Raw genomic sequence first — 57,671 nt, 5'->3', positions numbered from 1 at the left:
CCCTGACCCGACTCCTAATAATGCGAATAATAATGTTACGGAGATAAAAGCTAATCTAACCCATACTGACTTAATTTCAAAACGTTCTGCAATACCACCACAAACTCCATCTGCTAATATATTTGTAGAAGATTTGTATAGACCTTTTTGCATACACTCACCACCTTCTATTGTAATACATAGAATTTTTTCTTCATTCTATGTAAATTGAAATTAGTTTTACTTTACACTTTAAGAATATTCCGAAATTATAATTATGTTGTTACTCTTAAATCAGTATTTTATTATTTGTCATTAGATTTGTTAATGCTATATTTGTATAGGTTTTCATTTTCCTCTTCATCAAAAATAGTCCCTAATAATTTACCATTATTCTTTTCAATAATTTTTCTCGAAAATGCATTATCTATGTTACAAGTAACCATTACCTCTTTTATACCAATTTTTTCTGATTCAACTAAAGCTAATTTTAGAATTTGAGTACCATAGCCTTTCTTTCTACAATCTGGTGATATATCATAGCCTATATGACCATCTGTACCTACATCGTGATGCCTAACTCTTACTACTCCAACAACTTCATTATTATCAATTAACCAAAATGTTGAGGTTATAACCCATCCTTTAGGTAAATCTATTCCTTTAGAATACTTGTATAAATCGTCTACATATTCATTAAAATCTTCCATTCCTTTTTTATATTTAGTAAAATAATAATTATCATTTGCATTTTTATATGCTATAACATAATTTTCAAAACTCTTTTTATATTCTTTACTTGGCATAGATAAAAATAAATCTTTCATAAAATACACTCCTTTTTTACATATTCTAATTTGCCATATTATACTGAGATGACATAAAACATTTATTTAATTATATCATTATTACCTCAAATTGGAGTCGAAGTCAAAGGCTAGTCCATATCAGATTTTCTCCTTCACTGCCATTTAATTTATTAAGGTACTGCAACATTCATCTTTATATTTAGTATTAGTAGAAATCAGTAAAGTTGTTCAAAGCAAAAAAACGTACTCGTGCCTATTCACAGTAACGTGTACGTGACCGTGGTTATATATGTACAATTATCAGTGTGTTCAATGCGTATACCATCAATGGTACTTTTAAAAATGAACCTGCAACTACCAAACAGCCTTTCTATAATAAGACCTAAATACGCCATTATTAGTGAAAGTATAATTAAAATCATAGTTATCATCATAACATCGACTAGTTATATTTTAAGATCGTTGTGACGCAAAATTTAAGAATATTGTGAATTAATATAACCTCTGATTATGCTTATTTTGCGGGAGTTAGAGGAACTTATTCATTGATGTATAATTTGATACTCGAAATCCAAGATTTTCATATAATGGTTTCCCTTTTTCAGTCGCCATTAAATCAACTGCCGCAACGCCTAATAGCTTTGCTTCTGATAAAAGTTCAGTCATAACTTTCGTAGCAATGCCTTTTCCTCTATGTTGAGGGTATGTAAAAACATTGTATACCGTACCGACAAGATATGATGAAAACGCTATTAACGGAGGTCTTTCAACGATTGACATAAATGCAGTTGCTAATACTTCATTTTCATTTTCGGCAATGATAGCAATAAATCCATTGTTAAGGTGTTGAGTAAAATATTCTTCTAACTTCGTTCTAATATCTTGCACTTCTTCCGAAGAAGACACACCTTTTTCTGCAAACAGGTATTCCATACGAATCTTTATGAGGAGGTCAATATCCTCTTTAACTGTTTTTCTTACTTTCATGTTTTGCACCACCTTATATTTATAATCTTCAGTTCGCACTTTTTTTACTGAGACGACATAAAACATTTATTTAATTATACTATTATCTGTGTTTTCAATGCTTTTACTATCAATTATAATCTTGAAAATGCACCTAAACCTTGTCCATTTTATCATCATGCAATGAAAAACAGGATAACTCTTTTTAAGCTCTGCAACTACAGATTTGTGGTATGTTGTTCTATTGTCATATAAGAAGAATACTATGAACTAACATTTAAAATTTTTTAATTTGCTATACCTATCACTATTTATAACCCATCCAATTAGAGAATTTATTAAACCAAAGATAGCACCCATTATCAAAGCAACAAACACTGTTTGGCTTTGTTCTTATATAGGAAACAGCTTGCGGAAGCCGCTGTGGATAACATTCTAGCTAAAAGATATATAGAAAAAATCAGATAAATATGAGATGATTAAATCATGAGAAAAAATAAGATTACCATAAAACAAATATTTGAAGATAATTATTCAAAGTTTTGGAAATTGAATAAAGAAAAGTATCCTGAAAAGATGAGAGAACATATGAATATCGAAGTAATGAAAATGATAGGATGTGGAGATATTTCATTAGGTTTTGTTGCGTACATATGTTTAAAATGTCTGGAAGTATTTAAAATAGGATTTACATGTAAAAGTAGGTTTTGTAGTAAATGTGGTAAAAAATACATAAGCGAATGGGTAGAGAAACAAGTAAGTAAAATCTTGGATGTTCCACATAGGCATTGTGTTTTTACGATACCGACTGAGTACAGAAAATATTTTTTTTGGAATAGAGAGAGTCTGAAAGACCTGCAAGACATGGTATATGAGGTTATAAATGAGTTTGCAAATGGTGTAAACTATAAAAATAGAGAAGAATATAAAAAGAAGAAAAGAAGCAAAAAAGGTGGAGTGCTTTGGCAAAGTGGAATGATTGGCGTAGTGCATACTTTTGGAAGGAATATAGGGTTTAACCCACATGTGCATGCATTGGTTCCAGAAATAAAAACAAGGGATAATGAAGTTAAGGATATGGAATTCTTTGACTATAAATATTTTAGAAAAGTTTGGCAGTACAAATTAATAAATTATATGGTTAGTAAAAACCCAGATAAAAAAGCAGAGTACTTAAAAATGTTCAAAGATTATCCTAACGGATTTTACATAAATGCCAAATCAAGAATGAAAAGTGCAAGAGGTGCAGCAAGATATATCGGTAGATATTTAGCAAGACCTGCGATAGCAGAATATAGAATACTTAGCTATGATGGGAAAAATGTAACGTTTTGGTATAAGAGTCATGAAACTAATGAGAGAGTAGAAGAAACAGTTACGGCACAAGTGTTTATAGGCAGGTTACTAATGCATATATCGCCTAAATATTTTAAAATGGTTAGATTATATGGAGTATATGCTGGAAGTATAAGTATAAAGATTAGAAAATGTTTTGGTTTATTGCAATACATAAAAAGTGGGCTTAAAGCAATTCAGTACACATTAAAAATAAATTGGAAAAAGGAAATAAGAAAAATGAAGTATAGAGAATTAATGATTATTAATTTTTCTAAAGATCCAGGGAAATGTTCAAAATGCGGTCAGCTAATGGAGTTATTCCAAATTTGGCACAGAAAGTATGGGTATATTTATGATATGGGAACGTATTAAAAGGATTTTTAAAATTAAAATGGATGAAAGGGAGATACCATTTCAAACAGAGGGGCCCGATAAGATGATACTTTTTAAATGTAAGAAATGTGGGTATGAAGAAGAGGTACCAGAATTTGTTGCGTTTGAATGTTATACACCTGAGGAATTTGACAAGAAGAGTGGTAGTCCTATTGTTCTATGCCCAGAATGTGATGCAAATATGATAATTAAAGGACGATGAAATTATCATATTTGCTTGGCATAAGGGTTTTTACTCGACCGTAGGGAGATTTTGTTCATATCCGTACATGCTAAGTTTGTTTAATATAAAAACTATGCCAATTATACCCATCATAATGGTGTAACAAATAATAATTTTAATAGTATATCTCAATATTCCTTTTTCTTTTACTTTTTTCCAAGATTTAATGAAAGTTTCATCATCATCATGAAATAGCCTTGATACTTTGCTTGGCTTTATCCTATTTGTTTTAATTAAATATTGGATAATAAGACTTAAAACAGGAATTGCAACAAGAAAAACAATCAATATTTTTAATAACCCCATGTTGGAACCTAATCTTTCTCATGCTACCATAACAATACCCCCTAATTTATTTGTACCTATATCTAAGCGCTTTGTCTAATTCTAATCTGACGCAACTCCCAGGGATATTATACCATTCATTTATGCAAGTTGTCACAAAAAGTATATCTTTTGTGTTGGCATTATTTGATGTGACAAAAGTGCTAAAGGGACTTATGTGGCAATATTTAAAGATAATTATTGTCATGTAGCTGTTTTTTATATTAATTGTTTCCGCATTCCTACATGGGTTTATGAAACTTACTTTGGGAATATATGTATTAACATATATTTCGTCGGAAATCTTGGCGCTATCACAATAGCATTTTTAGATACTATAAGTTTAAACTTAAAAAAATAATATTAAATATACCATTAAGAAATAAAAAGAAAACTTCAGTGGGAGGATAGCAATTGAGAATTGTTATCTGCTCCAGAGGTCTACAAGGGGGTAAATCTCCTTCTGAAGTCGTTAATATTGCAGCTTCGAAGAAGATATCAAAATTATGAATGGTTCAGAAGTGAGTGCAGAGGTATGTACAAAATGTGGTTATATTTTAAATATGAGAGCATTATCACCAGAAAAATTTAAGTAATAATTCACCTTTTTCATAAGTTACGACATAAATAATTTATTTAAGTATATCATTATTACCGTAAATTTGAGTCGCAGTCAAAGGCTTTCTTTCTATTTAGTGTTAGTAGCAGTCAGTAAACTTCTCTAAAGCAAAAAAACGTACTCGTTCCTATTTACGGTAACGTGTACGTGCACGTGGCTATATACCTACTATTATTCTACACATTTTTCAAGTAATTGACATAGTTCTATGTCATCATCAATAATCAAAATATTATTTTGCATACCATGACCTCCATCATTTATCACTTTTGAGATTCTTCCTTGCATCCACAGGTTTATCTGTACTTTTGGGGATTGCCCGCGCATCTCCAAAACGGACAGCCCCAGCTATTTGATTTTCCTCGCAAAGTTTCTGTACCCTGCGTTCTAAAATACCCCATTTATCGGCTACCTGCTGTACCGAAATATAATCAAGCATACTTAATCCTCCAAAAGTTATGTTAAGGTCATTATATGCGCAGAACCGAATTTTTACTATATTGCATCTGGATTAAAGACTGGAGATCTGTGCATTGGCTGTTTCAATACCTATGAAACAAGATATAGCCATATGATGGGTATTACTTCCATTATGTGGCCGGTTTTTACACGTATGTTGGGTGTACCATTGCCGTACTCCTAATTGAGGAACCCATACTAAACCTTTCTTCTACAAGAAACATATATAATTGCCGAAAGATATATTACAGAGACCATCAACCCTGATAATACACCAACAACAGCGTCTTGGTTATTTCCTAAAATGCTACCAATAAAAATTGATAATGTAAGTCCTATAATAAAAACAAGTAATCCGTTATAAAAATTTTTCGTTTTTTCACTCCTCTTCAAGAAATTTAGCACGTTATTATTAGCAGTAATACGAGAACTGTGGAATTTAAAAGCATATAGACTATTGGATATTTCAATCCATATTGTTGCTAAACAAGCACAAGCACAAGCACAACCACAACCAAAATCTTTATAATCATGTTGCTTAACACAACAATACTTTGCAAATAAATCTTTCATTCACCCATTTTTTACAATTTATTATACCAAAATGTCAAATAATATGATATATTATAAACATAAAAAGGAGATTTAGTATATATCAGCAATAAAGTTAAAAAGTTATCCTTAATAATTTCGCTAATTATTTTCTCTGCGTTTACAGTGAGAGGATTATATAATTTTTCACATCCAAACAATAATAACTATTTTTATATGAATCTATTATTAATAGCTGCTCGCACATTGCTGAAACTGAAATAAATACCTTTTCATGGAAAATTATAATTATTTTAACATATATTTGTGTTCTCGATATAAAAATAGTTGATTATAAAAATTTTTTAAAGAAAGTAATAATATTGAAAAATGTTGGAATAGAACTGAAGTGAAATTAACTGATAGTTTTCAGGTGTTTTGTGAAAAATTAAAAAATAATAATATTCAAATATAAAATCAAAGTAAAATATTAGGAGGTATAAAATGAAAATAGGGGATTTTCTAAATAATAGGAAAGATAAAGGTGCACCCATAATTACAGCATTTTTTCTAAGTTGTTTATGTATGCTAGTATCGTTAGCTGTGGGGTTAATACACAATTTCTTTGGCATGAATTTATTAGGACAATTATTTTCAGTACTTGTATTATTAATATCATTTGTATTAATAGGAAAAATACTTTTCAATGTTAACTATAGTGGATTATTTAAAGAGATTAAGCTTAGTAAATGCGATTGTATGGATAATTTACTGATTACAATGTTTTTTTCTTCAGTTTTTGCACTCATTAATATTTTAATATACTACATAAGTTTTATGATTAATCCTGATAAAACAAAATACATTGGCTATTTTATCAAAACTGTAGCTTCTGATAACAACGTTTATACAAATAGTAGTTTGGATATATTAGCTTTTATAATTATAGTAGCTATTGGAGTAGCAGCAGAGGAGATCTTTTTCAGATATACTGCATATAAAATTTTTGTTAAGAAAAAAGAAGATATAAAAATTTTTATTATATTAACCTCAATAGTATTTGGGCTTTATCATTTTAGTAGTATATCTCGATTTATTGCAACTCTAGTTATGTCTATTTTTCTATCAATTATATATGTAATGACAAAAAGTGTGGTATATACTTTCATTTCACATGTTTTATGGAATTATTTTATTTCAATAGCTTCAGTTTTTATAGTGTATTTCAAAGATATAAATACGAGCATGGTTACTGGTCAATGCATAATTGCAGAAATAATAATAATTAGTCTGTTAGCGTTATTAAGCATTTATTCATATTACAAAAGAGGACATATTTTATCGTTAAATATTAGAAATAAAATGCATAGCATTAAGAGATGCTTAGACTCAGGCAGAGTTTGATTATGAGGAATACGATAGTAATCTGAGTCTTAGATAACTGTATCAGCTGGCATCTCCAATCTTAAGAGGATGGGAGTGTTACGGATGGTAGCCATGAAATTAAAATTAAATTTAAAAATTCAAGGCTTCATTCGAAAATGTGAATGTAATGTTTCAAATAAAATCGTACATCCTAATTTACGTCATTAATATTTATATTTATAAATCAAATAAGCAATAGGTTTTATTATTAGTGCAATACCCAAAATTATCATAAGTGCATCATAAGTAGTAACAATAATCTTGTTTGCATTTATTAGTTGACTAAATATAAGAGTAACTGCAAAAAGTATACTGTAACTAATGCTTGAAGATTTTTCGCTTATAAGTTTCTTTCTTTCATCTTCATACCTTTCGTTTAAATTACCTTTTGTTCTCTTCAATAAATATATAAGGTACAAAAGCGATAGGATACCTATAACAAGCAGAACCCAATAGCCATTCTTTTTAGTAACAAAAGCGAAAATTCCTTTGCCTATAAATAGCATTGCAAATACTCCAGCCCCTATAATTATTGAATCAGTTTTCTTTTTATTTTCCATTTTTATAGACCTCCTATTCAAAGATAAATATTTCTTCGATTATTTTATTAAATACTTTTGATATTTTGTAAGCGAGCATAATGGAGGGATTATATTTTTCTTTTTCTAGCGATATTATAGTTTGTCTTGAAGTTTCTAATAATTTTGCTAAATCTTCTTGTGTTAAGTTTCGCCCCTCCCTTAATTCCTTTATACGATTTTTCATAGCAACACCTCTTTTAATGTAAAGTTAACATTACATTAAAATCATACATTAAAATGTGGGAAATGTAAAGCTAGCTTTACGAAATTTTTTTCTGTAATTTTTTTAAGTAACATAAATAACGCTTATCCATGTTAAACACATGAATAAGCGTTATTTCGTAATATTATACTGAGAAGACATAAAACCTTTATTTAATTATAGCATTATTATCGTAAATTGGAGTCGCAGTCAAAGGCTAGTCCACATCAGATTTTCTCGTTCACTGCTCCTGATTCAAAAGGAAGCTTTGGACAATCTTACTCACTGTCATTTAATATAACATTCTATTAAGGCACCGCAACATTCATAAATTTAGAATTAGTAGCAGTCAGTAAATTTGTCTAAAGCAAAAAACGTACTCGTACCTATTCACGATAACGTGTACGTGCTCGTAGTTATATCCGTACTATTATCAGTGTTTTCAATGCTTTAACTATCAATGGTACTCTTAAAAAATGCATATGAATCTTGTCTATTTTTTATCATGGAATGAAAAACAGGATAACTCTTTTTAAGCTCTGAAACTACACCTTTGTGGTCTGCTACTCTATTGTTGTATAAGAAGAATATTATGAATTAGTTTGATTTCTTTCTTATACACATTAGTTCTAATACAAATAATCCAGGTCTTAAAACCCTCACCATTCTAAACAAATAAATAATTCACTCAAACTTCGCACATATAAAACTGGCATAGACACTTGCTGTATCAAGGTTTAAAGGCATTAATAAGTAGAAAAATCCTCCTAAAAATGATATAATGTAAGTAACTACAAATACAATAAATATCAAAATTAGGAGGACTTATTTATATGACTAATATACCACAAATTAGTGAAAATGAAAATGACTTTATGAAATCCATCATAAGTTTTGTTAAAAAATTCAAGGTTATTAACGCTTTAAAAAAATCAAATTGCTATAAAGAAAAAGGGACATGTGTCCATGATATTTTTTGCTATCTATTGCAGTTAGTTTACACTGGTAAGAGTATGTATATGAATTATCAAACTAAAAGTGATGAACCTAAATTCGGAAAAGATACTGTGTATAGATTTTTAAATTCTATGTACATAAATTGGCAAACATTTTTGCTACGACTCTCTGGAACTGTTATAGAAACACATTTAAGAAATCTAACTTCAGAGGATCGCATGAATGCAATTATTGTTGATGATTCATTTTACGGTAGAACTAGAAGTAAAAAAGTTGAATTACTTTCTAACGTTTTTGATCACGCAAGCAAAGGTGCTAAATATAAAAAAGGTTTTAGAATGCTTACAGCTGGATGGACTGATGGCAATACATTCGTTCCTCTTTCGTTTAATCTACAAAGTTCTGAGAAAGAAAAGAATAGGTTTTGTGAAATGAAGGACGGCTTAAATAGAAATTCGATTGCCTATAAACGTAGAAAGCAAGCGATTTCAAAGTCTACAGATGTTATGATTGATATGCTTAAAACTATTGTAAAGGCTGGTGTCCCTGCAAAACATGTATTGTTTGATAGTTGGTTTTCTTATCCTTCTACAATAATGAAAATACTTAAACTTAACTTACATACTGTAGGTAGGCTTAAAAATACTACCAAAATAAAATATATTTTTAACGGTGAAAGAAAAACATTATCCCAGATATATAAATCAAGGAAAAAACGACCAGGAAGATCAAAATATCTTTTATCAGTAATGGCACAAATTTATGATTCCGCTGATAATAAATTGGATGTAAAACTAGTTTTTGTTCGGGACCGCAATGATAGAAAGAAGTGGATTGGATTCATTTGTACTGATTTAAGCTTAACAGAAGAACAGATTATTGCTCTTTACGGAAAACGATGGAGTATTGAAGTTTTCTTTAAAATATGTAAATCTTATCTAAATCTTGGAAAAGAATTTCAAGGTCTTTCTTATGATTCAATGATTGCACATACTACAATTGTGATGACCAGATATATTATGCTAGCTGTAGAAAATAGAAATAATAAGGATGAACGCACCATGGGCGAACTGTTTTTTCTTATCCATGACGAGCTTCAAGATGTAAATTTCTCAGAAGTTTTAAGAGTTATTCTCGATATTTTAAAAGAAGTTCTACAGGATCTATTGTTTTTAACTGGCGAGCAAATAGATAGATTTATTGATAATTTTATTTTAAAACTACCTAAACATTTTGCTGAGAAATTCAGTGTTAAAAAAGTAGCTTAAAATCAAATATTAATGCTATTTTAAGCTACACAAGTATTTATTCATAAGGGTTTTCAGGCATTCTTGTCCTGCGAAGTTTGAGTAATTCATTTATAACTTTTCTATTTTTGTTGCATATATAAGGTATTAGGATAAAATCCAAGCTTCTTATAAAAACATATGGTTAATTCATTCTCCAGGGACACAGTTACTCCAATCACTTTACAATTCATTTCCTTCATCCATTCTATATGTTTGGATGAAAGTGGCCACAAAATTATACCTTTTGTACTGGCACTATTTGATGTGACAAAAGTGCTAAAGGGACTTATGGGCAATATTTGTCATGTGGTTGCTTTTTACATTAATAGTTTGCGAATTCATACATAGGTTTATGAAATTTACTTTGGAAGTATATGTATTAACATATATTTTGTCGGAAAATTTGGCGCTATCACGATAGCATTTGTAGATACAATAATATAAACTTATAGAGGGAGAGAACCTCTATAAGTTTAAAACTAAAAAAATAATATTAAATATACCAGCAAGAAATAAAAATTGACCTTAATTTTACTTTAATTGTAAAAACAATTTGGACGTTATCTATACTTAGTATGACAGTTTTCATATAAAGCACATAATGGTATAATATTCCTAAGAGTTACGTCGGATTGGTAAAATAATGTGGCATATCAAAGATGTAAAACAAATCAATAAATAATAATTTGAAAAGGAGAATAAATATGGATAGTGTATATGTAAATTGCCCCGAATTTGAAAATAAACGATTCAATTTAAGATTTATTTCTATAGATGACTGTGATGGCTTATTAAAAGTATATTCTGATAAAAAAGCAGTTCCCTTATTTAATAGCGATAATTGTGGCGGAGATGATTTTTACTATAATACACGTGAGAGGATGAAGCAGGCTCTTGATTATTGGAAATTCGAGTATGACCAAAAAAGTTTTGTAAGATGGTCTATTATAGATAAAAAAGATAATATTGCAATTGGAACAATAGAGTTATTTCATAGAGCTTCTAAAGATTATTTTAATAATTGCGGGCTTCTCCGTTTAGATTTGAGAAGTGATTATGAAATAAAAGTCTATATAATTGATATTTTAAAATTGATTATTGATAAAACTTATCAATTGTTTGAGTGTAATATGATAGCAACAAAAGCACTTCATACTGCAAGCGAAAGAGTAAAGGCTTTAAAGGAATTAAATTTTTCACCTACTGAAAATAAGTTGATTGGTCATGATGGGACGGAATATTCATCATACTATTTAAAAAAAAGATAAATTTCAATTTGTAGACTTGATGTAACATAATTTTATATACAGTTCTGTCGTATCTTTCTAAGATATCTAATTAATTAACTTAATATTATTCTCTCAATCTTATATAGATCATTTAGGTTTCAAAGAAAAAGAAATCCGCAAATGTTCCTTCTTGATAAACGACTTCTTGACATGATTTTATAAGTTCAAATTTGCCGTTTGTGTATTCATCTATTATTTTATTCCAAAAATATATAGAAGTGATATTTTTAGGATGACACATTATTTCCCACTTTCCATGACACATATCAAATATTGTTTTTGCCGCATATTTTCCAACACCGGCTGTGCGGTATTTATGCATGACAAAAAACTCTGACATTGCAAAGTCGCAATCCTTGCGTACAGCAAAATCTTTATCAACTAATACAAAGCCTGCCAATTTACCATCAACTTTTATGAAAAAAGGATAGTGATTTTCTTCTGTCCAACAATCTAATACTGCGAATTCATATGACCCAAATTGATTAACATCAAGCTTGTTATACTGAGACCACTCATAACAATATAATTCAAGCAAATTTTGAAGTATCTCTTTCTCATCGTTATTAACTTTTACAACCTGTATATCCATTATTTTTCCTCCAATGCTAATATAACTAACCTTTAATTCGAACTTTCTAACAGTTGTGACGCAACTTAAGAAAAACCCGTCTTAAATATTAGTTTCTTTTTAAGATATAATTTCCAACATGAAACCCATAGCGTTCATAAAAAGGCAATGCTTCGTCATTTGCATAAACTACATTAATTTCAATATTTGTTATTTTATTTGATTCAAACCAAGTTAAAGCATTCTTCATAAGTTTGTCACCTAATCTAAACTTACGATACTGATTTTCAATATATATAGATTCTATTTCTCCTAAATTATCTTCAATTGAACTTAAACAATAACCTATATAATTTCCCGTACCATTGTCTAAAAGTATATCAAGTTTCATAATACCCTTTTGTGCCTTTTTATAAATAGATTCCATTCTTTTATCAAAGGTATGATTCTTATATTTACTCTTAAAATAAATTGATTTAGCATGGTGAATTGAATTAAGCTGTTCCCACAATGGCTTTATAAGTTCAATTTCCGTTATGTCTTTCTCAACTATGCAGATATTCATAAAAACCCCTCCATATTTAATATATATTTCCTACGCATTTTTTTACAGTTGCGCTTTATCACTAGAAACATCATACCATTAAACACCATTTTTGCAAACTAATACAGCATATCTACATACATTTCAAACTATAGTTTGATGTTAAAACCAATTGCCAGCCGTAAAGGTGTACCTTTTTAAACAGTATATGGGTAGAGCCACATTTCCCACACTTCTGTGGGCTAGCTCCTACTTGCACATTAAGAAGATTTCCGGATTTTAATTCATATTCTAGTTGTATTTTTACACCTGAAGCTTGAGAGCATCCACCGGACCTCTGATAAATATTTTTATAGCTTTCTGGTACTTGAAAAGCAGTAGAATCAAGTATTCTTATTCGTTTGAAATATTCATTCCATTTACTTGGTATACAGGTATTATTTGTAATTGTTTGGCGTAATAATTTTTCGAAAGTCTTCTTCAAAAACTTTACACATCTTTCATTTAAACGTTGGTCTAATGCTTGATTGGAAACAAGGATGCCTGTTTTTTCACTAAGTTTTGTGCATAAGGTAACAAGTGTATTATTCGCAACCTCTACATTCATAAAGCAGCATAAACAAACAAATTCCCATGCGCGAGTTTTACTCTTTCTTTTCACAAAACCTGTCTCTCTCGCGACTTCTTCAATCTCATCTTTTGAAAAACAGAGTTTAAGTTCATCTGCAAAAAGCTTTATATCTCCATCCAATTTTATTTTTTTTCCTTCTGTCATGTATAATTCCCCCCCACGGTGTCTTTTTATTGTCTCTTTAATAATAACATTTTTACAAATGGGGGAATTTATTTTTATAGAGTTTTCTTAGCTTGATGGCTATGGGGTAGCGCCAACATTTCCGACAAAACCCACGCTAAGGAATTAAATGGATAAAAAGTTGACTTTTTACCCACTATAAGCCATTGCTACGTAGAATGGGATTATTGGATTATAGGCAAAATTAATGGAGGCATCGTCAATATGACCGCCTCCATTATTAGAACCATCGGTTAAGATGTTAATTCTTCGGTACCCTGCTAGTTTGTTTTGGTATGTATTTTTTCTGTACCTGCCTTAAGAGCTGTCTGGTAGTACCAGCATTTATAATCTATGACTTCAAGTGTTTTCTGCAACGATGCTATCTGTTCATCCATAATTATTTTTCTCTCAATAAACATCTCATAGCGTTCACGCAATGTGGCATCTCCCTGTCCGCACCAGTCTATGAATACTTTAATATTTTTAATGGGCATTCCCGTATTTTTTAGACATTCAATAATTTTCAGTGATCCGAGATCAATATCTGAAAATGAGCGAATACCGGATTTTGAACGTTCCAAATTAGGAAACAGACCTTCCTTATCGTAGTATCTTAAAGTTGAAGCTGATAGATTGAATTTTTTTGCAACCTCTCCAATGGAATATTTCATGTTTGGCACACTCCTTTTCACAAGAACTTAAAGTTAACTTTAACATATTTTATTGAAAATATCATAATGAAAGTATCATGTCAAGTTAATCTTAGCTCTCAACAAATATTTTTACGTTGAATCTGTACTTAATTACAGTGCTATAAGTAGAGGACAGCAATGATGTCTTGAGCTAATTTTATACCCTTACGTTCTCGGGAATATATCAATGGGTTTTTGGCTGTTTTTTGAAAAACATAGGCTGGGAACCTATCCAAGATGTATTCATACTTTATTTTGCCGTACATGACATTTCCGCAACTTCAGATTTGATAATACAATAATGATGTGCAATTATGAACTTTTCAATTTATCTCAAACAGAAAACCACTAATCAAGAACTTATTCTCCTTAATCGGTGGTCTATCTACTCATTATGATTTATTTCAGTTTATTATATTCTTCATCCGTTACCTGTTCACACCATTCATTGCTTGAACCTTCCGTCGATTATTCAACGTATACTTCTTTTGCCAATGCAAACGTTGCCCAGGCATTCGGCCATCCTACATAGAACGCAAGATGTGTTATGATTTCTGCCATTTCTTCAGCGCTAACACCATGATTCTTTGCATTGGTGATATGGTATTTTAAGGAATTATCAAATATTCCTTTTGTCATTAAAGCCGTTACAGTAATGATACTGCGATCTCTTAATGATAATTTATCTTCTCGTGACCAAACCTGTCCAAGAAGCACATCATCGTTTAATTCAGCAAATTTTGGTGCAAATGATCCAAGGGCATCTCTGCCTGCTGTTTATTTCTTCATTTTTTCTCCTTTCTGCGAATCCTAAATCGCTTTCCCCATTTCGTATGCTTCACTCATTAACTTCTCATGATGTTGAATATCACCGATATCGGTTACCCCTACGCCTCGAAGAACACCCGATAACTTTGCTTTATCAAAACACGCAATCCATCCCTCTAAGCCTTTTACTGCAACATCAATAGATTCCAAATTTTCGTCCGCTGCTGTAGCTATCATATAAACTTTTCTAAAGGCATAATCCGATGGGAACAGCGGATTTAGACGGTCAAGCAATGTTTTCATCTGTCCACTCATCTCATAATAATAAATTGGTGTAGCAAACACCACTGCGTCTGCATTCTTAACTTTTTGCGCTATATTATCTGCATCATCTTTAATAACGCATTTCTGTGTTTTCTGACATACAAGACAGCCTTTACAAAATGCGATTGTTTTTCCTTCCAAGCAGATCTTTTCCACATTGTTTCCAGCGTCTTTCGCTCCACGAATAAATTCATCTGCAAGGGTATCGCTATTGCCACCTTTGCGAAGACTAGTAGAGATTACAAGTATTTTCTTAATCATTTTCTTTGTCCTCCTTGAGTTTTTTCATGCTTCGCCAAATCAAAAGTAACCTTAATATTACCATCACCAACAACTTGTACAAAGCTGACCGCATCCTCAATATATCCAAGCCGGGTATAGTTATAGGAGCTTGAGAAGGTTTCATAGAACACGACTAGACAGCCATCGCCGTAAAGAATGATATCTCCGGCATGAATTTTTCCCGGTTGCTCGGAAGCTGTAGGGAGCGTTTTAGATAAATAATAGTATTTTTCATTGCCGTTTAGTTCGCTCATGTCAACGGTGAGCGGAAATTGCTTAACTAACGCCTGCATCGTTTGATTATCATAAAGCTTTGCAGAAAATGCCTTGTTCCCAACCGTAATGATCAAATCTATCATCGTTAATGTCTTTGATGCGGCAACATTATCTGTTTGTTGTGTAGAATTACTTCTTGGTGCTTCATGTTGACTGGTCTGCTTGTTTTCATTCGTTTCGCTGTTATGCAGGCAGTCAGGGAAAAACAGAACATAATCAGACATAGTATCGAAATTACTTTTTTCATGTTTAATATCCTTTTCTGTGTAAACTAAAATAATAGCATTTTGCTACGATACACAATACATTGCCACAAATGAATCATCGCCATACAATCTGCAATAAGATGAAAACAACAGAATTACTCCTGACTGGTTTCTATTTTTTTATGATTTTCGCAGGAACACCACCTACAATAACATTTGCAGGTACATCCTTGGTCACAACTGCACCGGCGGCAATGACAGCACCATCACCTATGGTCACGCCGGGAACGACAGTGGCATTTGCTCCAATCCAGACATTTTTACCAATCACAATGGGCGCGGGATACATAGTGCTGCGTTTTCTCGGATCAATGTCATGATTGAGTGTAGCCAACACGACATTGTGCCCAATGAGAACACCATCGCCAATTGCAATGCCGCCCTGATCCTGAAAACGACAGCCTGAATTGATAAAGACATTCTTACCCACACAGATGTTTTTCCCACAATCCGTATAAAAAGGAGGAAACATAGCAACTGTTGCATCCACCGGTTTGCCAATCAACAAAGAAAACAGTTCCCGTACCTCTTCCGGAGTATGATACTGACCGTTTAGCTCAGCAGTCAACTTTAATGCTTCCTGAGAGACGTCTTTCATTACACGGTGTAATTCCGAACCGCCCTCAACCGCTTCACCTCGATTCAAGTGTGCTAATAAATCATGGATGTCCATTGGTATCCTCCTTATCGATAAGAATTTCTTAGTACATCTACAACATCCTTATGCGTCATTTCACATGGATTTGCTGCAAACAGTCCGCCCATAGTTTCGCGAGCATTGGTCGCAATTTTATCAAACTCATCCGGTGTGATACCATAATCGCTCATTCTGAGTTCCGCCACACCACAGGTTTTTTGCAAGTCTACAAGCACAGTGATGAAATCATCCGGCTTATCAGCTTCTTTGATTCCCATTGCCTTTGCCATTGTGATAAATCTCTCATCACAAGCATGCTTGTCAATAAAGAATTCATAGAACGCTTTTGAAATCATAATAAGTCCTGCACCGTGAGGCAACTCCTGATGATATGCACTCATCGCATGCTCAATAGAATGCTCAGCAGTAGTAACGCTGACGGTCATAACTACACCAGAAAGGGTATTGGCAAATGCCATGTGTTCTCTTGCTTCCATATCGCTACCGTCTTTTACCGCACGAGGAAGATATTTAGCTGCATTTTCAATAGCAGTCAGTGCATACATATCACTCATCAGGCTTGCAAATTTGGAAATATAGCTTTCTGTAGAATGGAAAAGTGCGTCAAATCCTTGATAAGCTGTAAATTTAGTTGGAACTGTCCTCATCAGCTCAGGATCGATTATAGAAATCACCGGGAACAAACGATCATCACCACCAAAGCCAATTTTTTCATTGGTTTCATCATTTGTGATAACACCCCACTGATCTGCTTCTGAACCGGTTCCTGCTGTTGTAGTAATACAAATTACCGGAAGCGGAGCATTTACAATTGATTTGCCTTTTCCAGTCCCACCGGAAATATAATCCCAGATATCTCCATCATTTGTTGCCATTGCCGCCATTGCTTTGGAGGCATCCATAACACTGCCACCACCAAGAGCAACAATAAAATCACATCCGTTATCTCTTGCTGTTTTTACTCCTGCTATAACCGTGGACTTCAACGGATTTGCCTGTACTTTATCAAAGACAACACTTTCAACACCTGCTCTTGTAAGTTCCTCAATAGTGCGATCAAGGAAACCATTTTCTTTAGTGGATTTTCCATTTGAAATAACTACCATTGCCTTTTTGCCAGGCAGTTTCTGCTCATGCAATTCGTTAAGCCTTCCACATCCGAAAATAAATCTTGTTGGTACATACATATTAAAGCTCATTTTTAATTCCTCCATTAATTTTAAATATTGTTTATGTTAAACTCCGATTATTGAGTTCGATATAATTCTACAACTTAAAGTTAACTTTAAGTCAATCTTTTTTTGAAAAAAATCTAAAATTATTTTGGAGGACATAAAATTATATATACAGTCGGTGAAATGGTAAAGCAGCTTGATGTTGATGCTTCAACATTAAGATATTATGATAAAGAAGGGTTGCTTCCATTTAATGCTGCTTGCATCATGGAAAATATTGCATTGGCGGCAACCGATTTGGGATTGGGCAATGTATATCTTTTTGGTGGTGCACTTGCTATAGCCAAAAATCCCGAGCTTTGTGCTGAATTGAAAATTCCAGAGGGATATATTCCGGTGTCCGCCCTTCCAGTAGGAAAGGCTACTAAGCCATTAAAAGAAAGGGAGTTAACACTTTTTTTAAATGGCAACTGAATATATTAAGTAATTATAAATATATATTATTACCTATCAACAAGAGTGGTATCACTCTTGTTTTTGTTTTTATCAATGTTCCATAAACGGTCGTTTTCGGAACTAAAAGAGTTAGATACTTTTTTAGTTCTTATTTTGAATAGGTTTGACTTCTTACTTATATACATCAGTTCTAATACAAATAATCCAGGGATTAAAACCCTTACCATTCTAAACAAATAAATAATTCATTTATAACTTTTCTATTTTTGTTGCATATATAAGGTATTAGGATAAAATCCAAGCTTCTTATAAAAACATATGGTTGATTCATTCTCCTGGGACACAGTTACTCCAATCACTTTACAATTCATTTCCTTCATCCATTCTATATGTTTGGATGCAAGTTGCCACAAAATTATACCTTTTGTACTGGCACTATTTGATGTGACAAAAGTGCTAAAGGGACTTATGGGGAATATTTGACATGTGGTTATTTTTTACATTAATCGTTTCCGAATTCCTACATAGGTTTATGAAATTTACTTTGGAAGTATATGTATTAACATATATTTTGTCGGAAAATTTGGCGCTATCACAATAGCATTTGTAGATACAATAATATTAACTTATAGAGGCAGAGGACCTCTATAAGTTTAAAACTAAAAAAATAATATTAAATATACCATCAAGAAATAAAAATTGACCTTAATTTTACTTTAATTGTAAAAACAATTTGCATGTTATATATACTTAGTGTGACAGTTTTCATATAAAGCACATAATGGTATAATATTCCTAAGAGTTACGTCGGATTGGTAAAAAAATGTGGCACATAGATTAAGAATTACCCAAAAAGGAGAATGGAAATGGACAATGGTGAACATGAGATTGAATGCCCAAATGATAAGTATATCAAACATTATCTTTGGAATGATTATTTTCATGATAGTAAAATAGAAATAGTTGAATTTAGTAATTCAAAAGGAAAAGATAAATATAGGCCAGACCAAGTGGTTTTAACACTAAAATCTGATATTGATATTGATAAGGGATGGGATAGACTTAAAGGAACAGACACTGAAAAAAGAATTTATATTACTGAGAATAAAACTAAATATTTATATAACCTATATTTTGGTGATTGTAAATATTTCAATTATGAGAAATCAATTATGGTTAATGACTATATTAATGGGAGATTTAAGAATACAGCAACCTTACAGAAAATTAAAAAAGCGACTGCTAAACATTATTTTCATTTTAGAATAGCAACAGATGATGGTTATTTAGATATTATTTTCGCTAAGTTTAAAATAAAGAAATTGATAGGTAGAATTTATATTAAAGATATTGAAATTAAAGATTATAATATTCAGTGGTTGCAAAAACATGATAAAGGTATTTTGTTAATGGAAAATGGTGAACTTGATAAAATAAAATTATTGGAACTGGTAAGTAATGGTGATGATAATGAAATGTATTATGCATTATATTATTTTATGAAATACACTGATGAAATAATAATTGATTATGCAAGAAATATAATGAAACTGGATTGGGATAAATATGAAATGTCTAAAATTATGGCAATTTCTGTACTTGGCATACAGGGAAATAAGAAAGATTTACCAGTGTTGGCGAGTGAATACTTTACTGTTGAAGAAAGAGTAAGTGAAGGTGGTGTATATTATTGTAGCACGTTATTACCTAAAAGGAATATAATTGATGCTATCGATAAAATAAAATATCGTGAAAATCAAGATTATGATTTACTAGTATAACAGTATAATTTAGTTCATACTATTCTAAAGTTACGACATAAATAATTTATTTAATGATATCATTATTACCGTAAATTGGAGCCTCAGTCAAAGGCTAGTCCACATCAGATTTTCTCCTTCATGCGAAAATCTGATGTGGCACAAGCTCTTTCACTCTTCGGGTAGTAACGGAACTAAAAACGGCTATAAGCATATAAAAAAATGTATTCAAAATTTTAATACCTGTTTATCATCAACCTTAAGAAAAAGAAAAAAAGGCATTGCTGCCTTTTGGGTTGGTGAATAATATATGAATATTGTTCACTTATCATATATTATTCATTTGTATATTCTCAATTTTTGTTTTCGATTTTCCACCATATTAATTCATCAGTTTCCTTATATTTGATAGCACCTACATTTTCTAACACTTTATGTGAAGGTATATTTGTCTTTTCTGTATCTGCAATCACACACAGTGCTTTGGGATTTTCAAAAATCCATTCAGTTAATCCTTTTAATGCTTCAGTAGCATATCCATTTCTTCTATACTTTTCTTCAATGACATATCCAACAATTACCTCACCAATTTCATTGGGATAGCCTTTAAGCATTATAAAACCAATTATTTGATTTTCTTCTTTATGGACTATAGCCCAATTAGTTAACCATAAATAATTTTCAACATCCTCAAGTACTTTTCTTAACCTTACTTTCATGGCGTATTGCATTTCTTCGTCAAGAATTATATTAGTGACTCTTAATCCCAAATCACTTTGCATTTCTCCATAATCCTCTACTGATAACGCAAGGTGATGTGACTGTAATGGCAATAACTTTAATCTTTCTGTTTCTAAATTGTAATTTATTAACCTTCTTGCTTCTTTAATTTCATTTCTTTTAATTAATCCATAATTCATTTTTACTATGCCTCCATAAAATCAAAATTTGGGCATAAAAATACCCTGAAATAGCTTTTTTAACTACACCAAGGTAAATGAATCTATCTGTATATTATGAAGTCATAACTTTAATATTATTCCAGCTACACATCAAAACTACATTAAAAGACCATATTTGGAGTAGTTATATATTTAAATTCTAACATATTAATTATCTTAATCACTGGCAACCACTCCTTTCAATATTTACAAATATACTATAACATAAAAAGTTAATAATATAAATCTTTATAATATATTTTTTAAAAACTTCGCATTTTTTTACAGTTGCGCTTTATCACTAGAAACATCATACCATTAAACACCATTTTTACAAACTAATACAGCCTATCTACATACATTTCAAACTATAGTTTGATGTTAAAACCAATTGCCAGCCGTAGAGGTGTACCTTTTTAAAGAGTATATGGGTAGAGCTACATTTCCCACAAAACCCACGCTAAGACATAAAACTGATAAATATCTTATAATTCACCAGCTATAAGATATAGTAATGTATGGTACATAATGGTATAATTAGCTTAAAATTGTTGCATGATTGTAGAAATTCGCGAACTAACTACTGATATTTGTTATATGAACGATGACCTTTCAAGATTGAATAATAGGGTGTTAAAAACAAATTCATTTACTGCATTATACATAATAGTGATATAACAACAGAAACGATGTGTTATTGTTTCTATGTGACTTAAAAGAAAAGTGCAACATATTCTGTAGCAGTAACTAGCTATATTGTTTTTTAGATACACATTATTCTTAAATTGTTGAACAATTGTGAAATAGTAATTTAATATCTAAATATAATAAAAAGGGGTGAGAATATGGCAAAAATTAAAATTGTTGATGTAGACAAAATACCTTTATGCCCATATTGCGAGAAGCAATTGGATACAATAGAACGATTATATAAAGGTTTTTTTACCTCCACTGTTATTTATATTTGTCCTCATTGTAATAAAGTAATAAGTATTGGTTATAATGCATAATAAGACGCATTTTTCTTTTATTGTTCATCAACAAGAGTAGAAATGCTCTTGTTTAATATATTATTTTTTGTATTTTCGAAGGTTCATATTAAATAATTGGTATTATCAAACGATTGCTGTGAACACGTTAGGTTTATTGTAACCATATATTTACATATTTATAGCTGATTACTGTTCCATTACTACCTATACCCCTGTTCCTGGTCCAAAAGGAAGCTTTGGACAATCTTATTCACTGTCATTTAATATAACATTCTATTAAGACACCGCAACATTCATCTTTCTATTTAGTATTAGTAGCAGTTAGTAAAGTTCTCTAAAGCAAAAAAAAACGTACTCGTGCCTATCTACGGTAACGTGTACGTGACCGTGGTTACATCCGTACTATTATCAGTGTTTTCAATGCTTTTATCATCAATGGCATTTTTGAAAAATGCATCTGAACCTTGTGCATTTTTCATCATGGAAAGAAAAATAGGATAACTCTTTTTGCCAACTTAGTCTTATTCCAACATAAATTTTATCCTAGGATCATCTTTGACAAAATCAAGGGTTTTATCTTCTTTAAATCCCCCTTTTACTAATCTTTCATATTTATCTTTACCCCAACTGTTGGTTACATTAAATTTCATATGCTTATAAAGCTTTGACTTCATAGAAATATCAATGCTACTTGCTTCATTTACCATATTTATAATCATTTCAATAGCTTTTTCTTTATCCTGTTTTTCTCTTGCTAAAGATAAATCTAATTGATATTTATGGTATGCTCCTAAATCAAATACTTCAGTAACCTTTTTAGCACGCTCTATGTATTCTTCTGCTTCACTAAATTTCTTTTCTTTGTATAACATCTGTATTATTAAAGATAAAGCGGCAAATGTTTCATGAGCATTTTTCCTTAATATACCTTCATAGGCGCCATAAGCCTCATCGATTTTCCCGCTACTTTCAAATAATAATGCCTGTTGAATTTTTTTATCCACCTCTACTTCTGGAATTTTATCTAATGCTTCTTGAGCTTTTTTATACTCTTTTTTCGCCCTATACATTGCTGATAATTCTAATTTTGCCATAGAAGCTGTCTTTACTTTACTGCTTCCTGATACAAGTTCAAGCCAAGCAATGATTTTTCTTTCATATTTATCTTTTTCCTCAATTTGAGGCCCCAATAAATATATCCTTAATACTACTGATATCCAATATGTTAACTCATCACAACTTGGATATTGTTTAATTAAATCACTGGCCTTTTCAAAAGCCTTTTGAAATCCCTCTTTTGATGCCATTTCACCTACCTCTTTTGTAAGCTTTTTTATTTCTACATCTGTTAATTCCTCATTAAATGCTAATAAAGTATTAACATCAATTTTTAAAACACGTGCAAGAGGGGCTAACAGTGCTATATCTGGGCACGATATTCCACTTTCCCATTTATTTACTGCTGGTGCGCTTATATTTAAATAATTAGCAACTTGCTCTTGAGTAAGATTTTCCTTTTTTCTATAATTTCTAATAACCTCACTTATTCTCATAAAATTAACTCCTCCATTTATTCATACATTTAATTAACTTAGGACTTCGTTAATTAAATGATATCAAAGCTATATAATTTAAACAATTGAAGCATTTTCATCTTTTATTCATAAAAATTAACTATTAGTTAATTTAATTCTCCCGATAAAAATATTCAGAATCTTACTTGTGATACAGTATTTCAACTTGAAGCACAGCCTTAACCATTTTTTACTGAGGCGACATAAATAATTTACAAGCTCTTTTAATGCTCCTGGTCCAAAAGTAAGATTTCGACAATCTTACGCACTGCCATTTAATATAACATTCTATTAAGGCATCGCAACATTCATATCTCTATTTACTATTAGTAGCAGTCAGCAAACTTGTCTAAAGCAAAAAAACGTACTCGTGCCCATTAACGGTAACGTGTACGTGACTTCAATTACATCTGTGACATTATCATTGTTTTCAATGATTTTACCATCAATGGTACTATTGAAAAATGCACCTAATTCTTGTCCATTTTTTATCATGTAATGAAAAACAGGATAACTCTTTTTAAGCTCTGAAACTACATCTTTGTGGTCTGCTACTCTATTGTCGTATAAGAAAAATATATTACCAAAACACCGATATATTAAAAGAGTTCTTTGAATATATCGGTGTTTTAATTACTCTAAAATATATTTTAAACATATTCCCTGAAAATAAAAAAAATGGTATTTGAGTAATATTATCTCTTATATTTCAAGTTAATGCAAAGTTTTCTCATACTCCTTATGTTTAATCAAATAAATAAAAGAATAAATGTCCCAATGACATTTGCTAAAAAATGTGAAATAGTACACGAGTAAATATTCTTAGTTTTTTGATAAATCACGCCATAAATAATATTATCTATAAAAATAAAAAACAAGATATAAATAATAAGAGCTGAAATGGAGCCAGCCGAAAAATTTCCTATAGCAAAAAATAATGAAGTAATGATGATAGCCCAAATTGGTTTTATAATATTGCAAAGCTTAGTCTGGAAAAAACCTCTAAATGCTATTTCCTCAGCAAATGCTAAAATCAATAATTTAGGTATCTGTAAAAACGATTTATCAAATGATAACATCGGTTTTTTGTCTAAAACAGACAAGTAGAACTCTGGTAGGACAAATTTAAGCAAACTAACTGATACAATACCCGAAACAACAGGAATCAAAATTAACCACCAATATTTTTTTATATCAGATAAGACGTTTTTTGGAATAAAACCGATGTCTTCCATTTTTCCTTTGTTCCTTTTGTTTTCAATAAATAAATACAATATTGAAAAAAGAATAGTTAATCTTAAGCCAACAACATTATTCAAACCTCCACTTGTTAAGCATAGAAATCCAAAAATTGCAATTGGAATGTAAGTTTTCAATAATTCATTTCTATTTTTCATTCAAATACTCCTTTTCACATTATTGTTAATCTTCACTTGTCCATATTTTACAATTATATAGTAATTATAACATAAGATTTAGATATTAGAAATTATAACATAATATATAAAATCTATTTGCAATATAATTACTTACACCTAACATCGGCTCGTATTAAATTAAACACAAAGAAAACACAGGTTTTTAGCCTGTGTTTTCTTGTTTAAATAGTAGATTAATAGCTTATTATATTAGCGTGATTTCATATGATAATGTTAATTATATTTCAGTAAAAGCACTTCAAAATGGAACCCATTTTTTCTACTGCTTCGCAGAATTCAATGTTAATATCTTTGTATTCATTGTCAAGATATTTGATGAAGCAATACGCAGGAACAGTACATTTTAATTCAGGATTTGCCACAGTAATATCTTCTCCGATTGCCGGTATGAGCTCAAAATATGAGTCATAACTTGGCACTGTCATCCTCTTTGAATAGATGATGTGGTTTTTATAAGGGGTCTCGCCAACATTTCTATTCTCCCATTTTAATTTTACAACATCGCTTACCCTTAGAGCTGAATTTATACCTACAACAAATATAGTATAATCTCTTGAATTTTTTCCGGATAGATAATTTTTTACTGCCTGAATTTCTCTTTTACTTTTTATTGGATCTACTGTTTTGCTTCCTTTTTTCATTTTATCATTTGCCATGTTTATCCCTCGCTTAGTTAGTATTATCAATACTATAATTGTACTTTAACTAACTGGTTTTGAGAAAAAAAATAAGAGCTTTATCATTTAGTGATTAAACCCTAGTTATATCAATACTTTACACTGATGCTATATACTTTTTCGAGTTAGAACTATTAGGTATTTATTCTAACTCAGAATGTTTTGATAAAAGATTTTTTTGGTAATAACTGTCTTAACGTATATTTTCCGCGTTTTGCGAGCATTACCCCATTAATAAGTTATATTTTAGGACCGTTGTGACGCAAAATACGAATGTTGTGACTTAACTTTATAATTAATTTACCAAGAATAATGATCATTTTACGAGCTGCTTTTGCATCACAAAATTCGTTAGTCTTTGTCCGCTTCGTTCAACAACTTGTTTCTTTAAAACATGATAACCACATTTTTCAAAGAAGGGTTTTGCCGTAATAGATGCATGGGTTAGAATCAAATTGAGGTTCTTTTTAAAACCATAGGCTTCAAGCTCAGTTGTAATTGCAGTTGCGATTCCCTTACCTTGATAATCCTTGTGAATAAACAACCTATCCAAATATCCGGTATTATCAATATCGCCAAAACCAACAATTACACCAGTTATTTCAGTAACAACAGTATAATGTTCTGACAGAGATTTATCCCAAGCAATGCGGTCAATTGTTTTTGTTGCCCACACATCAAGCTGTGCATCTGTATAATCTTTTACATTTATGCTATGGACAGTATTGTAAAACAACTCAATGATTTCTTTACAATCATCTGATTGATACACTCTGATTTTCATATATTCTTTCACCCCACAAGCTAATATAAAAATAGTATATTACACTATATGGAAATTTTACGATTCCAGCAAAACAGTTCCTCTTAATAACCCTATCATTTTACACCTCCAAATTATATAAATAATCATTAATTCACAATAAGATACGATTGCTCATAAATCGCAGTTTTGCAATAGTTGAACAATAATGTGATTAGTATGAATTACTAATAAAACAATACTTCTTGCACAAACTATAATACAAGGAGTTGATTTTATGAAAAAAGCAATTATTTCATTATTACTAATAGTATTAATAAGTTTTAATTCAAAAAATGTTTGTTCATATAATAATCCTTATGCCAAGCAAGTAAATGATACTAATCAACAATAACTATACTAACAAGTCCAATGGGTACTAAAGTCGTAAACTTTAAACATAAGTCAGAATAACCTGCTTAAATTAATACAAGTTAAAATAAAGTGTTGGGATAATGAGTATTCTAAACATATATGTTTAATTTTGCTAGCATAACTAATTACACTATGTTACTATAAGTAAAGGTAAAATAGTTTTAAATTACATTGGGAGGCCTCTATGAAACAGTCTATAATACAAATAATATTTTTTATATCATCATGTATATTATCTACACTTTTTTTAGATTATATAAAAATAAATAAACAAATACTAATAGTAATTATATATACATGTATAGTCTCAGTCTATTTAGGTTGCATGCATATATTTAAGAAAAATAAAGAAAAGTTAAAGGTAAACCGAAACTATTAATAAACAATGGATGTCGTGAAAGATACGGTTTACGATACTTTAGATATTAACATAATTACAATCGAAATAATTATTATTAATAGTCCATTCTTAATATACTAAACCTCCACATCTAATGATAGAGGTGTACTTGAGACGGCATATATGAAAGTTCCGGAGTAACTGCAAATACTATAACCTTACTTTTAACCCTTTGATTTTTATGATTTTACTGATTTCTTCTTCATCTTTAGTTTCAAAGTAACTTTCGTATTCATGTGAAGTGTTAATTAACCAAGGCTTATGATTTTTTATAAAAGACAAGTCCTCTGGTAAGTTTGGTTGAACCCAATCATGTAGTGAGTTTGATACTTGCTTTAGTATTTCTTTAGCATGATTATCAGTATTGTAATAATATACCAATGCAGGTTGCTCACCACCATATATTGTACCTGGCCATTCAAATTGCTCTTTTACTTCTTTTAGAGATGGTTGTAATTTTTCTAAAACGTAATTAATATTAGTATTTATATCCATATTAATTCTTACCACTAATACAAATTCATTACAAACTTCAAAAGCTAAATCTATTAAATCTCTATAAATCTTTTCTCTTGGATTAGTTTCTATAAACATAAATTTCCCTCCTTGTAACTTCGACATATTAAAAGATATCGAATTAATTAACTTAAAATTATTCTCTCAATCTTATATAAATCCTTTAGGTTTCAAAGAAAAAGAAATCCGCAAATGTTCCTTCTTGATAAACGACTTCTTGACATGATTTTATAAGTTCAAATTTACCGTTTGTGTATTCATCTATTATTTTATTCCAAAAATATATAGAAGTGATATTTTTAGGATGACACATTATTTCCCACTTTCCATGCAACATATCAAATATTGTTTTTGCCGCATATTTTCCAACACCGGCTGTGCGGTATTTATGCATGACAAAAAACTCTGACATTGCAAAGTCGCAATCCTTGCGTACAGCAAAATCTTTATCAACTAATACAAAGCCTGCCAATTTACCATCAACTTTTATGAAAAAAGGATAGTGATTTTCTTCTGTCCAACAATCTAATACTGCGAATTCATATGACCCAAATTGATTAACATCAAGCTTGTTATACTGAGACCACTCATAACAATATAATTCAAGCAAATTTTGAAGTATCTCTTTCTCATCGTTATTAACTTCTACAACCTGTATATCCATTATTTTTCCTCCAATGCTAATATAACTAACCTTTAATTTGAACTTTTTTACAGTTACGACATAATAATTTATTTAATTATACCATCATTACCGTAAATTGGAGTATAAAAAAGTGAATGTATGATTTTAGATAAAGGCTGTATGATAAATGGTTATTCTATAAAAAAATGTGCCGAGATAGTCGAGATTAGTGTGACTACATCTTTTTATTGGAGGCATAAGTTTTTAGATGCTATCAGAGTGTATATGGGTATTGGTAATGTTGGTGGAGTTATAGAAGTTGACGAGGCGTTTTTCAGAGAATCTTTTAGATGAAATCATAAGAAAAGCACTACGTTTATAATGCCACGAAAACCTTATAAACGTGGGAATCACAAGGAAGGCATATATCATATACAACATATTAATGCGTTTCATAGCAAATTAAAAGAATGTATGTATGGATTTTACAGTGTTGCTACAAAATACCTTGATAACCACATGTACTGGTTTAAATGGTTACAGTTTTTTAACGACATTTCAGAAGGAAGTCTCCTACTTCTATAAGTGGGAGTCTAAATCTCCTTCTGAAGTCGTTAATATTGCAGCTTCGCAGAAGATGATTTAATACAGAGAAGGATACTGTAAAAAGCAAATACTTATTAGTTCAGTCACATACATCTCATTCTGATACAAAGTTAAAAGATTTTAAGATTAGGGAAGCAATTTATATTTAATTATGTTATATAATTAAATACGGACACAACAGTATTTCAATAGGAATTTATACATGTATTACTAGTAAGAGGTTAATAAAAATATGGAGTAAAATTGATATTGTTAAATTATTTGTATAGTTATATATTAAAGAAAAAATTATTCCTGAAATCATAGCTGACAGGTTTTGTATAATATTTCCAGATAAGACTCCATGACAAATCCCAAATATGAAAGATTATATTAGAATTGCTATGATAGGTACTCTTATTATAAGGAAATGTGATGCAGAAGATGAATTATCATTTGTTAAACTTAATCTGGACTTTATGCAGGAAGTAATGGATGAGAATCCTTATTGGATATCTTTGAAAATACCCATAGAAAAAGAAATGAAAAGTGTGCTCAGAGAGGCATTGATTATGCCTGAACATATACTAATTTTTGTTGGTGAAGTTGATGGTGAGGTGATCGGATATGCGAATACATGGACGGCTTACAGCATATGGTCCAGAGGTAAAGCTTTAACAATTGATGATTTATATATATCTTCACCCTATAGAAGAAGTGGTATTGGGGAAGAACTAATGAAATATTTAATGGAGTTTGCTAAACAGAATGGATATAAAAGGGTCCAGCTACATGCAGAATTAAACAATGAGAGGGCGCATAGCTTATATAGGAAGCTAGGATTTAGTGAAGAAGAAATGATTTTTTTATGAAACAGGTAGAGCTCTAAGGATGACACATCTCAAACACAAAACATTACGACGCAATATTATTTTATTATTGTGCGACAAGAATGCAAATAAATGCTCTTGTTTTATTTTTAGAAATTATTTGCTTAACGTAATCAAAAGCCATGGTTTATATCTATTTTATGTAATGGTCTAAGACTTTTTTATTGCATTTTAGTTAACACCCTTTGTAAGATCCCCCCTAAATAATAGTAATATATCGTACATAATGGTATTATTTACTTGCAAGTTGATCCATAATGGTATAAAATAACGAAAAAAGTAAGGATTATTTTAGGAGTGATTCTATGAAGAAATGTATTGTAATAATGGGATAGTCAGAAAATTAGCATAATACAAAGGAGAGAGTTAAACATGACTATTCCAAATACAAATAAAGTATATCCAAGAAGTAACGATTACCAAACAATATATCTTAAAAATGTAATTACAAGAGATAATATAAAAGTTGGAGCTTATACAATATATAATGATTATTATAATGATCCAAGGGATTTTGAAAAAAATAATGTATTATATCAGTATCCTGTAAACAATGATAAATTAATAATTGGGAAGTTTTGTTCAATTGCATGTAAAGCGAAGTTTCTCATGACAAGTGGAAATCACACAATGAAATCACTAGCTACTTATACATTTCCAATATTTTATGAGGAATGGGGTTTAGACGTCAGCCATATAACAGATGCTTGGGATAATAAGGGAGATATTGTGATTGGAAATGATGTGTGGATAGGTTATGACGCTATAATTATGTCAGGTGTGAAAATTGGTGATGGTGCAATTATTGGAACCAGAGCAATAGTTACTAATGACGTTCCACCTTATACTATTGTTGGAGGCATACCTGCAAAAGTTATAAAGAAAAGGTTTAATGATGATATAATTTTAAAATTATTGAAAATTAAGTGGTGGGATTGGCCAGATGAAAAAATCCAAACAAGTATTCAACACATTCAATTAGGAAATATTGACAAATTAGTTTAAGGTTTTATGGCTAATTATTCTCATTTAATGAATCAACAATAAAAACGGAATAATAGATATGAACGCCAGAATATTCAATAATTAATATTCTGGCGTTTTTAGCTCGGAATACAAAGATATTTAAAACAAAGTTTATTCCAAAATATCAAACTTTGTTTTAAATTACCAATCTTTTATTAATCAATAAGGGTAGAAATATGTTCTTGTTCTTTTATCATAAATGTACTACTGGAAAATCAGTTTATAAAATAAACTTTAACGACATTTCAGAAGGAAAGTCTCCCACTTCTATAAGTGGGAGTTACAAGCTATAACAAATAGAAAACTTCAGTGGGAGTATAAATCTCCTTCTGAAGTCGTTAATATTGCAGCATCGCAGATGATGATTTAATAAGTATCTAAAACCTATTCATCATAAAAGACCCCAGCAAATATCAGATGTAAACAACACTACATAGGTATAGTTGTGATGAATAATAGTTCCCTTTCGGTAAAGGTGGTGGTCGCGAGCTTTACCGAAAGGGCTGCGTAGACTTGGGATTTTTATATAGGATGAATTATCCATAGTTTGGTGACATAAAATAATGCCAACACAAAACCCCTACTTTTTGTGACAGTTATAGGTTTGTAAAAATAGTATCTGGTGGTATAATATTCTTGAAAGTTAAGTCGGATTGGTATTTTATTGTGCGACGCATAGATTATTTATGTACTATGTGCTAAATACTGATAGGAATGAGGGTGATAAATTGAACAGAGATAGAAATTGGACGGTTTTGTTTATAGGCGGTGCTTCAGGTATGGGTAAATCAAGTGTTGCCTATGAACTGGCTCATTTTTATAACGTGAATGTCATGGAAGTGGATGATATTTGCCAAGCTGTAAAGGCAATGACAACGAGAGAGATTCTTCCGGCAATTCATTATTGGAGTACCGGCATAAACTGGATAGATATCGGTGTAAGCGGCAATGTAAAGTGGCTTATTGACGTAAGCAAAGAAATGATTCCCGGATTAAAGGCAATTGTTGACAATCACATTGAAGCTGATGTACCAGTCATTATTGAGGGTGATTTTATACACCCTGAATTTGCGGCATCTTTTGAAAATCCAAAGGTAAAATCTATATATATATATGAGCCGGATAAAAATCAAATTGTGCAAAATTATCTTGCCAGAGAGGGTGGCGAATTGCAACATTTCAGAGCGGATACCAGTGCTGAGTATGGAGATTGGCTAGTGGATACCTGCGGGAAATTAGGGATTAAAGTGATTGAATCAAGGCCATGGGATACTGTTGTAGATAGGATTATAGAAAGCATACTGTAGCGTATAATACCAGCATCTTTAGTTGGTATTATTCGTATTTCACGTCATAACAGCCACAAAATAGTAGTACCATTTTTGCTTTACAGTTCATTAAAAATGGTAAATACTGTCTTGTGGCTGTTTTTTGCACGAATCGTTGCCGTACTCCACTGTCAAAAACATAGGAGGGGTTTTATTATGAAACTTAAGAAGGGAGTGAAGACAAAATGAGAAGTGGCGAATACAGAGAGTATGTAAAAAATATAAATACTAATGAAATAAATTAAAGCATCTCAATATTTGATTTTTATCTGGTATGCATCTGGGGTTAAGGAAGCCTTGGACAATCTTGCTCACTGCTCAGGAGTAAAATAAGCTATTAAAATACCACAACAGTCAGTAAACTTGTTCAAAGAAAAAATAACGTACTCGTGCCTATTCACGGTAACGTGTACGTGCTCGTGGTTATATCTGTACTATTATTAGTGTTTTCAATGCTTTTACCATCAATGGTACTCTTGAAAAATGCATCTGAACCTTGCCCTTTTTTTATTCCTTGTGATTGAAGTTCATTTATTTTTTTCATCATAGAATGAAAAACAGAATAACTCTTTTTAAGCTCTGAAACTACAGGTTTGTGGTGTGCTACTCTATTGTCGTATAATAAGAAGGTTGCGAATTAACCTTCCTTTGTAATATATTCATGTTAAAAATCAAAGATATTTTTGAAATTTAACTGTTGCTTACCACCATCATAGCCTCATCTGCGACAAAAATCATGTGCAGAAGTTCTCGGTGTCCCTTTTGTTAATTTTTCTGTAAAAAAAAGACATATTTTATGTCTTTGAAGACCACTCTTAAACCCTCTAATAATGCCCTATAATGGGCTTATCCTTTGTCCTATGCTTACGACTAGGTTCATATTCCTGCCAATATACTCTTTTTTCATCTAATCTGGTTCTCGATTCTTTTTCCTCTGCCGGATATCCAACATATACAATACCAAGAGGAGAAACATGCTCTGGGATATTGAGTATTTTTTTTACTGGCTTTATATTACTTTCAATAGGGTATACACCTATCCAAACGGAACCAAGTCCAATACTTGTTGCAGCAATTAAAATGTTCTCTATTGCTGCACTGCAATCTTGAACCCACATTTCTTTACCTGGGCCTTTAAATGCTAACTTCATATTCCCACACACAACAATAGCAACAGGTGCATTGTACCTTGCAAAAATTAATTGCTCTTTCATTTCTGAAAGTTTCTCTGAATCATCAATAACTATAAACTCCCATGTCTGACAATTTGCTGCCGTGGGTGCTGCTGTAGCAGCTTTTAATAAAGTCATAATCATATTTCTTTCAACTTGCTTATCCAAATAGTTCCTTATACTTCTTCTTTTATAAATTGTTTCGATTATATCCACATTAAGTCTCCTTTCCAAATTTAAATACTCAAATTTAGATTTTGTTTTCACTATTTTAAGGTTGAAATTGTTTTAACGTGTAATTTTTTTTGTACAATTAAATAATCTTCCTTATTTTTAGCGGGAGCGAATATTATCATTGAAGGTTGACTCACTCCAATCATATCAATTGACTCGAAATCATCAGAAAGTCTTGCAATAAAGTCATTATCTCCAAAACTTGATGATCCAATAAAATGAGATAAATTGCTTTTACCTAAATCAATGGTATATTTGTTACCTTCAATTTCTATTGTTCCAAGTATTCGTTTACCATTAAAAAATGGCGAGTTATACAATTTGCCTTTTAGATGAAATGTAATGGTAGTTACTTTTTTATTTTCATGTAAATATACACACCCTTGATAGGATTTATCAATATCTTTGGGATACATATAAATTATACCTGCAGTTACCAGGATAATTACTAAAACAATGAGAATTTGTTTTGATAGTTTTTTCGAATTTTTCAATTAAGGTCATCCTCCGATTATATACAAATTTTTACGATTATGTCTTAATAATACCATAATATAACATAAAAATAAAGATTAGGATAGTACTATTTTAATTTCAACATATAAAAACGTCACAAATCTTTATTGTTTGTGACGTCAATAGGAATGTTGCAAGAAACTTAACTTAGGGTACAGCAACTTCTGTTTATTAAAATAAGCACCAACAACTATTTTCATAGCCACTGATGCTTATTCATTTATTGCTTGCTAATATTTTACAAAATCAGTATAGAAACCCTGATTTTGTACATCAATCAATTTATCAACATCATCAACTATAACCCTTGTCGGCGTCTTACTGTGAAATAATTAGCCCAGAATTTTTAACAACAGTTAATGTTGCACTTGTTGAAATTCCACTAGTTGAATCAGTAGCAGTTATTATTACTTTAGTAAGAGTTGAAGCGTCAACATTTGCATTGAGTTTAAATTCAAGAGTACCAGGGGTTATACGAGTAATTGTACCAATTTCACTTTTGAATGTCACGTTATTAGCAATTGGTTCGTATTTTACACACTTTCCATACTGATCAAACATATCATACGTAACGTATCCAATCTTATTAGTTTTTTCATTATTAAAACCTATTTTGGTTGAAAGTATCGTAATTTTATCTATTTTTGAATTTACAGCATTAAATGTTGAGCTTGCTGTTATTCCAGTTACGCTATCACGTAATGTAAGGGTGATTTTTTCGTTAGTATCAGAAAATGCATATGTTATTGTGCCCGTACCTGTTGATGGGTCTAAGCTCGTTATGATTGAATTTCCAACTAGCTGTGATGCTTTAATTGCTTTAGTAATGTCAATACCATTTGTATTTTTTACCTTATACTTGAAAGTGGCGGTGGTATTACTAGTCTTTGTTAATTCCTTTTTCTCAAACTCAATTTTAGATATAGGTAATTGTGCATTAAATAACCTAAATTCAGCTATTGTTTTAGCATAATCATTATCAACAAAGGGTGCTGGAGCTTTTGAACTTAGCCCTATTGATATATTTTCAGAAATAATTAATAAAACCGAATATTCGCTATCAATATGAGAAGAAGATTCAAATATTATGGTACCAGTATTTGATAACGGATCCAAGATTACTGATGAATCTGAAGTCGCAAATCCCTTTATATCTGGGACCGGAACTGCTTTAGTAATATCTATGCCATTTTCATCGAATACTCTGTATTTAAAAGTAGCTGTGGTTTCTCCAGTCTTTGTTATAGCTGAAATAAACCGAATTTCATGAGCTTTTGAAGTTAGTGAAATTCCAGAAGTATCTTTAACTGGTGCGGTTACAGTTCTTCCAATTTCTTTACCATTGTTATATTTAATAGTTAAAACGTTTACCGAATCTTTATTCACTTGTTTACCAGTACTATTTTTTATCCAGCCGCTATCGTCTGTTTTTATAAAAATATCACCTTGATTTTTAGCCAATGCACTAGTAATTTGATTTAGATTTTTTGAATCATTTGCATATTCTAACGTATACATATTATCTCCGATTACTATGGAAAAACTTGGAACATCTGTAAAACGATTTAACTCCACTGCCATCACTGGTTTTGACAGTATAACTATTAATAACATAAACCCCATCATCATAATACTTTTAAGACTTTTCATTAATAAATACCCCCTATTTTTTAATTGTATTTCTACAATTATTATTCTTAATAATTACATAATAACATATATATACCTATAAAGGGTCGTTTTTCATAAAATGGTAAGTATCCATGGTGGATTTTCTGAAGATTTGTACATGCTGCATTGATAACTACTTGTTATAATTTAAAAAATCTTACCTTAATCATTTTTTTCTGTCCTTATCAGTGTCATGCATTGTAAATGCATGACATTTAGGGCAATAACACATCACAATAATTCTCATATTTGGTTTTCAAGGTTTGTCTTTTTATAATACATTTGTGCTTTTACCGCGAAAATAGTATATAGAATAATCAAACAAGGGAAAGCCAACCAAATAAATCCTCTCATTATTGCGAAAGGTGTTTCACATAAGAATGCGCCCCAAAAGGATGTTCCTATCTTTTGCCATAATCCAGGCGTATAGTACCATAATTTTGGATTTAATACTGTAGCAATATCAATATCGAAGGACATAAATATCGCAATATAACATGCTACCATTGATAGCCACATATTTGATAACTTCTTGTATCGCTCTGCTTTAGAAGATACATCAGAAAAAATATCATCACCAGCTCTCTCATCCATCTTTTTAAAGTATTGTTTTCCAGATGTTTTTGAACCCGCAATATGTTCCCACCCGCAGTCCTTAAAAAGTGTAATATAATTTTGAAAATCATACTTTGACTTAAAATTGCGATAATCTATTTTTGTAATAGTATTGCTAGATGAAGTTTTGCGAAATTCATATTTTATATATTTTCTATACAATTCCCAACCTTGGCTTGTCATTTCATTTAACCATTTTTCTTCTTTATCAAGACTGACATAATATCTAAGTTTTTTCATATTGACACCCCATTCTATTTCAAATTATTCTGAGTAATCTCAATAATATGTTTCATTCTTTCAAAATCAAGAAGTAATACTTTCTTTCCTTCGTCTGTGATAAGATAAACTTTACGCCTAATGTCATCACTTCCAACAGGTTGAATAAACTTTAATTTCAGCAAATTTTCAATGGCTCCGTATAAAGTCCCTGCCGCTATTCTTACCTTACCGCCGCTTAAATCTTCAACTTTTTGCATAATTAAATATCCATGTGCTGGTTCAAGTAGAGATAAAAGAATGTAATACACTGTTTCTGTAAGTGGCAAATTTTTATTTCTTTTCATTTAGTTCTCTAACCCCTTTGTTATAAAGTGTAAATATATAGTCATACTGTACAGTTACATTGTATATAGTTCAACTGTATGTGTCAATACTAAAAAACCATATAACAAAAAGTTTATATGGTTAGTCTATTTATCTAATATATTGGATGTAATTTTATCTTTCTATTATTATACAACTATGACATACATGTTTTTTATCCTGCCAATCATACATTTGCTTCAGATTATGTGTAGAAACTTCTTCATAATTACATGTAATAGGTTCAATTTTTTGCTTATCATCAAGCCATATTGACCATAGTTCTAATTGCTGTCCTTCATTAATATTTTCTTTTAAGTATTCTAATAACTGCTTTACTCTTAATTCCGAATACCCAAAATTTACTGAATAAATGAATGGTTTATCTGTATACCATCTCACGTTTTTCTCATATGCAGTATCTTTTGTAATAACCAGTTCATCTAAATCGCTTTCTTTTTCAAGGAACAATATCTTATCATTTGGGTTCATATTGTCCCAAGGCATAAACTCATGTGCTTTTATACCTAATTCAATGGCCTCTTGTACAGTTATAATTCTTTTCTTTGAATTTTCTACTTCTGGTATTTCATAATTAGTTGCTATAAACGAATAAGCACTCATATAATCACATCCTAAAAATAATTTGTGTTTGTACTAACCTAATTCATCATTTCTTACTATTTCGAATCATTATTACCATTGTATAGCATAAAAGCAAGAATTAAAAGCAGTCCAATTATGTCAGCATATTTTCCTAATTCGTCACAAGTAAAAACGGCACAAACTTTTATTGATTTCTTCTTCATCTTTAGTTTCAAAGTAACTTTCGTATTCATGTGAAGTGTTAATTAACCAAGGCTTATGATTTTTTATAAAAGACAAGTCCTCTGGTAAGTTTGGTTGAACCCAATCATGTAGTGAGTTTGATACTTGCTTTAGTATTTCTTTAGCATGATTATCAGTATTGTAATAATATACCAATGCAGGTTGCTCACCACCATATATTGTACCTGGCCATTCAAATTGCTCTTTTACTTCTTTTAGAGATGGTTGTAATTTTTCTAAAACGTAATTAATATTAGTATTTATATCCATATTAATTCTTACCACTAATACAAATTCATTACAAACTTCAAAAGCTAAATCTATTAAATCTCTATAAATCTTTTCTCTTGGATTAGTTTCTATAAACATAAATTTCCCTCCTTGTAACTTCGACATATACGAAGATTGCGTCACTGATTATCTCTTAATATTCAATGCTTTGTTGATAGTTTTTTGAATGAATTCGCTACAGCATTTACCTAAAGGATTGTTAATTTCACACTTCCCATTTTTCATTGCTCCTGTAAGCCTAATAATATCCTTCATATCTTTCGCTCCATCATTAAGAACAGCATTTATAATTTGTTGCTCTGTAACTTGGTTGCAATAACATATATATTTGGGGTTAGCGTCTTTTTTAAACCATATAGGTACTTTTACTTGTTGCTTATTGTATGATATGCCTAAATTAGGGTTAAAGTATACAACATTACATCCCTCATTCATACAAATAAAATAATTATAATCTTTTATTTGGTATGTTAATTCATCAATAACTAAATGCTTTATAGTAATGTTTTTTACTTCTATACCCTCACTATTACATATAGGGCAAAGGTTATTATTCTCCACTACACGAGTAGAGTCTTGCTCACTTGCTCAACACGATTTTTTTATCACTTGTTCTTGCATAATATACTATGCCTCCTCAAATCTATTTTAAGCATCAAACAGAAACTTTATATATTTATTTAGTTAGCCATTTTCTACCAACGCGACATAACCTTCATTACTCTTTGGCACCCAACCCGTGCTCATGGCCTTGTCTGTGCTTGTTACCGTAGTCGGTTTCGTGTATGTACACGGTGACGTGTACGTGCCCATAGATATATCCGTACTATTATCAGTGTTTTCAATGCTTTATCCATTAATGGCATTCTTAAAATCTTGACCGTATTTTCTTTTTCATATACAGCATAGGCTATTCTGTGCTGTATATTTATCCTCCTTGAATAAAATCCTTTTAAATTTCCAATAAGTTTTTCATATGATGGAGGAGTTTGATAAGGGTTTTCTTTTATAAAAAAATCAATTACTTGACTTATTGTATAAATTTTACACAAATGTTACAATGTGAATAAATTTAACCTAAAATATATTTATACTATATTCTATTTAAAATATACGGGGGGGGATTATAGTGACTAAAAAGAAAAAGATTATTTTTTCTTCAATTATTTTATTTATAGTAATGATTATCATTGTATGTTATGCAAGTTATAATTATATTTTTAAAAATAAATACACTATTTATATACCAAAATCTTTAACAACAAACCTTTATTCTACTAAAGATAGTAACTGTTATAAAGATATAAATTTAGAACATCTTTCTGTATTTTGGTCTAATCCATATTCACAGCAATTCTATGATGGTACTCAAGAATCAAAAGAAAAAGGCAAAAAAATACTAGATTATTTAAATGAGTTTAATATAAAAGAAATACATCCTGTTAAATTTTTAAATAATGATACTCCAAAAAAAAATTTTTCGATTATTTTTTATTATAAAGATCGATTTATATACTTATATTATCCTAATAAATTTGTATTTACAATAAAGATAGTAGGAAAAGATGATACTGAGAATTCTCAGACAATTGAGAGAGCTTATCTAATAAAAGATAATTATATTGATGATAATAAAATTGAAAGTTTATTAAAAAATTAAAAATATTGTAAAAATAATTTTTAGTGGTAATAAGTAAATAAGACGCCAAATTGGCGTCTTATTTATCATAGAATATATGTTTATCTAAAGAACAATGTTATATATAGTTAATTTAAAATAACATTGGGTATCCTTAGTCTGATTACATTACAACTTATTTTTTCACAGCATCCATAAGCATATCCATAGCCATTCTAAATATCTCCGATTCTTTTATCCTTTTTCCTTTGTTTTTCTTAGTCAGTTGTTTTGATAGGTCCTTTACAAAATCTGATTGATCTTTTCTTAAATAGGCCACACATCTTACAAATTGTTCATTACTGCTCAGTAAGGAATCTAGCACCGAATCCGAATGCGTATTTACAACTGTAGCTGGCGACATGTCTGTAGTCGTATCTGTATCCGTACACGGTTTTGTGTCTGTACACGGTGACGTATACGTGCCCATGACTATATCCGTACTATTACCAGTGTTTTCAATTCTTTGACCAGCAATGGTACTTTTGAAAAATGCATCTGCACCTTGTCCTTTTTTTACTCCTTGTGATTGAAGTTCATTTACTTTTTTCATCTTATCGGCTAGGCTTATTTTGCTGCGTCCCATGTTATAACCTCCTTAGCTAGTTCTTGATAGGAAATAGATCCTTCGAATTTTCTATCAAAGGTCATAATAGGTTGTCCAGCTAAAACTGCATCTGGAAATTTTATTGATTTTTTTATCATGGAATTAAAAACAGGATAACTATTTCTAAGCTCTGCTACTACATCTTTGTGGTGTGTTGTTCTATTGTCGTATAAAGTTATTAATATTCCCATTAAGGTAAGCTTTTTATTTAATCTTTTTACCTTAGCCATGGTTTTTTCAAGCAAATTGAAGCCTCTTAATGCAAGATACTCCGGTGACATAGGTACAATTACAGCATCACATGCAGCTAATGCATTAATAGTTAGAAGCCCAAGGGAAGGAGGGCAGTCGATTAATATATAGTCAAAGTCTGCTTTCACGGGGTCAAGTGCATCCCTTAATTTGAATTCGCGACCTACCTCAGATACTAGTTCCATTTCTGCGGCAGAAAGGTCTATGGTAGATGGTACGAAATAGAGAAGTTCATTAAATAAAATTAATTTCCTTATATCCACATCATCAATCAGTGCATTATAAATTGTTTTTTCTAAATTTTCAGGCTCAAGACCTATTGAAATTGTTAAACTGGCTTGTGGATCCAGATCTATCATTAATACTTTCATGCCAAGTTCTGTAAGAGCTACTCCTAAATTTAATGTTGACGTTGTCTTGCCAACGCCTCCTTTTTGATTGCTTACTGCAATGATTTGTGCCATTATATATCCCCTCCGTCTAGTTCCTTTTTTATACCTTCTTTAATATATGTAACCATTTGTGCGGATCTGCTCCGTTCACTTTTTCGGGCTATTTCTTTCAGCTGTTTTTCCAGCTCTATACTCATAACAACAGGTACAATAACATGAGTTTCTTTATTAATTGCCATTGTAACACCTCCATTATTGTTAGTATATCATGGTTATTAACTGTTAACAACTACAAGTTAAAAGCAATTCAAGCTTAGCTAAAATTTTGGACAAACTTACTCACTGGTATATAATTGCAAAATTATTTAAAGTTGCGTTTGTATATTCATACAAATAAAATGTAATCAGTAAACTTGTCCAAAGCAAATAATTTTATTTCCCCCTGGGGGTAACAAGTCCTACGGCATAATAATAGGACTTGTTTTTGTCCTCGTAATGTTGATATCGTCAGATGAAAATTAATGTAAAAAAAACTGTGATATACAAATAATGACAATATAAAAACCTTACTTTTGTGATAGATTTGTAGAAATAGTATTTAATGGTATAATATCTTTAAAAGTTAGGTTGGATTGGTAGAATATTGTGGTGGAATTACTAAATATTTAATGAAAAAAATATTCCAGTCCATAGGTGAGAATACCTGAAATTTATAAGTAAAATCAAGATTATACAGAAAGGATAGAGGTGTGGTATGAGTTATGGAGCATTATTAATTAAAGCTATTAAAAAAAGTTTACCGTCAACAATAGGGTGTATTATTGGAATAATACTTGCTTATCTATTATTTTTGCGTTTCAATGGCTTTACTACTATTAAATATGTCTATATTAATATTATAGGGTTTGTTATTAGTTTTTTTATAATTGCAGGTACAAAATGGCTGTCTTATATTTTTAAACTTCACAAAAAATAGAAGACAGTCAATTGCTGTTTTTTACACGAATAGTATAAAGAAAATATTGCCAGATAAGATGGAAGAGGAATTCATGTTAGAAAAAGCTATAATTGCATGTGTAGTAAACTATAAAGTATTGAATTGAAAAGGAGTGGTATAACATGTTTATTAACAGATCATTTATTACACTAGTAATATTTATAATAGTTAACGTAATAATAGGTCTTTATTATTTCTCAAAACAAGAATACAATAGGTTTTCTGTAAGTTTCTTATTAGATAAAGCTACGCTAAATTTAATTAAATCAAAGGGAATAAATCAAAAGAATTATAAGAAAATTAAATTCATATTAAATATCCGAACGATATTGATAATACTACTAGTAATAGTAGCAATTTATACGGTTTTTAAACCAGCTAATACGACTATTGTATATATCTTATTTATTCCAATCATAATAATTAAATTTATATCAAATGAGCGTATTAAAAATTTATTATAAATAACGAGATTAGAAGTTGTTAATATTGTGGCTTCGCAGGTGATGATTTAATTATTGTGCCTCTTCTTAAATCTAACTATAAAGAAAGCTACTATTACAGTACCAACTAAAAGTAAAATTACTACAAATTGATTATTGCTTAAATATGATTGAACTTTATTATTTTGTACTGTTTCCTTACTTTCCACATAACTTATTTTTTGCCATAGTTTGAAGAAACCTTGATACAATGTCGCTACTTGAAAGGTTATCATAAATTTGCTTATACAAGATATGATAAAGAAAATTATTTGATGCAAAAGGAGAAAATAATTAATGAATATAGTAATTAGGGAATTGAAATATGTTGATTTAGTTCCAGATTTATTAGAACATTTCAATCGTTATCAGAAAATTTCAAATGTTTGGAGGATGATTGATGGTAAAAAATTATTGATAGAAAACCCATTTATTGAGAATTGGGATAATGAATTAAAACGAGAAATTGTTTATGAAGATTTTACCGATTGTATAAATAGTGGAGGAATTGTTTTTGGTGTGTTTTATAATGGTAACACCCTTATAGCATTTTCATCATTACTACATAACTTTTTTGGGAGTCAAAAGCAATACGTACAGTTAATGCAGTTACATATTTCTACTGAGTATAGGCGATTAGGATTTGGAAAACAATTGTTTGCCTTATGTGTTAAGAAAGATAAAGAATGGGGTGCAAAAAAACTTTATATATCAGGGCATTCAGCAGAAGAAACCCAACAATTTTATCAAGCTGTTGGGTGTGTGGATGCAAAAGAAATTAATGATGACATAGCTAGCCATGAGCCTTTTGATGTTCAATTGGAGTACAAATTATAATACATATAAATTAGTGGTTATAGCTAATATTTAATACGGAATATTCTTCTAGAACTAAACCGCTAAAAACGGTGGCAGACGAGTACTAATGCGCTTAATTTAATTTTTACATAAATAAAATATAAAGAAGTATCCTATTTACTAAGATACTTCTTTATTATAATACACACTTCCTATAAACTTTTATTGTCGAAATAAAAAATAAGGAAGTGTTATTATTTATGTCAGAATTAAGAGAAAAAATGAAAATGGATATGGAACTAAGGGGTTATAGTCCAACGACTATAAAAAGCTATATTAATCACGTTAGTAACTTTGCTAAATTTTACAACAAATCACCAAAGTATTTAGGTGAAAAAGAAATTTGTGAATATCTACATTATTGTATCATTATAAAGAAATTAAGTGAAGGAACAGTTAATTATATTAATTCAAGCCTTAAATTTTTTTATACTAAAACTCTGAATAGATACTGGAATTCGGACAAAATCGCAAGGATGAAAGAACCATCAAAATTACCTGCTGTATTATCCCCAGATGAGGTTAAGTCTATCTTTGATGTTACTGAAAACCTTAAGCATAAGGCAATTCTCATGACGGTTTACTCCGCAGGCTTAAGGGTTAGTGAAGTTTGCAATTTAAAAATAACGGATATTGATAGTAAAAACATGCAAATATTAATTAGAGAGGGCAAGGGTAAAAAAGATAGATATTCATTGTTGTCAAAAGCAAATTTAGAAATCCTTAGAGAGTATTGGATAAAATATCATCCTACGGAATATTTATTTTCTGGAAAGGGTCGTACAGATTCTATAAGTCCACGTAGTGTTCAGAAAATGCTCGAGAAATCTATAAAAAAAACTAAAATCACTAAGCATGCAACTGTCCATACGCTTCGTCATAGCTTTGCAACTCACTTATTGGATGCTGGTACAGATATCTGCTACATTCAAAGACTTTTAGGACATACCAGAATAACTACTACCACTATTTATTTACATCTTAGAAGAATGGATTTACTTAATATAAAGAGTCCATTGGATGTGCTCTTAGGAGAAAAAGATGATTGAGATTCAAGATATATTTAATCAGTATGGCGATGAATATAGGAGAAATCATCAGCTTCCGCTGCACATTTTGAAAACTATGATTGATATTGAAGCTTGTAGAACAGAAGAGCTTGGTGGTCATATAGATGAATGTGATGAATGTGGGCATATTAGAGTTTCTTATAATTCCTGCCGAAACAGACATTGTCCTAAATGCCAAACTTTAGCAAAGGAAAGATGGCTTGAAAAAAGAAAAGAGGATTTATTACCCGTAGGGTATTTTCATGTAGTTTTCACTATACCTCAAGAACTTAACTATATAACTCTTACAAACCAAAAGGAAATGTATTCTATCCTCTTTAATGCTGTTTCAGAAACATTATTTGAACTTTCAAGAGATAAAAAATATTTAGGAGCCGAAATTGGATTTATGTCAATTTTACATACGTGGGGTCAAAACTTAATGAATCACCCTCACATGCATTGTATAGTTCCAAGTGGTGGTTTAACTTTTGATGGTACAAAATGGATAAATTCTAAAAAGAATTTTTTTATTCCAGTGAAAGTTTTATCAAGAATATTTAGAGGAAAATTCTTATTTTATCTTAAAAAAGCTTATTATAGTAATGCTCTTAAATATACTACTGGAATTGAGGAATTAACAGAAAAACACATATTCCAAAGCTTTGTAGGTAAGTTATATAAAAAAGAATGGGTTGTATACTGCAAACCCCCTTTCGGGAGTGCGGAGTACGTACTTGAATACCTTGGCAGATACACTCATAGAGTAGCGATATCTAATCATCGAATTGTAAATTTAGAAAATGGATATGTAACATTTAAGTGGAGAGATTATAAAGACCATAATAAAGAAAAATTTATGACTCTTGCGGTAGATGAATTTATTAGAAGATTTCTCATGCATGTTCTACCAAGAAAATTTGTAAAAATTAGACACTATGGGATATTAAGCAATAGAAATAGGTCAACTAAACTTCAAAAGTGCAAAGAACTTACAGGTGCAGTACAAAGTAAAGGTGAAAATTCAGATGTTAAGTTAAGTGCAGCGGAGCTTCTTTTAAAGATGACAGGAATAGATATAAATACATGTTCTTGCTGTGGTAAAGGTAAAATGATTATAAAAGAGAAGTTGAATCGCCAAAATTTTTCTCCACCTTGTGAAAAAAAATGGAATAGCGTCTCGTAGAGTGTTTATTTTGGGGAGGGGGAAAGTACGTCTATTTTTAGAAAATAATCAAAATTTAGAAGAGTTTAAGATACATTTATGGAAATTAAAGTGATTAATCTTAGTGTTAAAGCAAATTTCAGAAAGAGGGGAAAGATTGAATCTCCATAGTAGTGGAAACGCGGCATCGTTCTTTTGCTTGTTTCAGAAATTGAGCAGTTTTAGTGGCTATCATCATTTAAGTATATACTTATGGTGATAGTTTTTATCGGCTCAACATCTGAATCCAAACCTATACATAATGTGACATATCAAAGATGTAAAACAAATCAATAAATAATAATTTGAAAAGGAGAATAAATATGGATAGTGTATATGTAAGTTGCCCCGAATTTGAAAATAAACAATTCAATTTAAGAGTTATTTCTATAGATGACTGTGATGGCTTATTAAAAGTATATTCTGATAAAAAAGCAGTTCCCTTATTTAATAGCGATAATTGTGGCGGAGATGATTTTTTCTATAATACACGTGAAAGAATGAAGCAGGCTCTTGATTATTGGAAATTCGAGTATGACCGAAAAAGTTTTGTAAGATGGTCTATTATAGATAAAAAAGATAATATTGCAATTGGAACAATAGAGTTATTTCATAGAGATTCTAAAGATTATTTTAATAATTGCGGGCTTCTCCGTTTAGATTTGAGAAGTGATTATGAAACAAAAGTCAATATAATTGATATTTTAAAATTGATTATTGATAAAACTTATCAATTGTTTGAGTGTAATATGATAGCAACAAAGGCACCTCCTACTGCAAGCGAAAGAGTAAAGGCTTTAAAGGAATTAGATTTTTCACCTACTGAAAATAAGTTGATTGGCCATGATGGGACGGAATATTCATCATACTATTTTAAAAAGAGATAAATTCCAATTTGTAGACTTGATGTAACATAATTTTATATGCAGTTCTGTCGTATCTTTCTTTAACTACGTCCTAAATAAATGTACGATTTTCCATAAAACATTACATTCATATTTTTGAATTAAGCCTTGAGTTATATAGGTTGTTAAGCATTTAGTTAAATTTAGTTAAGTGATTATTATTTTGAATGTATTGTTTTATATGATATATTACATTGATTTTGTGTCTCCAGTGGACACATTTTAAAAGTGTATTTATCACAGCAATACCCTAATTATAATTTTTTGCAAGCGCAGCCTAAACCATATGTTTTGAATGATCAAGAAACCTTAACAACTAAACTTAAATCAAAATTGCTAGATCTCAATCACACCTCCAAGAACTTAGTACGGGTACAACCGACATACGGGTAAAAATAGGCCACATGGTGGAATTAATATCCAACATGTGGATATGCATTGTTTTATAGGTGTTGCATCAAGTCTATTTATATTTGAAACATTTCATATATTCTTTCTATAAGGGGTATAGGTAGTAATGGAACAGAAATCGGCTATAAGCCTGTAAATATATGGTGATAACTAAACCTAACCTGTACACAGTAGGTGTTTGAGAATACCAATTATTTAATATGAACGTTTGCTTTTGACTAATTATTTATGGTATGTTAAATCCAGTGTTTTTAGCAATATGCTAAAAAATGTTTTTTCTTGAAAAGCACGCAACTGTAGCCGCTGAAATAACCATGTTTGATTTAGGTTTTCAGTCTAAAGATAAAAGCTGGGAAACAAAAAACAATTTTATATATTTTTACAGTATTAAAAATCGGATAAGGGAGTGATGTAATTATGGATTATGGTACAATTTTACTTTCTATTTTTATTGGTATATATTTTATAATTAAGTATAGTAAAGATAAAAAAGGTTTTAATTTAGTTATAATTTTTGTTTTCATTACAGGAATGTTTTACAGAAGAACTTTTGGTATATATAACAATGTAGGTAACTCAGCACAAACAATTATTAATATAATTTATTGGACTGTTGTCTTAATTTTATTGGCAGTTTATTTTATTAATGAAAAGAGTAAGCGAAAAAAAGTAAACCAATAGCAGTTCTAACATGGGGTTCTAAGCCCAAAACCCCGCATTTTTTGAAATTTGAATATATTGTAAAACTCTTATATCATTTCTCAAAAACATTCCCGGAAGTACCCCATTTGGGGAATGTTTTAATTTATATTTTCTGAATGGAAACAGGGGGCTGTGTAGTAATAGGACAGAAACGGTAATATAATTACCATATTAATCCATGCTGTTTATAACTAGCATAAACGTATTCTACCTATCAGAAGAGGGCAATACTGAAATTCCGGACTTTTGGAAAGAATGTGGTGACAATGGCACATTTAATGGGGTACGGCAACCATTCATGTAAAAATGGGCCACTTCCCATATTATGTAACAATATAAGTTTTTTTTATTGAAATACGCCCTCCCATAAACGACCGTTTATAGTTCTTAATTGCTAACTAGGTAGGTAAAACCTAGTAATGCTATACTAACCGGTTCTATAATTCAGTACCATAATCAAAGTACTAATATATTTATAATTTAACGTTTATGGAACTTTGAATTTCTAATTACAATTTCAAAATAATGTCAAGTGGCCCTAAATTACACGAATGGTTGCCGTATGCCTAAAAGGGAAATTGATAAATAAAAAGAGCAGCACAAAAATTATAAATGACCATGCAAGCAATTTGGGAGATACATTTAATGATTCCCACTCTATCACAATACGTTTTACATTCAATTAAATAAAAGATATTCAGTTACAATTTAGAATGATATAATATAAAAATGAGGTGATAATATGGATGATAAAATAGTATCTTTATTAAATCAATTATTAGAAGGTCAGACAAGGATTGAGAATAAATTAAAAGCGGTTAAATAATAAAGATGCCTCTGGTAACTTTACCAGGGGCATCTTTATTTTCAATATATGAAATCACTATTTTAGTATAGACATTAACTACTTGTCCAATAATTTTACTTATCTGTTTTCATATATTTTTTATAAGGTCGTCAATATGTGAGAGTATAATTTCTTTGCGTTTTTCCAAAGTTAAGTGCAGAAACAGTATTGGATACAGGTCCATAATAAACTTCAAACCAGTACTTAGTTAGCCCTCGTGTATTTGATACATCACCTATATCTTCAACTTTAAAAGTAGTCCAACTATCGCCATACGGTCCAGGTACTGCTACCGTAGGTGCAATATAGGAACCAAAATGGAAAATTGGTGTAGTCTTTGAACCCCAAATAAACGGGTGGACAGCTACATAACCGTAATCCGCTCCAATACCACTTGCCATTGGGGTTCCCAGTGCGGCTACTTGTGCAGTTACATCTTGAGAAGAGTACGTTGATACAGCTGCACTAGATTTTAATGAAATGCCCATGCTCATTGTTAATGTTAGTGCCAAAACAGTTAATAATTTTTTGAAATTCATATTAATTATCTCCTTTAATGTGGTTCCCATACTACATCTGAACTCATACAAAAATATAATTTACCAGCAGTATCTATTTTTAAATCTACAAGAGTACCTTCTTTATTAATATCTACCTTTTGAGATTGCCATGTATAAGATTTTTTGTTTTCTATCAATTTTATTAAGGTTCTATCTTTTAATAAACAATATAGTTCATTATTTGAAGTAATAAATATATTATCAATAGCATTAAACTTTCCGATTTTTTCCGATTTACTTGTATTCATATTTAGCATTTGTATGCTATCAGATGAATAAGAAATTAAGTTTTTATCATATAGTTTAAACCCCATAATACCATTTGACAAAGGAACCTTCATATCTATCCATAGCTTATTAGATTCTTTTAAAATTTTATCATTAGAATAAATGTATACATTCCCATCAATGTCTAAATTAGCAAGTGAAACCTTCGATGGAGTAGGCAACTTGTTCCAGGTAACTCCTTTATTCCGTGATATATATAGTCCATCTTCAGCATTTATTAAAATTTTCTGTTTATTTGTATATATATCTAAAATATAGGATTGAGATACTAAAATTTTCTCCCATGTATTCCCATTATTTTTGGTTGCAATTAATCCTTTAGGTGTAGTTGCATATATTAAATTATCCGTAGAATATGAATCTGAAAAAGAAATTCTATAAAATGTATCTTTCATTTTGAGTACATTCCAACTTATGCCACTATCTGTTGTTATACTAGCTTCAAGGGACATGTTTGGCTTATATGGATTAATAAAATATGAAACAATCATCGAACTATCATTTGCATAGTTTGGTGAAATAGATATACTATCCACTGATACTTGCTTTCCATTATTTAAATTAATTTTACTGTCTTCCTTAAACAATCCACCGCCCTTTGGAACTTTATGTATTCCTGAAATTAGTTGCTTAGTTGTAGCATTAAATAATGTTCTAGTAAAATATCCTTCTTGATCTAAGGATACTACTGTAAGTACAACTGTATTATCTTGCTTACTAAGTGTAAAGTGATATCCTTCAGCCCAATTTTGTCCTGGCATAACTTTAAAATAGCTTGTACATTTATTTATTGCTTCTTTACTAGTAAGCTTAATTTCTTCATTTTTTATATAACCATCATTTATGATAGGTCCTTTACCAGGATGGTTATTAACAATTTTTTTATCATGTATTGTTAATATTAACTGCTTCTCAGTTCCAGGAACAATAAAAATAAAATTCCAGTACCTTCTATTTCCATCGTGTCCATCCTCTTTTATACTTAAGTCGGGATTATCAATACTAGTAAGGGACATTAACTCAGCTTTTGAATCCCATTTTTTAGACGTGATAGAGGCCATTTCCAATGCTTTATTCAAGCTTATAGCTCTACTATCCTTATATGTTGCCCCACCTATTATTATAATAAGAGTAAATATAATAATTAAAATCCCTAAAATCCCTAAAAATTTAAATCTAGTTTTTCTCATTTTCACCTCCTAATATTTCAAAATTCAATAAAATAAATTTTTAAAAATATGAATTAATGTAATATTTATACTTAAGATAACATAAACTGTAAAAAATGTATATGATTATTTATATTATTTCTTTATTTTCATCAATAAATTTATTAAGTTCAAATACTCAATTTAAAAATAAGACACGCCCAAGTGTAAGTAGGTCAAGACAATTTTAATAAGTGAATGTAACACAAGTGTAATTGAGTTACATTCACTTTGAGTATATTGCTCATTCTTTACTCATTGTAAATAAATTTATTTGCCAACATCCAAGAAGGCATTCAAGATAATTTTCGTTATGTTGTATGCCTTTTTATTTTTAATGCAATACCAATATAACGAAAATTATAGAAAAGTGTTGACCCTAACACTATGTTATAGTGTAATATAAAAATAGAGTTTAATTATATTGTCAAAAACTCATAGCCGGCGGAGTGATAGACAGTATTGATAGCTCTAAAATCAAAGCTGGAGGTGCAGCAATGAAAACAATAAAACAAGTTTCGGATTTGACAGGAATAAGTGTGCGCATGCTACATTACTACGATAAAATCGAATTGTTAAAACCAAGTAATTTCACAGACTCAGGTTACAGACTTTATGACGATGAAGCTCTTGAAACCTTGCAACAGATTTTATTTTTTAAGGAACTTGATATACCTTTGAAAGAAGTTAAAGAAATCATGGCTAGTGCCCACTTTGATAAAATGCAAGCACTAAAAAGTCATGAAAAGTTGCTTATTTTAAAACGCAACAGATTGAATGGTTTAATAGAGCTTGTAAATAAAACATTAAAAGGAGAAAACACAATGAGTTTTAAAGAATTTGATATGAGTGAATATTTTAGTGCATTGGAAGAGTTTAAAAAAGAACATGAGGATGAGGTAATTAAAAATTGGGGTAGTATAGATAAATATAATGAATTTATTGAAACATGTAAATCTAAGGAAGAAAAGATTGCTAAAATTGCTATAAAGCAGTTCGGAAGTGTAGAAAAATATACTGAAGCTATGAAGAAAAATTTTAGTAATTCTTCAACTATAATGGAACAATATGATAAGTTTAAAAAAGATTATTTGGAAGAGAGTATGCGTAAAGCAAATGAAGTAACTATAAAGCTTACATCTGACTTAGGTAAAGATCCTTCTTCAAAGGAGATCCAGCAAATTGTTAAAGAAATGGTAAATATGAATAATGAGGATTATAAGTTTCTAAAAATGGATATGGGAGACAACTATTGGGGCCTTATGTCGGAGCTTTATTTATCAAATCCTATGTATACAAAAGTTAACGATAAAAAATATGGCAATGGTGCATCTAAATTTATTGGAGAAGCCCTAAAATTTTATTGTGAAAATAATAAGTAGTGAATTATTCCAATCACTCTCAATTTCTTGAGATGTTTCATTTAATGGGAAAAGTAAAAAATCATGCATAAATGGAGTGCATATTCTCAATTAGACATCATTTATGCAGTAAAATAGAGCCTTATTGCATAATGTTAAAGTTAGAATGAGTGTATAGGCTGTATAATAGCATATAACAAACGTCGTGAAATTATGATTTCATGACATTTGTGTTTTGAGTAATATTGAATTCTTTTAATGGGGTGATTCTGACTTTATTTTTTCAGCAATGCTTCAATGTTGGCTACTTTTTCCTTTAGCTCTTCTATATCTTTTACAGACCTATTTAACATTCTGAAATGTCTTTGTATCTCTAACATAGATATAATTATTATAACTGATATAATAGCAATACCACCCATGTTACCTCCTTTAATCTACAGTGCTATAATTTTTTATTAAGTATGAGATCGTTGCCAATAATTAATAACCATAAGTTTTGGAATTTTGTTAAAATTATAGCATAATCATAAAATATAGTAAAGTCACAATTAACGATTATTCTTCCCAAATTTTGAACCCGCTATAAGGTTGTGTACCTAAACTAAGAGGACCCCACTTCAGAACAGCGAAACCTTCTACTACAGCATCATGATCTATTCTTAAAGAGCCATGTGATACTATAGAAGTTTCACATCTTCCAACACTTTTTATTACATGTGAAGTACCAAAAGTACTAGTACTATTTACATTATATAATATAGAGTTAACTCTAGGTCAAATATTAAAAGGAGATTTATAAGATGGATTATTCAATAGGGGAATTTTCAAATCTTACTAAGATAAGCATATACACCGTTTGTCAAATAATGTTTGCATTTAAAAGTATAATTTGCAATACAAATTTCAATACATAAATATGTATATTATGTTGATTTTTAATGTATTTTGTGTTAAATTGGAATAGATGGGAATTTCATTGATAAGTAATTACTTATTAGAATATAAAATTTAATTATACAGGGAGTAATGAAATTGGAAAAAAAAATTATTAACTAGTTTTGCTTTATCTTGTGCAGTTTTACTTAGTTTATCAAGTAGTGTAAGTGCTACTTCAACGACGACGGTAGCTATTTCTCGGCAGATGGAATTAAATCCTTATGGAAGTGGAGCAAGTGGCTGCAATGCTACAGGAAAACTTTGGTTTTAATTTTTTAGAAATGCGGATATACTAGCTAACTAATAATAATTATTTTTGTAAAAACATGCAATAAATTATTTTACTGCATGTTTTTACAAATTTTATCCGACAATTTTACTAAAGGGAGTATTTAAATGAATAATTTAATAAAAAGTAATTTTAAAATATTTTTTAAAAGTATATATTTATCTTTAGCGTTTTTACTGTTTTTCGTTCTAGTAAATGCATATTTGATTTTTAGTATTTATAATCTAAACATACATAAAGATGCCTTTTATTTTTTACAGTATAGTCAACGGATTAGCATGATTTATTTTGTTTTTTTTACTTTTATAACTTATGAGTATTTAATTAAAAGTAAAAATGAAAATCTCTTAGAATGCCTTTTAGTTTTAAACAAAGGAAACTTAAAGTTATATTTTTCAAAAATTATAGTTCTTATAATAATTATATTAATTATGACCTTAAATATTATTGTATATAACTTTAGTGTATATATTGGAATGAATATATACTTTGAACCTTATTTAGTTCACATCGTATTGAATAATGTTTTGAATATATTCCTAGTTTCAATTTTTGCTATGTGTCTTGGAAGTGTTATATCCTTATATTTAAAAAGGTTTCTTGCATATGCTGTAATGATACTTTTAATAATTTTAATAAGCCCAATTTTTGATTATGTACCTTATATACTTTTTATGGGTTATGGCATTAATATATATCCCTTCAGAGAAATATTAAATATTTTACCGCCTAATTTAAATTGGGATGGAGATTTATTATATGGATTATCTATAGAACCTTATAGGTGGAATCTATTATCATCTTTGATAAGTTTCATGAGTTTCCTTTTAATTTTAAAATTAAATAAGAAAAAACATAAATATTTAAATTTTATAGCTATAGGATTAATAATACTCTCACTCTTCAATTTCTATGGATATACGAAATCAGGTAGTATTGTAAAAAAAGATTATAACCCCAAAAGCTATGTAGCTTTCGATGAGTTGTATTACGCAAATGACATTCAAAAAGAAGAGAAGGTATCATTTAAAATTTCAGCTTATAACATGAATTTTACTATAAATAGACAACTACAGAGTAATGTAAGTATTTACTTAGATGAGAAAAAGCCTTTAAGCACTTACAAATTTACACTTTATAGAAATTATAAAATAGAGAAAATTATCGGTAAAAATAGCGAAAGTTTGGAATATAAAAGAGATGGGGATTATTTAGAGATAACTAACCCCACTAATGAAAAACTGGAGAAAATCACAATTTTATATAGTGGATATAGTCCTGTGTTTTACAGTAACGCTCAAGGTGTGTTACTACCAGGATGTTTTCCATACTATCCAATAGAAGGCTATAAAAGAATATATATAAAAGAGGAATCTAGATTTATTCCAATAATAAGGGATTATAATACTAAATTTGAGGTAACTGTAAAATCAAATTTAAATATTTACTCAAATCTACAAAAAAGTAATAATAGATTCTCAGGTGAGGCACAAGAATTAACCTTAATCGGTGGATTTATGAAAGAAAAAGCCACTAAAAACAATGTTTTTTATGAACTTATATTGAGCAAAATGGATAAAAATAGATTTTCTGATATAAACAAGACATTGAAATTATATAAGGAACTACTTTCAGAACCTGAGGAGTTTAATATTAGCAATAAAAAAATATTTCAATCACCGGCAGCACTTTCTTCTAAAGTTATTGGTAATGGTACATTAATGTTTAGAGATCACATTTTTGTAAATGATTTAAATAAAAAAGAATTATCACTTGGATTAATAAAGTCGACATTACCACAAGATACAAAAAAAAGAAAAATTAATAACGTATTATTTTATTATCTTGAAGATAAAGATAGTTTTACAAACAACGTTAAAGAATGGAGTAAAAATAACGATCCATTTTTCGAAATACATAGTTTGTTTTTTAAAAAAATAAATGAACTAGGAGAAGCTTACGTAATTAAAAGTACTTATAAATTTTTAAAAGATAAAAATGACGAAAGAGATTCAATAACATTTATTAAAAATTTAAGTAACTAGGAGGATTCAAATGTTAGAAATTTTAGAGTTGCATAAATCTTTTGGAAAAAAAGAAGTATTGAAAGGAATTTCCATAAATTTAAAAACAGGGGTTTATGGACTTTTAGGTACAAATGGAGCCGGTAAAACTACATTGTTGAGATGTATAGTTAATTTGTATAATATTAATAAAGGAAATATAAAGTTTCAGGAAAAAGACATTGTAAATAATAGTACATTTTCTAAAAATATTGGTTACTTACCTCAAAAATTCGGATTATTTAAAGAATTAACAGTTTATGAAATGTTAGAGTATTTTGCCATACTAAAAAAACTACCTAAAGAACTAATAGACTCATATATCAAAAATAGTATTAAAATAGTTAATTTAGAAGATAAGATTCATGATAAGACATCAACATTGTCTGGTGGAATGATTAGGCGGTTAGGTATTGCTCAAGCAATATTAGGAGATCCTAAAATAATAATTTTTGATGAACCAACCGCTGGTCTTGATCCAGAAGAGAGAATAAGATTTAAAAATTTATTATCTTATATAAAAGCAGATAAAATAATTATAATTTCTACCCACATTGTAGAAGATGTAGAAGCGTGTTGTGATAAAATAATAATTATGAATGATGGTAAAATAATTATTGAGGGAAATAGTGGGGACATTAAATCAATAGCAAATGGAAAGGTTTTTGAAGTTGATGAAGGGACAAAAATTAATTGTAACCACTTTGTTGAAAAAATTTTTGAGAGAGATGGTAAAAACTTTTTAAGAGTAATTTCAAGTGAAAAGGTAGCACATACAAATGTAGAAGCCACTATAGAAGATGGATACATGTGTCTATTAAAGGGAATATAAATCTATGATAAAAATTACATATTTTTCTCTCAAAAATCTAAAAATTTACTATTTTGTTCCTTTAATTATTTTATACATTTTTATTCCAATTTTAAATATTGGAATGGTTAATCTATCAGGAAATATTGAAAATGCTTATGTATTAGTATTTTCAGAAGCGGAAAAGTACATACCTATTCTGTCTTTGTGGTGGATTATCTTTGTGTTCAAAGAATACATTGAAGAAGACGGAAATGAGATTTTATACTGTATTGAGGATTCAGGCAAAGTTAAAATTCATCATATATCTTTATTATTTGCTTGGTATATCATACATGTTAGTGTTCTTTTTTTAATATACAGTTTGTTTTGGGATAACGTATTTTTAGAATTTATAAAGACAGTTATTCAATGCTTTTTTTTTACTTCAGTAGCATACATGTTAATGTATACTTTAAAGTCAACCACTATAAGTTTTATGTTTTTACTTATATATGAACTGTTATCTATTTTTATAAATTCTAAATCTTTTAATTATATAAGTATATTCGAAAATGGTGAAAAAATATCATTACAAGCTATTATTACAAAATATTCTGTGTTTTTTATAGTAGGAATTTTATTTTTAATCATTGGTGTATATAAAAACAAAAAAATTTATTATTAAACTTGGATTGGTTGGTAACTAAGGAAAGTGGAAGTTACACAAATACATTGTGTAACTTTCAAAACACCTAAAATCCATATTAATAATATATTTTGCCCCTAATATACCTTTTTGGCGGGATAGGCAAAACTACCCAAAAACAAATCCAATATAAAGAAGATTCTAAAATTTATCTTCTTTATAAATTGGATTTGTATTAAAATATTTTTTAAAATAATGCTAATGTTTTACATCTGAAAATATTTCTTTTAAAATACTTGTGTTATCTTTGTCTAGTTCATAACTCAATTCTGTTCCAGAAAAGGTTATGTATGACTTTCCCTCTGAATTACCTATTAAAATGTTCAGAAGAAAATAACCATCAGACTCTTTAATATATTTCAGATTAGGCTTTACTTGCACATAATATTCGAAAGATTCTACATTGGTATCTTTAGGAAGTTCTATCTTTTTTATCTTATCGGATGTATCCAATGAGTTCATGATAGTTTTGAATTTTGATAGTTTTTCTTCATTATAAATTGTATCTAGCTTATCATTACTGAATTTAGATAGGCTATCAAACTTAAAAATATCCATACTTGATAATGATACAATTTCTACTCTCTCTTGATTTATATTTGTAAAGTATTTATATGTCAAACCTATAAATATAACAATGAAGATAATAAAGATAAACTTGATATTCTTTTTAATCATAATCACTACCTCGGAATTACTAGACCATTATGTTTATGATATGTATAAGGGCAATAGATTCCTGTATTCGCATCCTTTACAAAACTTGAACAATATGCTGCAATTTTAGTTGTATTACATTGACATGAGCCTTTGCTTGTACATCCACTTCCTGCTTGAATTAATGCTATATGACAGTCACTTGCATAGAAGTTTTTTACAGATGCAGCTTTTTCGCTAATACTTCCAGTTCTCCAATTATAATGAACATCATCTGTAAGTTGCCCATTAAACCTATTGCAATGAACCCAATCTCCTACAGAATATTTATCCCCATATCCTTTATGACCAGTTGCACTATAAAGATTATGAGTTTTATGAGCAGTACA

The 57,671-nt window shown here is 30.0% G+C and carries 65 protein-coding genes and 3 pseudogenes (2 of these 68 running past the window's edge); 23 read left to right on the top strand and 45 right to left on the bottom strand.

Annotation, left to right across the window (positions count from 1 at the left end; genetic code table 11):
- From G9F70_RS26645 to G9F70_RS26635, 3 genes are all read right to left on the bottom strand, one after another.
- On the bottom strand, positions 1–153 hold the 5' portion of the coding sequence (locus G9F70_RS26645; protein WP_164947949.1) for a PspC domain-containing protein. Its footprint begins 51 nt before the window's first position; only the first 153 of its 204 coding nucleotides appear in the window; the start codon lies at positions 151–153; its stop codon lies beyond the left edge, outside the window.
- A 131-nt stretch (positions 154–284) separates the two neighbouring features.
- On the bottom strand, positions 285–806 hold the full coding sequence (locus G9F70_RS26640; protein WP_164947948.1) for a GNAT family N-acetyltransferase: 522 nt from the start codon (positions 804–806) through the stop codon (positions 285–287).
- Positions 807–1,316: 510 nt separating this feature from the next.
- Entirely contained in the window at positions 1,317–1,775 is a 459-nt protein-coding gene (locus tag G9F70_RS26635; RefSeq protein WP_164947947.1) for a GNAT family N-acetyltransferase, read from the bottom strand.
- 465 nt (positions 1,776–2,240) lie between these two features.
- Between G9F70_RS26635 and G9F70_RS26630 the strand changes: the two genes are divergently transcribed.
- On the top strand, positions 2,241–3,464 hold the full coding sequence (locus tag G9F70_RS26630) for a transposase (RefSeq protein WP_224617359.1): 1,224 nt from the start codon (positions 2,241–2,243) through the stop codon (positions 3,462–3,464).
- Complete coding sequence (locus G9F70_RS26625; RefSeq protein ID WP_224617360.1) at positions 3,433–3,687, top strand: hypothetical protein; 255 nt, start codon at positions 3,433–3,435, stop codon at positions 3,685–3,687. Before G9F70_RS26630 ends, G9F70_RS26625 begins: the two co-directional genes overlap by 32 nt.
- Positions 3,688–3,717: 30 nt before the next feature.
- Here the strand turns inward: G9F70_RS26625 and G9F70_RS26620 are convergent, their stop codons facing one another.
- The 3 genes from G9F70_RS26620 to G9F70_RS26610 form a co-directional block, all read right to left on the bottom strand.
- Positions 3,718–4,014 carry a hypothetical protein gene (locus G9F70_RS26620; RefSeq protein ID WP_164948021.1) on the bottom strand — a complete coding sequence of 99 codons (297 nt, stop codon included), beginning with the start codon at positions 4,012–4,014 and terminating at the stop codon, positions 3,718–3,720.
- Positions 4,015–4,907: 893 nt separating this feature from the next.
- On the bottom strand, positions 4,908–5,090 hold the full coding sequence (locus G9F70_RS26615; RefSeq protein WP_164948022.1) for a DNA-binding protein: 183 nt from the start codon (positions 5,088–5,090) through the stop codon (positions 4,908–4,910).
- A gap of 218 nt (positions 5,091–5,308) precedes the next feature.
- Positions 5,309–5,683 (bottom strand): hypothetical protein, encoded by a 375-nt coding sequence (locus G9F70_RS26610; RefSeq protein WP_164948020.1) that lies wholly within the window; start codon positions 5,681–5,683, stop codon positions 5,309–5,311.
- A gap of 462 nt (positions 5,684–6,145) precedes the next feature.
- Here G9F70_RS26610 and G9F70_RS26605 point away from each other — a divergent pair, with 462 nt between their 5' ends.
- Positions 6,146–7,045, top strand: coding sequence for a CPBP family intramembrane glutamic endopeptidase (locus tag G9F70_RS26605; RefSeq protein ID WP_164948023.1), 900 nt, complete (start codon positions 6,146–6,148; stop codon positions 7,043–7,045).
- Between the two features lie 185 nt (positions 7,046–7,230).
- Here G9F70_RS26605 and G9F70_RS26600 read toward each other — a convergent pair whose 3' ends face one another.
- Together G9F70_RS26600 and G9F70_RS26595 are read right to left on the bottom strand one after the other, a co-directional pair.
- Positions 7,231–7,626 carry a DUF2178 domain-containing protein gene (locus tag G9F70_RS26600; RefSeq protein ID WP_164948024.1) on the bottom strand — a complete coding sequence of 132 codons (396 nt, stop codon included), beginning with the start codon at positions 7,624–7,626 and terminating at the stop codon, positions 7,231–7,233.
- A 13-nt stretch (positions 7,627–7,639) separates the two neighbouring features.
- Positions 7,640–7,831 carry a helix-turn-helix transcriptional regulator gene (locus G9F70_RS26595; protein WP_164948025.1) on the bottom strand — a complete coding sequence of 64 codons (192 nt, stop codon included), beginning with the start codon at positions 7,829–7,831 and terminating at the stop codon, positions 7,640–7,642.
- An 851-nt stretch (positions 7,832–8,682) separates the two neighbouring features.
- On the opposite strand from G9F70_RS26595, the gene G9F70_RS26590 reads away from it, so the two are divergent.
- Entirely contained in the window at positions 8,683–10,074 is a 1,392-nt protein-coding gene (locus tag G9F70_RS26590; protein WP_224617544.1) for a transposase, read from the top strand.
- 725 nt (positions 10,075–10,799) lie between these two features.
- Positions 10,800–11,363 (top strand): GNAT family N-acetyltransferase, encoded by a 564-nt coding sequence (locus G9F70_RS26585; RefSeq protein ID WP_164948106.1) that lies wholly within the window; start codon positions 10,800–10,802, stop codon positions 11,361–11,363.
- Positions 11,364–11,475: 112 nt separating this feature from the next.
- Here G9F70_RS26585 and G9F70_RS26580 read toward each other — a convergent pair whose 3' ends face one another.
- The 9 genes and pseudogenes from G9F70_RS26580 to G9F70_RS26540 form a co-directional block, all read right to left on the bottom strand.
- Complete coding sequence (locus G9F70_RS26580) at positions 11,476–11,976, bottom strand: GNAT family N-acetyltransferase (protein ID WP_220323261.1); 501 nt, start codon at positions 11,974–11,976, stop codon at positions 11,476–11,478.
- 88 nt (positions 11,977–12,064) lie between these two features.
- The gene (locus tag G9F70_RS26575; RefSeq protein ID WP_164947737.1) at positions 12,065–12,520 is read right to left on the bottom strand and encodes a GNAT family N-acetyltransferase; all 456 of its coding nucleotides are present in this window, start codon (positions 12,518–12,520) and stop codon (positions 12,065–12,067) included.
- A gap of 112 nt (positions 12,521–12,632) precedes the next feature.
- The gene (locus G9F70_RS26570; RefSeq protein WP_164947738.1) at positions 12,633–13,274 is read right to left on the bottom strand and encodes an IS4 family transposase; all 642 of its coding nucleotides are present in this window, start codon (positions 13,272–13,274) and stop codon (positions 12,633–12,635) included.
- Positions 13,275–13,573: 299 nt separating this feature from the next.
- Positions 13,574–13,966 (bottom strand): MerR family transcriptional regulator, encoded by a 393-nt coding sequence (locus G9F70_RS26565; RefSeq protein WP_164947739.1) that lies wholly within the window; start codon positions 13,964–13,966, stop codon positions 13,574–13,576.
- Between the two features lie 489 nt (positions 13,967–14,455).
- A pseudogene (locus G9F70_RS26560) lies at positions 14,456–14,764 on the bottom strand (carboxymuconolactone decarboxylase family protein); the annotation flags it as partial.
- Positions 14,765–14,797: 33 nt separating this feature from the next.
- Complete coding sequence (locus tag G9F70_RS26555) at positions 14,798–15,340, bottom strand: flavodoxin family protein (protein WP_164947740.1); 543 nt, start codon at positions 15,338–15,340, stop codon at positions 14,798–14,800.
- Positions 15,337–15,861: a cyclophilin-like fold protein gene (locus G9F70_RS26550; protein ID WP_224617982.1), complete on the bottom strand. Its 525-nt coding sequence runs from the start codon at positions 15,859–15,861 to the stop codon at positions 15,337–15,339. Before G9F70_RS26550 ends, G9F70_RS26555 begins: the two co-directional genes overlap by 4 nt.
- Positions 15,862–16,015: 154 nt before the next feature.
- Complete coding sequence (locus tag G9F70_RS26545; protein WP_164947741.1) at positions 16,016–16,576, bottom strand: sugar O-acetyltransferase; 561 nt, start codon at positions 16,574–16,576, stop codon at positions 16,016–16,018.
- An 11-nt stretch (positions 16,577–16,587) separates the two neighbouring features.
- Positions 16,588–17,760 carry an iron-containing alcohol dehydrogenase gene (locus G9F70_RS26540; RefSeq protein WP_164947742.1) on the bottom strand — a complete coding sequence of 391 codons (1,173 nt, stop codon included), beginning with the start codon at positions 17,758–17,760 and terminating at the stop codon, positions 16,588–16,590.
- A gap of 138 nt (positions 17,761–17,898) precedes the next feature.
- On the opposite strand from G9F70_RS26540, the gene G9F70_RS26535 reads away from it, so the two are divergent.
- Positions 17,899–18,210 (top strand): MerR family DNA-binding transcriptional regulator, encoded by a 312-nt coding sequence (locus G9F70_RS26535; protein WP_164947751.1) that lies wholly within the window; start codon positions 17,899–17,901, stop codon positions 18,208–18,210.
- 242 nt (positions 18,211–18,452) lie between these two features.
- Here G9F70_RS26535 and G9F70_RS27585 read toward each other — a convergent pair whose 3' ends face one another.
- Positions 18,453–18,605, bottom strand: a complete 153-nt coding sequence (locus G9F70_RS27585; protein ID WP_369430283.1) for a GNAT family N-acetyltransferase — start codon at positions 18,603–18,605, stop codon at positions 18,453–18,455.
- Positions 18,606–19,058: 453 nt separating this feature from the next.
- Between G9F70_RS27585 and G9F70_RS26530 the strand changes: the two genes are divergently transcribed.
- Positions 19,059–19,973, top strand: a complete 915-nt coding sequence (locus G9F70_RS26530) for a hypothetical protein (RefSeq protein WP_164947743.1) — start codon at positions 19,059–19,061, stop codon at positions 19,971–19,973.
- Between the two features lie 332 nt (positions 19,974–20,305).
- On the opposite strand, the gene G9F70_RS26525 is transcribed toward G9F70_RS26530, so the two are convergent.
- Positions 20,306–20,872: a GNAT family N-acetyltransferase gene (locus G9F70_RS26525; RefSeq protein ID WP_164947744.1), complete on the bottom strand. Its 567-nt coding sequence runs from the start codon at positions 20,870–20,872 to the stop codon at positions 20,306–20,308.
- Between the two features lie 866 nt (positions 20,873–21,738).
- Between G9F70_RS26525 and G9F70_RS26520 the strand changes: the two genes are divergently transcribed.
- Positions 21,739–21,903, top strand: coding sequence for a hypothetical protein (locus G9F70_RS26520; protein WP_164947745.1), 165 nt, complete (start codon positions 21,739–21,741; stop codon positions 21,901–21,903).
- A gap of 503 nt (positions 21,904–22,406) precedes the next feature.
- On the opposite strand, the gene G9F70_RS26515 is transcribed toward G9F70_RS26520, so the two are convergent.
- From G9F70_RS26515 to G9F70_RS26490, 6 genes are all read right to left on the bottom strand, one after another.
- Positions 22,407–23,438: a helix-turn-helix domain-containing protein gene (locus tag G9F70_RS26515; RefSeq protein ID WP_164947746.1), complete on the bottom strand. Its 1,032-nt coding sequence runs from the start codon at positions 23,436–23,438 to the stop codon at positions 22,407–22,409.
- A 770-nt stretch (positions 23,439–24,208) separates the two neighbouring features.
- Positions 24,209–24,856: a CPBP family intramembrane glutamic endopeptidase gene (locus G9F70_RS26510; protein WP_164947747.1), complete on the bottom strand. Its 648-nt coding sequence runs from the start codon at positions 24,854–24,856 to the stop codon at positions 24,209–24,211.
- A gap of 266 nt (positions 24,857–25,122) precedes the next feature.
- Positions 25,123–25,554: a hypothetical protein gene (locus G9F70_RS26505; protein ID WP_202882666.1), complete on the bottom strand. Its 432-nt coding sequence runs from the start codon at positions 25,552–25,554 to the stop codon at positions 25,123–25,125.
- A 337-nt stretch (positions 25,555–25,891) separates the two neighbouring features.
- Complete coding sequence (locus G9F70_RS26500) at positions 25,892–26,359, bottom strand: GNAT family N-acetyltransferase (protein WP_164947748.1); 468 nt, start codon at positions 26,357–26,359, stop codon at positions 25,892–25,894.
- A gap of 943 nt (positions 26,360–27,302) precedes the next feature.
- Positions 27,303–27,746 (bottom strand): stage III sporulation protein AH, encoded by a 444-nt coding sequence (locus tag G9F70_RS26495; protein WP_224617979.1) that lies wholly within the window; start codon positions 27,744–27,746, stop codon positions 27,303–27,305.
- 85 nt (positions 27,747–27,831) lie between these two features.
- Positions 27,832–28,332, bottom strand: coding sequence for a GNAT family N-acetyltransferase (locus tag G9F70_RS26490; RefSeq protein ID WP_224617977.1), 501 nt, complete (start codon positions 28,330–28,332; stop codon positions 27,832–27,834).
- Positions 28,333–28,470: 138 nt separating this feature from the next.
- Between G9F70_RS26490 and G9F70_RS27580 the strand changes: the two are divergent.
- Positions 28,471–28,845, top strand: a pseudogene (locus tag G9F70_RS27580) (hypothetical protein); the annotation flags it as partial.
- 250 nt (positions 28,846–29,095) lie between these two features.
- Here G9F70_RS27580 and G9F70_RS27575 read toward each other — a convergent pair.
- Entirely contained in the window at positions 29,096–29,212 is a 117-nt protein-coding gene (locus G9F70_RS27575; protein ID WP_411956032.1) for a type II CAAX prenyl endopeptidase Rce1 family protein, read from the bottom strand.
- A gap of 46 nt (positions 29,213–29,258) precedes the next feature.
- Between G9F70_RS27575 and G9F70_RS26475 the strand changes: the two genes are divergently transcribed.
- From G9F70_RS26475 to G9F70_RS26465, 3 genes are all read left to right on the top strand, one after another.
- Entirely contained in the window at positions 29,259–29,750 is a 492-nt protein-coding gene (locus tag G9F70_RS26475) for a GNAT family N-acetyltransferase (protein WP_164947914.1), read from the top strand.
- A gap of 390 nt (positions 29,751–30,140) precedes the next feature.
- Positions 30,141–30,773, top strand: a complete 633-nt coding sequence (locus G9F70_RS26470) for a CatB-related O-acetyltransferase (protein WP_164947913.1) — start codon at positions 30,141–30,143, stop codon at positions 30,771–30,773.
- Positions 30,774–31,480: 707 nt separating this feature from the next.
- Positions 31,481–32,101, top strand: coding sequence for a hypothetical protein (locus G9F70_RS26465; RefSeq protein WP_224617974.1), 621 nt, complete (start codon positions 31,481–31,483; stop codon positions 32,099–32,101).
- A 418-nt stretch (positions 32,102–32,519) separates the two neighbouring features.
- Here G9F70_RS26465 and G9F70_RS26460 read toward each other — a convergent pair whose 3' ends face one another.
- The 10 genes from G9F70_RS26460 to G9F70_RS26415 form a co-directional block, all read right to left on the bottom strand.
- Positions 32,520–32,669, bottom strand: coding sequence for a hypothetical protein (locus tag G9F70_RS26460; protein ID WP_224617973.1), 150 nt, complete (start codon positions 32,667–32,669; stop codon positions 32,520–32,522).
- 277 nt (positions 32,670–32,946) lie between these two features.
- Complete coding sequence (locus G9F70_RS26455; RefSeq protein WP_164947912.1) at positions 32,947–33,510, bottom strand: nitroreductase family protein; 564 nt, start codon at positions 33,508–33,510, stop codon at positions 32,947–32,949.
- Between the two features lie 50 nt (positions 33,511–33,560).
- Positions 33,561–34,022, bottom strand: a complete 462-nt coding sequence (locus G9F70_RS26450; RefSeq protein WP_164947911.1) for a hypothetical protein — start codon at positions 34,020–34,022, stop codon at positions 33,561–33,563.
- A 340-nt stretch (positions 34,023–34,362) separates the two neighbouring features.
- On the bottom strand, positions 34,363–35,694 hold the full coding sequence (locus G9F70_RS26445) for a hypothetical protein (protein ID WP_164947910.1): 1,332 nt from the start codon (positions 35,692–35,694) through the stop codon (positions 34,363–34,365).
- 264 nt (positions 35,695–35,958) lie between these two features.
- Entirely contained in the window at positions 35,959–36,570 is a 612-nt protein-coding gene (locus G9F70_RS26440) for a DUF2812 domain-containing protein (protein ID WP_164947909.1), read from the bottom strand.
- A gap of 14 nt (positions 36,571–36,584) precedes the next feature.
- A complete protein-coding gene (locus G9F70_RS26435) occupies positions 36,585–36,896 on the bottom strand; it encodes a PadR family transcriptional regulator (protein ID WP_164947908.1) in 312 nt (103 codons plus the stop codon).
- A gap of 154 nt (positions 36,897–37,050) precedes the next feature.
- The gene (locus G9F70_RS26430; protein ID WP_164947907.1) at positions 37,051–37,539 is read right to left on the bottom strand and encodes a hypothetical protein; all 489 of its coding nucleotides are present in this window, start codon (positions 37,537–37,539) and stop codon (positions 37,051–37,053) included.
- Between the two features lie 141 nt (positions 37,540–37,680).
- Positions 37,681–38,112 carry a stage III sporulation protein AH gene (locus G9F70_RS26425; protein ID WP_224617972.1) on the bottom strand — a complete coding sequence of 144 codons (432 nt, stop codon included), beginning with the start codon at positions 38,110–38,112 and terminating at the stop codon, positions 37,681–37,683.
- A 48-nt stretch (positions 38,113–38,160) separates the two neighbouring features.
- On the bottom strand, positions 38,161–38,655 hold the full coding sequence (locus tag G9F70_RS26420; protein WP_318011029.1) for a Csac_0668 family 2Fe-2S cluster-binding (seleno)protein: 495 nt from the start codon (positions 38,653–38,655) through the stop codon (positions 38,161–38,163).
- A gap of 143 nt (positions 38,656–38,798) precedes the next feature.
- Positions 38,799–39,086: a Txe/YoeB family addiction module toxin gene (locus G9F70_RS26415; RefSeq protein WP_164947904.1), complete on the bottom strand. Its 288-nt coding sequence runs from the start codon at positions 39,084–39,086 to the stop codon at positions 38,799–38,801.
- 77 nt (positions 39,087–39,163) lie between these two features.
- On the opposite strand from G9F70_RS26415, the gene G9F70_RS26410 reads away from it, so the two are divergent.
- The gene (locus tag G9F70_RS26410; RefSeq protein ID WP_164947903.1) at positions 39,164–39,694 is read left to right on the top strand and encodes a hypothetical protein; all 531 of its coding nucleotides are present in this window, start codon (positions 39,164–39,166) and stop codon (positions 39,692–39,694) included.
- 154 nt (positions 39,695–39,848) lie between these two features.
- Here the strand turns inward: G9F70_RS26410 and G9F70_RS26405 are convergent, their stop codons facing one another.
- The 3 genes from G9F70_RS26405 to G9F70_RS26395 are packed head-to-tail and all read right to left on the bottom strand — an operon-like array spanning position 39,849 to position 41,202.
- The gene (locus tag G9F70_RS26405) at positions 39,849–40,298 is read right to left on the bottom strand and encodes a hypothetical protein (RefSeq protein WP_164947902.1); all 450 of its coding nucleotides are present in this window, start codon (positions 40,296–40,298) and stop codon (positions 39,849–39,851) included.
- A complete protein-coding gene (locus tag G9F70_RS26400) occupies positions 40,280–41,035 on the bottom strand; it encodes a ParA family protein (RefSeq protein ID WP_164947901.1) in 756 nt (251 codons plus the stop codon). Before G9F70_RS26400 ends, G9F70_RS26405 begins: the two co-directional genes overlap by 19 nt.
- The gene (locus G9F70_RS26395) at positions 41,035–41,202 is read right to left on the bottom strand and encodes a hypothetical protein (RefSeq protein ID WP_164947900.1); all 168 of its coding nucleotides are present in this window, start codon (positions 41,200–41,202) and stop codon (positions 41,035–41,037) included. The genes G9F70_RS26400 and G9F70_RS26395 overlap by 1 nt, the downstream gene beginning before the upstream one ends.
- A gap of 880 nt (positions 41,203–42,082) precedes the next feature.
- Between G9F70_RS26395 and G9F70_RS26390 the strand changes: the two genes are divergently transcribed.
- Entirely contained in the window at positions 42,083–42,424 is a 342-nt protein-coding gene (locus G9F70_RS26390; RefSeq protein ID WP_164947899.1) for a hypothetical protein, read from the top strand.
- A gap of 47 nt (positions 42,425–42,471) precedes the next feature.
- On the opposite strand, the gene G9F70_RS26385 is transcribed toward G9F70_RS26390, so the two are convergent.
- Positions 42,472–42,612, bottom strand: coding sequence for a hypothetical protein (locus G9F70_RS26385; protein WP_224617971.1), 141 nt, complete (start codon positions 42,610–42,612; stop codon positions 42,472–42,474).
- Between the two features lie 127 nt (positions 42,613–42,739).
- Between G9F70_RS26385 and G9F70_RS26380 the strand changes: the two genes are divergently transcribed.
- The 5 genes from G9F70_RS26380 to G9F70_RS26360 all read left to right on the top strand — a co-directional run bounded on the left by G9F70_RS26380 (position 42,740) and on the right by G9F70_RS26360 (position 47,550).
- The gene (locus tag G9F70_RS26380) at positions 42,740–43,279 is read left to right on the top strand and encodes a GNAT family N-acetyltransferase (RefSeq protein ID WP_164947898.1); all 540 of its coding nucleotides are present in this window, start codon (positions 42,740–42,742) and stop codon (positions 43,277–43,279) included.
- Positions 43,280–43,500: 221 nt separating this feature from the next.
- On the top strand, positions 43,501–44,349 hold the full coding sequence (locus G9F70_RS26375) for a site-specific integrase (RefSeq protein WP_220322476.1): 849 nt from the start codon (positions 43,501–43,503) through the stop codon (positions 44,347–44,349).
- Positions 44,342–45,535: an IS91 family transposase gene (locus G9F70_RS26370; protein WP_224617502.1), complete on the top strand. Its 1,194-nt coding sequence runs from the start codon at positions 44,342–44,344 to the stop codon at positions 45,533–45,535. The genes G9F70_RS26375 and G9F70_RS26370 overlap by 8 nt, the downstream gene beginning before the upstream one ends.
- A gap of 341 nt (positions 45,536–45,876) precedes the next feature.
- Complete coding sequence (locus G9F70_RS26365) at positions 45,877–46,440, top strand: GNAT family N-acetyltransferase (RefSeq protein WP_164947483.1); 564 nt, start codon at positions 45,877–45,879, stop codon at positions 46,438–46,440.
- 846 nt (positions 46,441–47,286) lie between these two features.
- Positions 47,287–47,550 (top strand): hypothetical protein, encoded by a 264-nt coding sequence (locus G9F70_RS26360; protein WP_164947484.1) that lies wholly within the window; start codon positions 47,287–47,289, stop codon positions 47,548–47,550.
- Between the two features lie 978 nt (positions 47,551–48,528).
- On the opposite strand, the gene G9F70_RS26355 is transcribed toward G9F70_RS26360, so the two are convergent.
- Together G9F70_RS26355 and G9F70_RS26350 are read right to left on the bottom strand one after the other, a co-directional pair.
- Entirely contained in the window at positions 48,529–48,957 is a 429-nt protein-coding gene (locus tag G9F70_RS26355) for a hypothetical protein (protein WP_164947485.1), read from the bottom strand.
- 14 nt (positions 48,958–48,971) lie between these two features.
- On the bottom strand, positions 48,972–50,456 hold the full coding sequence (locus tag G9F70_RS26350) for a WD40/YVTN/BNR-like repeat-containing protein (RefSeq protein WP_164947486.1): 1,485 nt from the start codon (positions 50,454–50,456) through the stop codon (positions 48,972–48,974).
- A 515-nt stretch (positions 50,457–50,971) separates the two neighbouring features.
- On the opposite strand from G9F70_RS26350, the pseudogene G9F70_RS26345 reads away from it, so the two are divergent.
- Positions 50,972–51,838 (top strand): annotated as a pseudogene (locus G9F70_RS26345) (MerR family transcriptional regulator); the annotation flags it as partial.
- A gap of 272 nt (positions 51,839–52,110) precedes the next feature.
- On the opposite strand, the gene G9F70_RS26340 reads toward G9F70_RS26345, so the two are convergent.
- Complete coding sequence (locus G9F70_RS26340; RefSeq protein ID WP_164947488.1) at positions 52,111–52,257, bottom strand: hypothetical protein; 147 nt, start codon at positions 52,255–52,257, stop codon at positions 52,111–52,113.
- A gap of 913 nt (positions 52,258–53,170) precedes the next feature.
- Between G9F70_RS26340 and G9F70_RS26335 the strand changes: the two genes are divergently transcribed.
- Genes G9F70_RS26335 through G9F70_RS26325 form a run of 3 tightly spaced genes read left to right on the top strand, consistent with a single transcriptional unit; the run spans position 53,171 to position 56,604 of the window.
- Entirely contained in the window at positions 53,171–55,108 is a 1,938-nt protein-coding gene (locus G9F70_RS26335) for an ABC transporter permease (RefSeq protein ID WP_164947489.1), read from the top strand.
- Positions 55,109–55,118: 10 nt separating this feature from the next.
- Complete coding sequence (locus tag G9F70_RS26330; protein WP_164947490.1) at positions 55,119–55,958, top strand: ATP-binding cassette domain-containing protein; 840 nt, start codon at positions 55,119–55,121, stop codon at positions 55,956–55,958.
- 4 nt (positions 55,959–55,962) lie between these two features.
- Positions 55,963–56,604 (top strand): ABC transporter permease, encoded by a 642-nt coding sequence (locus G9F70_RS26325; protein WP_164947491.1) that lies wholly within the window; start codon positions 55,963–55,965, stop codon positions 56,602–56,604.
- A 219-nt stretch (positions 56,605–56,823) separates the two neighbouring features.
- On the opposite strand, the gene G9F70_RS26320 is transcribed toward G9F70_RS26325, so the two are convergent.
- Both G9F70_RS26320 and G9F70_RS26315 read right to left on the bottom strand, forming a co-directional pair.
- Positions 56,824–57,303 carry a hypothetical protein gene (locus G9F70_RS26320; protein ID WP_411956031.1) on the bottom strand — a complete coding sequence of 160 codons (480 nt, stop codon included), beginning with the start codon at positions 57,301–57,303 and terminating at the stop codon, positions 56,824–56,826.
- A 5-nt stretch (positions 57,304–57,308) separates the two neighbouring features.
- Positions 57,309–57,671: the 3' end of a hypothetical protein gene (locus G9F70_RS26315; protein WP_224617969.1), read on the bottom strand. It continues 555 nt past the right edge of the window; 363 of the gene's 918 nt are visible here — the last part of the coding sequence; the start codon falls outside the window, past its right edge — the gene reads right to left on this strand; its stop codon occupies positions 57,309–57,311.

The organism is Clostridium sp. FP1 (genome assembly GCF_011065975.2).
GTDB lineage: Bacteria > Bacillota > Clostridia > Clostridiales > Clostridiaceae > Clostridium_AD > Clostridium_AD tagluense.
This window is presented reverse-complemented; position numbering and strand designations above follow the sequence as displayed.

What these genes read in the sequence shown, in the direction of transcription:
- G9F70_RS26640 (WP_164947948.1), bottom strand. Translation starts at nt 806, where the DNA reads ATGAAAGATTTATTTTTATCTATGCCAAGTAAAGAATATAAAAAGAGT.
- G9F70_RS26635 (WP_164947947.1), bottom strand. Translation starts at nt 1,775, where the DNA reads ATGAAAGTAAGAAAAACAGTTAAAGAGGATATTGACCTCCTCATAAAG.
- G9F70_RS26630 (WP_224617359.1), top strand. Translation starts at nt 2,241, where the DNA reads ATGAGAAAAAATAAGATTACCATAAAACAAATATTTGAAGATAATTAT.
- G9F70_RS26625 (WP_224617360.1), top strand. Translation starts at nt 3,433, where the DNA reads ATGGGTATATTTATGATATGGGAACGTATTAAAAGGATTTTTAAAATT.
- G9F70_RS26620 (WP_164948021.1), bottom strand. Translation starts at nt 4,014, where the DNA reads ATGGGGTTATTAAAAATATTGATTGTTTTTCTTGTTGCAATTCCTGTT.
- G9F70_RS26615 (WP_164948022.1), bottom strand. Translation starts at nt 5,090, where the DNA reads ATGCTTGATTATATTTCGGTACAGCAGGTAGCCGATAAATGGGGTATT.
- G9F70_RS26610 (WP_164948020.1), bottom strand. Translation starts at nt 5,683, where the DNA reads ATGAAAGATTTATTTGCAAAGTATTGTTGTGTTAAGCAACATGATTAT.
- G9F70_RS26605 (WP_164948023.1), top strand. Translation starts at nt 6,146, where the DNA reads ATGAAAATAGGGGATTTTCTAAATAATAGGAAAGATAAAGGTGCACCC.
- G9F70_RS26600 (WP_164948024.1), bottom strand. Translation starts at nt 7,626, where the DNA reads ATGGAAAATAAAAAGAAAACTGATTCAATAATTATAGGGGCTGGAGTA.
- G9F70_RS26595 (WP_164948025.1), bottom strand. Translation starts at nt 7,831, where the DNA reads ATGAAAAATCGTATAAAGGAATTAAGGGAGGGGCGAAACTTAACACAA.
- G9F70_RS26590 (WP_224617544.1), top strand. Translation starts at nt 8,683, where the DNA reads ATGACTAATATACCACAAATTAGTGAAAATGAAAATGACTTTATGAAA.
- G9F70_RS26585 (WP_164948106.1), top strand. Translation starts at nt 10,800, where the DNA reads ATGGATAGTGTATATGTAAATTGCCCCGAATTTGAAAATAAACGATTC.
- G9F70_RS26580 (WP_220323261.1), bottom strand. Translation starts at nt 11,976, where the DNA reads ATGGATATACAGGTTGTAAAAGTTAATAACGATGAGAAAGAGATACTT.
- G9F70_RS26575 (WP_164947737.1), bottom strand. Translation starts at nt 12,520, where the DNA reads ATGAATATCTGCATAGTTGAGAAAGACATAACGGAAATTGAACTTATA.
- G9F70_RS26570 (WP_164947738.1), bottom strand. Translation starts at nt 13,274, where the DNA reads ATGACAGAAGGAAAAAAAATAAAATTGGATGGAGATATAAAGCTTTTT.
- G9F70_RS26565 (WP_164947739.1), bottom strand. Translation starts at nt 13,966, where the DNA reads ATGAAATATTCCATTGGAGAGGTTGCAAAAAAATTCAATCTATCAGCT.
- G9F70_RS26555 (WP_164947740.1), bottom strand. Translation starts at nt 15,340, where the DNA reads ATGATTAAGAAAATACTTGTAATCTCTACTAGTCTTCGCAAAGGTGGC.
- G9F70_RS26550 (WP_224617982.1), bottom strand. Translation starts at nt 15,861, where the DNA reads ATGTCTGATTATGTTCTGTTTTTCCCTGACTGCCTGCATAACAGCGAA.
- G9F70_RS26545 (WP_164947741.1), bottom strand. Translation starts at nt 16,576, where the DNA reads ATGGACATCCATGATTTATTAGCACACTTGAATCGAGGTGAAGCGGTT.
- G9F70_RS26540 (WP_164947742.1), bottom strand. Translation starts at nt 17,760, where the DNA reads ATGAGCTTTAATATGTATGTACCAACAAGATTTATTTTCGGATGTGGA.
- G9F70_RS26530 (WP_164947743.1), top strand. Translation starts at nt 19,059, where the DNA reads ATGGACAATGGTGAACATGAGATTGAATGCCCAAATGATAAGTATATC.
- G9F70_RS26525 (WP_164947744.1), bottom strand. Translation starts at nt 20,872, where the DNA reads ATGAATTATGGATTAATTAAAAGAAATGAAATTAAAGAAGCAAGAAGG.
- G9F70_RS26520 (WP_164947745.1), top strand. Translation starts at nt 21,739, where the DNA reads ATGGCAAAAATTAAAATTGTTGATGTAGACAAAATACCTTTATGCCCA.
- G9F70_RS26515 (WP_164947746.1), bottom strand. Translation starts at nt 23,438, where the DNA reads ATGAGAATAAGTGAGGTTATTAGAAATTATAGAAAAAAGGAAAATCTT.
- G9F70_RS26510 (WP_164947747.1), bottom strand. Translation starts at nt 24,856, where the DNA reads ATGAAAAATAGAAATGAATTATTGAAAACTTACATTCCAATTGCAATT.
- G9F70_RS26505 (WP_202882666.1), bottom strand. Translation starts at nt 25,554, where the DNA reads ATGGCAAATGATAAAATGAAAAAAGGAAGCAAAACAGTAGATCCAATA.
- G9F70_RS26500 (WP_164947748.1), bottom strand. Translation starts at nt 26,359, where the DNA reads ATGAAAATCAGAGTGTATCAATCAGATGATTGTAAAGAAATCATTGAG.
- G9F70_RS26495 (WP_224617979.1), bottom strand. Translation starts at nt 27,746, where the DNA reads ATGTTTATAGAAACTAATCCAAGAGAAAAGATTTATAGAGATTTAATA.
- G9F70_RS26490 (WP_224617977.1), bottom strand. Translation starts at nt 28,332, where the DNA reads ATGGATATACAGGTTGTAGAAGTTAATAACGATGAGAAAGAGATACTT.
- G9F70_RS26475 (WP_164947914.1), top strand. Translation starts at nt 29,259, where the DNA reads ATGAAAGATTATATTAGAATTGCTATGATAGGTACTCTTATTATAAGG.
- G9F70_RS26470 (WP_164947913.1), top strand. Translation starts at nt 30,141, where the DNA reads ATGACTATTCCAAATACAAATAAAGTATATCCAAGAAGTAACGATTAC.
- G9F70_RS26465 (WP_224617974.1), top strand. Translation starts at nt 31,481, where the DNA reads ATGTACTATGTGCTAAATACTGATAGGAATGAGGGTGATAAATTGAAC.
- G9F70_RS26460 (WP_224617973.1), bottom strand. Translation starts at nt 32,669, where the DNA reads ATGATGAAAAAAATAAATGAACTTCAATCACAAGGAATAAAAAAAGGG.
- G9F70_RS26445 (WP_164947910.1), bottom strand. Translation starts at nt 35,694, where the DNA reads ATGAAAAGTCTTAAAAGTATTATGATGATGGGGTTTATGTTATTAATA.
- G9F70_RS26440 (WP_164947909.1), bottom strand. Translation starts at nt 36,570, where the DNA reads ATGAAAAAACTTAGATATTATGTCAGTCTTGATAAAGAAGAAAAATGG.
- G9F70_RS26435 (WP_164947908.1), bottom strand. Translation starts at nt 36,896, where the DNA reads ATGAAAAGAAATAAAAATTTGCCACTTACAGAAACAGTGTATTACATT.
- G9F70_RS26430 (WP_164947907.1), bottom strand. Translation starts at nt 37,539, where the DNA reads ATGAGTGCTTATTCGTTTATAGCAACTAATTATGAAATACCAGAAGTA.
- G9F70_RS26425 (WP_224617972.1), bottom strand. Translation starts at nt 38,112, where the DNA reads ATGTTTATAGAAACTAATCCAAGAGAAAAGATTTATAGAGATTTAATA.
- G9F70_RS26405 (WP_164947902.1), bottom strand. Translation starts at nt 40,298, where the DNA reads ATGGGACGCAGCAAAATAAGCCTAGCCGATAAGATGAAAAAAGTAAAT.
- G9F70_RS26400 (WP_164947901.1), bottom strand. Translation starts at nt 41,035, where the DNA reads ATGGCACAAATCATTGCAGTAAGCAATCAAAAAGGAGGCGTTGGCAAG.
- G9F70_RS26395 (WP_164947900.1), bottom strand. Translation starts at nt 41,202, where the DNA reads ATGGCAATTAATAAAGAAACTCATGTTATTGTACCTGTTGTTATGAGT.
- G9F70_RS26390 (WP_164947899.1), top strand. Translation starts at nt 42,083, where the DNA reads ATGTTTATTAACAGATCATTTATTACACTAGTAATATTTATAATAGTT.
- G9F70_RS26380 (WP_164947898.1), top strand. Translation starts at nt 42,740, where the DNA reads ATGAATATAGTAATTAGGGAATTGAAATATGTTGATTTAGTTCCAGAT.
- G9F70_RS26375 (WP_220322476.1), top strand. Translation starts at nt 43,501, where the DNA reads ATGTCAGAATTAAGAGAAAAAATGAAAATGGATATGGAACTAAGGGGT.
- G9F70_RS26370 (WP_224617502.1), top strand. Translation starts at nt 44,342, where the DNA reads ATGATTGAGATTCAAGATATATTTAATCAGTATGGCGATGAATATAGG.
- G9F70_RS26365 (WP_164947483.1), top strand. Translation starts at nt 45,877, where the DNA reads ATGGATAGTGTATATGTAAGTTGCCCCGAATTTGAAAATAAACAATTC.
- G9F70_RS26360 (WP_164947484.1), top strand. Translation starts at nt 47,287, where the DNA reads ATGGATTATGGTACAATTTTACTTTCTATTTTTATTGGTATATATTTT.
- G9F70_RS26355 (WP_164947485.1), bottom strand. Translation starts at nt 48,957, where the DNA reads ATGAATTTCAAAAAATTATTAACTGTTTTGGCACTAACATTAACAATG.
- G9F70_RS26350 (WP_164947486.1), bottom strand. Translation starts at nt 50,456, where the DNA reads ATGAGAAAAACTAGATTTAAATTTTTAGGGATTTTAGGGATTTTAATT.
- G9F70_RS26340 (WP_164947488.1), bottom strand. Translation starts at nt 52,257, where the DNA reads ATGGGTGGTATTGCTATTATATCAGTTATAATAATTATATCTATGTTA.
- G9F70_RS26335 (WP_164947489.1), top strand. Translation starts at nt 53,171, where the DNA reads ATGAATAATTTAATAAAAAGTAATTTTAAAATATTTTTTAAAAGTATA.
- G9F70_RS26330 (WP_164947490.1), top strand. Translation starts at nt 55,119, where the DNA reads ATGTTAGAAATTTTAGAGTTGCATAAATCTTTTGGAAAAAAAGAAGTA.
- G9F70_RS26325 (WP_164947491.1), top strand. Translation starts at nt 55,963, where the DNA reads ATGATAAAAATTACATATTTTTCTCTCAAAAATCTAAAAATTTACTAT.
- G9F70_RS26320 (WP_411956031.1), bottom strand. Translation starts at nt 57,303, where the DNA reads ATGATTAAAAAGAATATCAAGTTTATCTTTATTATCTTCATTGTTATA.